52 protein-coding genes and 3 tRNA genes are annotated in these 55,948 nt (G+C 72.4%); 31 read left to right on the top strand and 24 right to left on the bottom strand.

Annotated features, from left to right (window positions below; all coding sequences use genetic code 11):
* Positions 1-411: 411 nt before the first annotated feature.
* Positions 412-1,419 (bottom strand): tetratricopeptide repeat protein, encoded by a 1,008-nt coding sequence (locus ACY34K_RS14810; RefSeq protein WP_462746987.1) that lies wholly within the window; start codon positions 1,417-1,419, stop codon positions 412-414.
* Positions 1,420-1,554: 135 nt separating this feature from the next.
* Between ACY34K_RS14810 and ACY34K_RS14805 the strand changes: the two genes are divergently transcribed.
* From ACY34K_RS14805 to ACY34K_RS14780, 6 genes are all read left to right on the top strand, one after another.
* Complete coding sequence (locus ACY34K_RS14805; RefSeq protein ID WP_462746985.1) at positions 1,555-2,397, top strand: class E sortase; 843 nt, start codon at positions 1,555-1,557, stop codon at positions 2,395-2,397.
* Between the two features lie 9 nt (positions 2,398-2,406).
* Positions 2,407-2,688, top strand: a complete 282-nt coding sequence (locus tag ACY34K_RS14800; RefSeq protein ID WP_462746983.1) for a DUF3311 domain-containing protein — start codon at positions 2,407-2,409, stop codon at positions 2,686-2,688.
* Entirely contained in the window at positions 2,685-4,154 is a 1,470-nt protein-coding gene (locus tag ACY34K_RS14795) for a sodium:solute symporter family protein (RefSeq protein ID WP_462746982.1), read from the top strand. The genes ACY34K_RS14800 and ACY34K_RS14795 overlap by 4 nt, the downstream gene beginning before the upstream one ends.
* Positions 4,155-4,232: 78 nt before the next feature.
* A complete protein-coding gene (locus ACY34K_RS14790; RefSeq protein WP_462746979.1) occupies positions 4,233-4,532 on the top strand; it encodes a DUF6412 domain-containing protein in 300 nt (99 codons plus the stop codon).
* Positions 4,533-4,924: 392 nt separating this feature from the next.
* The gene (locus ACY34K_RS14785; protein ID WP_462746977.1) at positions 4,925-5,653 is read left to right on the top strand and encodes a YidC/Oxa1 family membrane protein insertase; all 729 of its coding nucleotides are present in this window, start codon (positions 4,925-4,927) and stop codon (positions 5,651-5,653) included.
* A 141-nt stretch (positions 5,654-5,794) separates the two neighbouring features.
* Positions 5,795-6,652 carry a fumarylacetoacetate hydrolase family protein gene (locus ACY34K_RS14780; protein ID WP_462746975.1) on the top strand — a complete coding sequence of 286 codons (858 nt, stop codon included), beginning with the start codon at positions 5,795-5,797 and terminating at the stop codon, positions 6,650-6,652.
* Between the two features lie 223 nt (positions 6,653-6,875).
* On the opposite strand, the gene ACY34K_RS14775 is transcribed toward ACY34K_RS14780, so the two are convergent.
* Entirely contained in the window at positions 6,876-7,367 is a 492-nt protein-coding gene (locus tag ACY34K_RS14775) for a heme-degrading domain-containing protein (RefSeq protein WP_462746973.1), read from the bottom strand.
* Complete coding sequence (locus ACY34K_RS14770; protein WP_462746970.1) at positions 7,364-8,440, bottom strand: Gfo/Idh/MocA family oxidoreductase; 1,077 nt, start codon at positions 8,438-8,440, stop codon at positions 7,364-7,366. Before ACY34K_RS14770 ends, ACY34K_RS14775 begins: the two co-directional genes overlap by 4 nt.
* 55 nt (positions 8,441-8,495) lie before the next feature.
* On the opposite strand from ACY34K_RS14770, the gene ACY34K_RS14765 reads away from it, so the two are divergent.
* From ACY34K_RS14765 to ACY34K_RS14740, 6 genes are all read left to right on the top strand, one after another.
* On the top strand, positions 8,496-9,563 hold the full coding sequence (locus ACY34K_RS14765; protein ID WP_462746968.1) for an ROK family transcriptional regulator: 1,068 nt from the start codon (positions 8,496-8,498) through the stop codon (positions 9,561-9,563).
* 280 nt (positions 9,564-9,843) lie between these two features.
* The gene (locus tag ACY34K_RS14760; RefSeq protein ID WP_462746965.1) at positions 9,844-10,695 is read left to right on the top strand and encodes a hypothetical protein; all 852 of its coding nucleotides are present in this window, start codon (positions 9,844-9,846) and stop codon (positions 10,693-10,695) included.
* Between the two features lie 461 nt (positions 10,696-11,156).
* Complete coding sequence (locus ACY34K_RS14755) at positions 11,157-11,936, top strand: HAD-IIA family hydrolase (RefSeq protein ID WP_462746964.1); 780 nt, start codon at positions 11,157-11,159, stop codon at positions 11,934-11,936.
* 92 nt (positions 11,937-12,028) lie between these two features.
* Positions 12,029-12,586, top strand: coding sequence for a hypothetical protein (locus ACY34K_RS14750; RefSeq protein WP_462746961.1), 558 nt, complete (start codon positions 12,029-12,031; stop codon positions 12,584-12,586).
* Positions 12,587-12,591: 5 nt separating this feature from the next.
* Complete coding sequence (locus ACY34K_RS14745; protein WP_462746959.1) at positions 12,592-13,251, top strand: class F sortase; 660 nt, start codon at positions 12,592-12,594, stop codon at positions 13,249-13,251.
* Positions 13,252-13,601: 350 nt separating this feature from the next.
* On the top strand, positions 13,602-14,612 hold the full coding sequence (locus ACY34K_RS14740; protein ID WP_462746957.1) for a glycoside hydrolase family 6 protein: 1,011 nt from the start codon (positions 13,602-13,604) through the stop codon (positions 14,610-14,612).
* 78 nt (positions 14,613-14,690) lie between these two features.
* Here ACY34K_RS14740 and glxA read toward each other — a convergent pair whose 3' ends face one another.
* The 3 genes from glxA to ACY34K_RS14725 all read right to left on the bottom strand — a co-directional run bounded on the left by glxA (position 14,691) and on the right by ACY34K_RS14725 (position 19,102).
* Positions 14,691-16,643: a radical copper oxidase GlxA gene (gene glxA / locus ACY34K_RS14735; RefSeq protein ID WP_462746955.1), complete on the bottom strand. Its 1,953-nt coding sequence runs from the start codon at positions 16,641-16,643 to the stop codon at positions 14,691-14,693.
* Positions 16,640-18,577: a glycosyltransferase family 2 protein gene (locus tag ACY34K_RS14730; protein ID WP_462746953.1), complete on the bottom strand. Its 1,938-nt coding sequence runs from the start codon at positions 18,575-18,577 to the stop codon at positions 16,640-16,642. Before ACY34K_RS14730 ends, glxA begins: the two co-directional genes overlap by 4 nt.
* Before the next feature lie 451 nt (positions 18,578-19,028).
* Positions 19,029-19,102 (bottom strand) — tRNA-Lys (locus ACY34K_RS14725).
* A 190-nt stretch (positions 19,103-19,292) separates the two neighbouring features.
* Here ACY34K_RS14725 and ACY34K_RS14720 point away from each other — a divergent pair.
* The 6 genes from ACY34K_RS14720 to ACY34K_RS14695 all read left to right on the top strand — a co-directional run bounded on the left by ACY34K_RS14720 (position 19,293) and on the right by ACY34K_RS14695 (position 25,280).
* The gene (locus ACY34K_RS14720; RefSeq protein ID WP_462746951.1) at positions 19,293-20,681 is read left to right on the top strand and encodes a peptidoglycan-binding protein; all 1,389 of its coding nucleotides are present in this window, start codon (positions 19,293-19,295) and stop codon (positions 20,679-20,681) included.
* Between the two features lie 20 nt (positions 20,682-20,701).
* Positions 20,702-21,961 carry an SPFH domain-containing protein gene (locus tag ACY34K_RS14715; protein WP_462746948.1) on the top strand — a complete coding sequence of 420 codons (1,260 nt, stop codon included), beginning with the start codon at positions 20,702-20,704 and terminating at the stop codon, positions 21,959-21,961.
* Between the two features lie 140 nt (positions 21,962-22,101).
* Positions 22,102-22,695 (top strand): lytic polysaccharide monooxygenase auxiliary activity family 9 protein, encoded by a 594-nt coding sequence (locus ACY34K_RS14710; protein WP_462746947.1) that lies wholly within the window; start codon positions 22,102-22,104, stop codon positions 22,693-22,695.
* Positions 22,696-22,793: 98 nt separating this feature from the next.
* Positions 22,794-24,047 carry a sensor histidine kinase gene (locus tag ACY34K_RS14705; RefSeq protein WP_462746946.1) on the top strand — a complete coding sequence of 418 codons (1,254 nt, stop codon included), beginning with the start codon at positions 22,794-22,796 and terminating at the stop codon, positions 24,045-24,047.
* Positions 24,026-24,679 (top strand): response regulator, encoded by a 654-nt coding sequence (locus tag ACY34K_RS14700; RefSeq protein ID WP_462746943.1) that lies wholly within the window; start codon positions 24,026-24,028, stop codon positions 24,677-24,679. Before ACY34K_RS14705 ends, ACY34K_RS14700 begins: the two co-directional genes overlap by 22 nt.
* A 115-nt stretch (positions 24,680-24,794) precedes the next feature.
* Positions 24,795-25,280 carry a phospholipase gene (locus ACY34K_RS14695; protein ID WP_462746941.1) on the top strand — a complete coding sequence of 162 codons (486 nt, stop codon included), beginning with the start codon at positions 24,795-24,797 and terminating at the stop codon, positions 25,278-25,280.
* A 72-nt stretch (positions 25,281-25,352) separates the two neighbouring features.
* Here the strand turns inward: ACY34K_RS14695 and ACY34K_RS14690 are convergent.
* The 6 genes from ACY34K_RS14690 to ehuB form a co-directional block, all read right to left on the bottom strand.
* Positions 25,353-25,426: transfer RNA gene (locus tag ACY34K_RS14690), tRNA-Lys, on the bottom strand.
* A gap of 75 nt (positions 25,427-25,501) precedes the next feature.
* Positions 25,502-26,260, bottom strand: coding sequence for an IclR family transcriptional regulator (locus ACY34K_RS14685; protein ID WP_462746939.1), 759 nt, complete (start codon positions 26,258-26,260; stop codon positions 25,502-25,504).
* Between the two features lie 167 nt (positions 26,261-26,427).
* Entirely contained in the window at positions 26,428-27,177 is a 750-nt protein-coding gene (gene ehuA / locus ACY34K_RS14680; protein ID WP_462746936.1) for an ectoine/hydroxyectoine ABC transporter ATP-binding protein EhuA, read from the bottom strand.
* Positions 27,167-27,817 carry an ectoine/hydroxyectoine ABC transporter permease subunit EhuD gene (gene ehuD, locus ACY34K_RS14675; protein WP_462746935.1) on the bottom strand — a complete coding sequence of 217 codons (651 nt, stop codon included), beginning with the start codon at positions 27,815-27,817 and terminating at the stop codon, positions 27,167-27,169. Before ehuD ends, ehuA begins: the two co-directional genes overlap by 11 nt.
* The gene (gene ehuC / locus ACY34K_RS14670; RefSeq protein ID WP_462746932.1) at positions 27,814-28,473 is read right to left on the bottom strand and encodes an ectoine/hydroxyectoine ABC transporter permease subunit EhuC; all 660 of its coding nucleotides are present in this window, start codon (positions 28,471-28,473) and stop codon (positions 27,814-27,816) included. The genes ehuD and ehuC overlap by 4 nt, the downstream gene beginning before the upstream one ends.
* A complete protein-coding gene (ehuB, locus tag ACY34K_RS14665) occupies positions 28,470-29,357 on the bottom strand; it encodes an ectoine/hydroxyectoine ABC transporter substrate-binding protein EhuB (protein WP_462746929.1) in 888 nt (295 codons plus the stop codon). Before ehuB ends, ehuC begins: the two co-directional genes overlap by 4 nt.
* A 42-nt stretch (positions 29,358-29,399) precedes the next feature.
* Between ehuB and ACY34K_RS14660 the strand changes: the two genes are divergently transcribed.
* A complete protein-coding gene (locus ACY34K_RS14660) occupies positions 29,400-29,894 on the top strand; it encodes a DUF3830 family protein (protein ID WP_462746926.1) in 495 nt (164 codons plus the stop codon).
* On the opposite strand, the gene ACY34K_RS14655 is transcribed toward ACY34K_RS14660, so the two are convergent.
* Positions 29,872-31,311 (bottom strand): amidase, encoded by a 1,440-nt coding sequence (locus ACY34K_RS14655; protein ID WP_462746925.1) that lies wholly within the window; start codon positions 31,309-31,311, stop codon positions 29,872-29,874. The two genes, ACY34K_RS14660 and ACY34K_RS14655, sit on opposite strands and share 23 nt — an antisense overlap.
* Complete coding sequence (locus ACY34K_RS14650; RefSeq protein WP_462746924.1) at positions 31,304-32,254, bottom strand: D-2-hydroxyacid dehydrogenase; 951 nt, start codon at positions 32,252-32,254, stop codon at positions 31,304-31,306. The genes ACY34K_RS14655 and ACY34K_RS14650 overlap by 8 nt, the downstream gene beginning before the upstream one ends.
* A gap of 144 nt (positions 32,255-32,398) precedes the next feature.
* Here ACY34K_RS14650 and ACY34K_RS14645 point away from each other — a divergent pair, with 144 nt between their 5' ends.
* The 4 genes from ACY34K_RS14645 to ACY34K_RS14630 all read left to right on the top strand — a co-directional run bounded on the left by ACY34K_RS14645 (position 32,399) and on the right by ACY34K_RS14630 (position 37,083).
* Entirely contained in the window at positions 32,399-33,181 is a 783-nt protein-coding gene (locus ACY34K_RS14645) for a maleate cis-trans isomerase family protein (RefSeq protein WP_462746923.1), read from the top strand.
* Positions 33,178-33,897, top strand: a complete 720-nt coding sequence (locus ACY34K_RS14640) for a maleate cis-trans isomerase family protein (RefSeq protein ID WP_462746920.1) — start codon at positions 33,178-33,180, stop codon at positions 33,895-33,897. Before ACY34K_RS14645 ends, ACY34K_RS14640 begins: the two co-directional genes overlap by 4 nt.
* A gap of 134 nt (positions 33,898-34,031) precedes the next feature.
* Positions 34,032-35,105 carry an LLM class flavin-dependent oxidoreductase gene (locus tag ACY34K_RS14635; protein ID WP_462746919.1) on the top strand — a complete coding sequence of 358 codons (1,074 nt, stop codon included), beginning with the start codon at positions 34,032-34,034 and terminating at the stop codon, positions 35,103-35,105.
* Positions 35,106-35,367: 262 nt separating this feature from the next.
* Positions 35,368-37,083 carry a glycosyl hydrolase family 18 protein gene (locus tag ACY34K_RS14630; RefSeq protein WP_462746917.1) on the top strand — a complete coding sequence of 572 codons (1,716 nt, stop codon included), beginning with the start codon at positions 35,368-35,370 and terminating at the stop codon, positions 37,081-37,083.
* A gap of 171 nt (positions 37,084-37,254) precedes the next feature.
* Here the strand turns inward: ACY34K_RS14630 and ACY34K_RS14625 are convergent, their stop codons facing one another.
* On the bottom strand, positions 37,255-37,659 hold the full coding sequence (locus ACY34K_RS14625) for a nuclear transport factor 2 family protein (RefSeq protein ID WP_462746914.1): 405 nt from the start codon (positions 37,657-37,659) through the stop codon (positions 37,255-37,257).
* A 93-nt stretch (positions 37,660-37,752) separates the two neighbouring features.
* Here ACY34K_RS14625 and ACY34K_RS14620 point away from each other — a divergent pair, with 93 nt between their 5' ends.
* Positions 37,753-38,712, top strand: a complete 960-nt coding sequence (locus tag ACY34K_RS14620; protein ID WP_462746912.1) for a LysR family transcriptional regulator — start codon at positions 37,753-37,755, stop codon at positions 38,710-38,712.
* Here the strand turns inward: ACY34K_RS14620 and ACY34K_RS14615 are convergent.
* Positions 38,693-40,531, bottom strand: a complete 1,839-nt coding sequence (locus ACY34K_RS14615; RefSeq protein ID WP_462746909.1) for a putative bifunctional diguanylate cyclase/phosphodiesterase — start codon at positions 40,529-40,531, stop codon at positions 38,693-38,695. The two genes, ACY34K_RS14620 and ACY34K_RS14615, sit on opposite strands and share 20 nt — an antisense overlap.
* Positions 40,532-40,875: 344 nt before the next feature.
* On the opposite strand from ACY34K_RS14615, the gene ACY34K_RS14610 reads away from it, so the two are divergent.
* A complete protein-coding gene (locus ACY34K_RS14610; protein WP_462746906.1) occupies positions 40,876-42,126 on the top strand; it encodes a M6 family metalloprotease domain-containing protein in 1,251 nt (416 codons plus the stop codon).
* Positions 42,127-42,172: 46 nt separating this feature from the next.
* Here the strand turns inward: ACY34K_RS14610 and ACY34K_RS14605 are convergent.
* The 6 genes from ACY34K_RS14605 to ACY34K_RS14580 form a co-directional block, all read right to left on the bottom strand.
* Positions 42,173-42,246 (bottom strand) — tRNA-Lys (locus ACY34K_RS14605).
* Positions 42,237-42,896 carry a bifunctional DNA primase/polymerase gene (locus ACY34K_RS14600; RefSeq protein ID WP_462746904.1) on the bottom strand — a complete coding sequence of 220 codons (660 nt, stop codon included), beginning with the start codon at positions 42,894-42,896 and terminating at the stop codon, positions 42,237-42,239. The genes ACY34K_RS14605 and ACY34K_RS14600 overlap by 10 nt, the downstream gene beginning before the upstream one ends.
* A 105-nt stretch (positions 42,897-43,001) precedes the next feature.
* Entirely contained in the window at positions 43,002-43,355 is a 354-nt protein-coding gene (locus ACY34K_RS14595; RefSeq protein ID WP_462746903.1) for a hypothetical protein, read from the bottom strand.
* A gap of 280 nt (positions 43,356-43,635) precedes the next feature.
* Positions 43,636-44,964, bottom strand: a complete 1,329-nt coding sequence (locus ACY34K_RS14590; protein ID WP_462746902.1) for an AAA domain-containing protein — start codon at positions 44,962-44,964, stop codon at positions 43,636-43,638.
* Complete coding sequence (locus ACY34K_RS14585) at positions 44,961-46,550, bottom strand: hypothetical protein (protein ID WP_462746900.1); 1,590 nt, start codon at positions 46,548-46,550, stop codon at positions 44,961-44,963. The genes ACY34K_RS14590 and ACY34K_RS14585 overlap by 4 nt, the downstream gene beginning before the upstream one ends.
* Positions 46,541-47,743 (bottom strand): hypothetical protein, encoded by a 1,203-nt coding sequence (locus tag ACY34K_RS14580; RefSeq protein WP_462746899.1) that lies wholly within the window; start codon positions 47,741-47,743, stop codon positions 46,541-46,543. The genes ACY34K_RS14585 and ACY34K_RS14580 overlap by 10 nt, the downstream gene beginning before the upstream one ends.
* An 83-nt stretch (positions 47,744-47,826) precedes the next feature.
* Here ACY34K_RS14580 and ACY34K_RS14575 point away from each other — a divergent pair, with 83 nt between their 5' ends.
* Entirely contained in the window at positions 47,827-48,447 is a 621-nt protein-coding gene (locus ACY34K_RS14575; protein ID WP_462746897.1) for a histidine phosphatase family protein, read from the top strand.
* A gap of 21 nt (positions 48,448-48,468) precedes the next feature.
* Here ACY34K_RS14575 and ACY34K_RS14570 read toward each other — a convergent pair whose 3' ends face one another.
* A complete protein-coding gene (locus ACY34K_RS14570; RefSeq protein WP_462746895.1) occupies positions 48,469-49,815 on the bottom strand; it encodes a tetratricopeptide repeat protein in 1,347 nt (448 codons plus the stop codon).
* A gap of 247 nt (positions 49,816-50,062) precedes the next feature.
* Between ACY34K_RS14570 and ACY34K_RS14565 the strand changes: the two genes are divergently transcribed.
* A complete protein-coding gene (locus ACY34K_RS14565; protein WP_462746893.1) occupies positions 50,063-50,518 on the top strand; it encodes a hypothetical protein in 456 nt (151 codons plus the stop codon).
* 96 nt (positions 50,519-50,614) lie between these two features.
* Positions 50,615-51,481, top strand: a complete 867-nt coding sequence (locus ACY34K_RS14560; RefSeq protein ID WP_462746891.1) for a spermidine synthase — start codon at positions 50,615-50,617, stop codon at positions 51,479-51,481.
* A 72-nt stretch (positions 51,482-51,553) separates the two neighbouring features.
* Here the strand turns inward: ACY34K_RS14560 and ACY34K_RS14555 are convergent, their stop codons facing one another.
* The gene (locus tag ACY34K_RS14555; protein WP_462746889.1) at positions 51,554-52,099 is read right to left on the bottom strand and encodes a hypothetical protein; all 546 of its coding nucleotides are present in this window, start codon (positions 52,097-52,099) and stop codon (positions 51,554-51,556) included.
* A 69-nt stretch (positions 52,100-52,168) separates the two neighbouring features.
* Here ACY34K_RS14555 and ACY34K_RS14550 point away from each other — a divergent pair, with 69 nt between their 5' ends.
* The 3 genes from ACY34K_RS14550 (at position 52,169) to ACY34K_RS14540 (ending at position 55,891) form a co-directional block, all read left to right on the top strand.
* Positions 52,169-52,858: a response regulator transcription factor gene (locus ACY34K_RS14550; protein ID WP_462746888.1), complete on the top strand. Its 690-nt coding sequence runs from the start codon at positions 52,169-52,171 to the stop codon at positions 52,856-52,858.
* Positions 52,855-54,255, top strand: a complete 1,401-nt coding sequence (locus tag ACY34K_RS14545) for a sensor histidine kinase (protein ID WP_462746886.1) — start codon at positions 52,855-52,857, stop codon at positions 54,253-54,255. Before ACY34K_RS14550 ends, ACY34K_RS14545 begins: the two co-directional genes overlap by 4 nt.
* A 145-nt stretch (positions 54,256-54,400) precedes the next feature.
* Entirely contained in the window at positions 54,401-55,891 is a 1,491-nt protein-coding gene (locus ACY34K_RS14540; protein WP_462746884.1) for a glycoside hydrolase family 18 protein, read from the top strand.
* Positions 55,892-55,948 lie beyond the last annotated feature (57 nt).

Genomic DNA, 55,948 nt, shown 5'->3' with positions numbered 1-55,948 from the left:
CACGCACACAGGGACTGGATGTGTGGGGGGAGAGCGGCCAGTCGACGGCAGTGGTTCATTCTGGAAGGGCCGCACACCACTTGTGAAGGGCCTGTAAGCGGTCAAAGTGATCGTGTGGCCGGGGAAGCGCAGGCGCAGAGCAACGCAGGCCCCCTCAGCCCCACCACCCCCACGAACAGCGCGACACCCGCGCCATCGCCATGAGTGGCGAGCGTGGCGAGGCGCGAGGCGACGCGTCGGACCAATGCTGGGCGGTTCCGTTCCGGTCGTAGGGGAGAGGGGCCGGTGCCCAGCGGTGGGGCGGCGTGGTCGGCTGGGTTCATGGGCAGGTGCCGCGGATCCGAGCGGGACGTGGTCGCCTTGCGCGGACGCGGTGTACGCCCATCAGGCGCACGCCGGAGCCGGCGAGGCTCAGGGCTGGGCCGTGCCGTGGCAGTCGCCGTACGGCCGGTCCGAGCCGCACCAGCAGGGGGCCGTTCGGGACGGGGGCCAGGGGATCGCGCGGCCGCGGGCGGCCAGGGTGGTGGCGTACTGGGGGAGCAGCGCCGCGTTGGAGGGGGACGTGGCCTCGGACGCCGCGAACGCCTCGTAGGAGGGGACCGTGGCCTGGACGATGCCCAGGTTGGGGGTTCCCGCGGCGGAGAGTTCCCGCAGGGAGGCCTCGATGTCCGTCAGGTGGGCCGCGTGCGTCGGGTACTCGGACTCCAGCTCGGGGTACGCCTCCAGCAGCTCGGCCAGCTCGGCGGGGGGCCACAGCAGGACCGCGACCGGGAACGGGCGGGACAGCGCCGTGCGGTACGAGCCCAGCTCGCTGCGCAGACGGTCGATCTCGGCCTGCAGCTCGACCGGGTCGGAGGAGCCCAGGGCCCAGAGGCGCTTCGGGTCGTGCAGTTCGTCCAGCGGGACGGCGCCCGTGTGGAGGCGGTCCGCCAGGACGTCCCAGTCGTCGTGCCGCATGCCCAGCAGGCGGCGCACGCGGTGCCGGCCCATGAGGAGGGACTGGGACGTGTAGGGGACCTCGTCGTCGGGGGAGGGGAGGAGATGCGTCACGGCCCTGGTGAAGGTCGCTTCGGAGGCTTCGAGCTCGTCATGGGCCTCCAGCGTCTCCGCGACGGTCTCCCAGGCGACCGCGTCGGTCGGGGTCGCCGCGCGAATGCCGTCGAGGATGGCGCGCGCCTCGGCCTCGTGCCCGTACTCCCACAGGTTCGCGGCCTTGAGGGCCTTCACCAGGTGCGGGTGCTCCGGGTCGGTGGCCAGGAGGCTGTCGTACAGCGTGGTCGCGCGGACGCGGTCGCCTGCCAGCTCGAGGTGGGCGGCGGCCCGCAGGAGCAGCGGTTCGTGGTCCGCGGGGTACTGCGCCGCGGTGCGCAGCAGGCGCTCGGCTTCGGCGGTGTGGTCGGCAGGCGTGTCGGGGCGCATGGTCAATACCGTACTGCTGTACGGGGGTAGGGGCGGAGAGGCGTTCTGGTACGGAATCCGTTGAATTCCGGGAAGCCGTGGATTCGCCCGTCGGCCGGCCTGGTGACTTCGCGGGCGAGCCCCTATCGTGCCCGCGTGCGGAAGCCGGTGCCGGTCGTGGTGCGGCGGCGGGCGCCCCGGGGACGGGCGACGCTCGCCCGCGCGCTGTGGGTGGGGGCCGAGCTCACCGTCACCCTGGGGCTGGTCGTCCTGCTCCTCGTCGTCCACCAGCTGTGGTGGACCAACCACCAGGCCCGCGCCGGTGCCGAGCGGCAGGTCCGGGCGCTGGAGCGGGAGTGGGGGCAGGGGCAGGGGCAGGGCCGGGAAGAGCCCGGCCTCACGACGCCGCCCGGGTCCGACGGCGCCGGGGCCGACCCGGCCGCCGGCGGGACCGGTGAGCCCGGCGGGACCGGCGGGATCGGCGGGACCGGCGGGATCGGTGAGGACGCGGCCCGGTCGGCCGGGTCCCCGCCGTCAGGGCCCCGCTGGGACCGGGCCTACGCCATCCTCCGCATCCCCTCCCTCCGCCTCACCGCCCCCGTCGCGGAGGGCGTCGCCAAGCGCGGTGTCCTCGACAAGGGCTACGTCGGGCACTATCCCCGGACCGCCCGGCCCGGCCAGGCCGGGAACTTCGCCCTCGCCGGCCACCGCAACACCCACGGCGAGCCCTTCCGGTTCATCAACCGGCTCCGCAAGGGCGACGAGATCGTGGTCGAGACCCGGGACGCGGTCTTCACCTACGTCGTCGACGCCACGCTCCCGCGGACCTCGCCCCGGGACACCGGGGTGGTCGCCGCCGTACCGAGGAGCGGGGTCAGGGCCGGGTACGGCTACCGCGAGCCGGGGTACTACCTGACGCTGACGACCTGCACACCCGAGTACAGCTCGAAGTACCGGCTCGTCGTGTGGGGGAAACTGGCGAAGATGCGACCGCGTTAGGGTCCGAAGGTGATCAGACGTAGGCCCCAGCTGTTGTGGCTGCTCATTCCGTTCCTCCTCTTCGTCGGGGCGCTGCCGCTGGTGAACCGCGTCGAGCCGGTGGTCCTCGGGCTTCCGTTCCTGTGGGTGTGGCTGCTGGGTGCCACGCTGGTCACCCCCCTCTCGGTGTGGCTCACCAGGCGCGGCGACCGGCACGGCGACCTGCACGGCGGCCGACGGGACGGCAGACGGGGTGACCGGGGTGACCGGCTGGAGGGTCGGCCGCGTGACCGGCGCGAGGGACGCGGGTGAACGCCGCCGTCGCGACCTCCGTCTTCGGCGTCTTCATGGTCGCCACCGTCGTCCTCGGGCTCCTCGCCGTACGCGGCCGGGGCGGCGGGGCGGGCGGGCTCGCCGAGTGGTCCGTCGGCGGCCGGAGCCTCGGGCCCGTCTTCATCTGGGTCCTGATGGCCGGCGAGGGCTACACCAGCTTCAGCTACCTCGGCGCGGCGGGCTGGGGCTACAACTACGGCGCCCCCGTCCTCTACGTCGTCGCCTACATGTCGTGCGGCTACGCGCTCGGGTACGTCGTCGGGCCGATGCTCTGGGGGTACGCCCGCAGACACGGGCTCGTCGGGATCACCGACATGGTCGCCCACCGGTACGGCAAGCCCTGGCTCGGGGCCGCGGTCGCCGTCCTCGCCACCGTCTTCCTGCTGCCGTACATCCAGCTCCAGATCACCGGCATGGGTGTGGTGCTGTCGGTGATCTCGTACGGGGCGGTGGGGCTGAACACCGCGTACTTCGTCGCCTTCGCCGTCACCACCGGGTTCGTGGTCGTCAGCGGGCTGCGCGGCAGCGCCTGGGTCTCCGTCCTCAAGGACGCCCTGGTGATCGGGACGCTGGCCTTCCTCGCCGTGTACGTCCCCGGCCACTACTTCGACGGGTACGGGGACTTCCTCGGCCGGCTCGTCGAGGAGAAGGGCGAGTGGCTGACGCTTCCGGGCCACGGCGGCACCTGGGGCACCGCCTGGTTCGCCACGACCACGCTGCTCAACGCCCTGACCGTGGTCATCTTCCCCACCACAGTGGCCGGATACCTCGGCGCGCGGAACGCGGACACACTGCGCCGCAACGCCGTGTGGCTCCCCGCCTACAACGTCCTGCTCTTCGTGCCGATGCTCCTCGGGCTGGCCGCCGCGTTCGTCGTGCCCGGCCTGACCGGCCCCGACTCGAACCTGGCACTGTTCCGGCTGGTCGTCGACTCCCTGCCGGCCTGGGCCGTGGGGCTGGTCGGAGTGGCCGCGGCGCTCTCCTCGATCGTCCCCATGGCCGTCTTCATGCTGGTCATCGGCACCATGTGGGGCCGCAGTGTGCTGTCCCTGGTGCCGCGGTGGCGCGGACGCGAGAAGGGCGCCTCGCAGATCGTGGTCGTCGTGGCCGGGACGCTGGCGCTGGTCATGACGTATGCCGCCCCCAACACGCTCGTACGCCTCTCCCTCATCTCCTACGAGGGGATGGCGCAACTCCTGCCGATGCTGCTGCTCGGACTGATCTGGCGGCGGCTCACCCTCGCCGGGGCGGTGAGCGGCCTGGTGGCCGGGGTCGCCGTCGTCTGCGGGCTCGTCTTCTCCGGGCACGACCCGGTGTGGGGGGTGAACGCCGGAGTGGTCGCCCTCGCCGTCAACCTCACGGTCGCGCTCGCGGTCACCCACGCCGGGCCGCGCGACCGCGACGAGCGGGCCGACATGGAAGTGCTGGCCCGGGAACCCGCGTGACCTTCCGGTCGTCCTCTCTCTCGGTACGATGCATTCGTTCATCCGTTCATCGGACGCAGAGGAAGGAAGGGAGAGGTTGTGACGCGACTGCTGCGCTCCACCGGTCTCCTGCTCTTCCTCCTCACCGAGGTCTTCCTCGTCGAGGGCGGCAGCTTCTCGGCGGCCGTCGCGCTCGCCGCGACCGGCGCGGTCGGCTCCGCGCTCGCCGCGTGCGCGGTCATCAGCGCGCGCAGCGCGCCCGCCGTGCCGCCGACGCGCGTACGGACGGCGATCCGCGACCGTGAGCAACGCACGGCCTTCCTGCCCCAGCGTGATCCGGACGCCTCGGGGCGCCGGCGTCCGCGAGCACCCGGCGGTCTCGTCCCGACGACCGCGTAGGACGCGGCGGGGCTCCTGCTCGGGCCCAGGTGTGCCCGGACCCGGCTCGGCCGGCTCCCGGCCGATCTCTCCCGGAGTCCGGCTCCCGGCAGTGCCCGGTGCGGGCACCTGCTCGCCCAGGCACCCAGGCCGGGCAGACACCCAGGCACCCAGGCACTCAGGCCGGGCAAACGCCCGCCCCTAGCAGGGCCGTCCCCTAGCAGGGTCCTCCCCTAGCAGGGTCCTCCCCTAGCAGGGTCCTCCCTGCGCAGGGCCTCCCCGCGCAGGGCCGTTCCCTCTCCGGGCCGTTCCTGCCCCGGGTACGCCCCCGCCCATGCCCCTGTCCCGCGCGGTTCCGTCACGCCGACCCCTGTCACCTCCCGGCACGACGAGACTCCTCGGAGGGCTTCCCCATGTCCGTTTTCGCCTCGCTCGTCGAGCAGCTCGCCGAGCTGCTCGACCCGCTGTTCCACACCACCGCGACCGCCGCCGCGATCGTGCTGTTCACCATGCTCGTGCGGCTCGCCGTGCACCCGCTGTCGCGGGCCGCCGCGCGGGGGCAGAAGGCCCGGACGCGGCTCGCCCCGAAGGTGGCCGAGCTGCGCAAGAAGTACGCCAGGGACCCGGAGCGCCTCCAGCAGGCCGTGCTGCAGCTGCACGCCGACGAGAAGGTCTCGCCGCTCGCCGGCTGCCTGCCCAGCCTGTTGCAGCTGCCCGCGTTCTTCCTGATGTACCACCTCTTCTCCAGCGGCCGGATGGCCGGACACACCCTCTTCGCCGCGCCGCTCGACGGCCGCTGGACGGAGGCGCTCGCGGACGGCGGGTTCTTCGGGCCGGCGGGGCTGGTGTACGTGGCGCTGTTCCTGATCGTCGCGGGTGTGGCGACGTACACGTACCGGCGGACGAAGCGGCAGCTGGCCTCCTCGCCGATGCCGCAGTCGGAGATGCCGGGCATGGAGGCCATGACCGGGGCGATGACGCGGATCATGCCACTGATGTCGTTCGCGACGCTGCTGACGGTCGCGTTCGTGCCGCTGGCCGCCGGGCTCTACGTGGTCACGAGCACCACGTGGACCGCGGTGGAGAGGGCGTTCCTGTACCGGGACACGCCGGCGCTGGGCGGGCTCGCTACCGCTGGGTAAGGGTCCAGGTTGTGAACGGGGTCTTGCGGAGTGGTCCGGCGTCTTGGAGGATCGACCAACTCCGGGGATGGCCGCACTCCTCCCCCTGCCTTCGACGGGCGGGCCCCAGCGGGGTCCGCCCCGACCTCACAGGGAGAAGACATGAAGCTGCTGCGCGTCGGAACGGCGGGTGCCGAGCGCCCCGCGCTGCTGGACCAGGACGGGACCCTGCGCGATCTGTCCTCGGTGATCACGGACATCGACGGGAACCTGCTGTCCGACGCCTCGGCACTGGACCGGATCAGGGCGGCGGCCGGAGCCGGGGTGCTGCCCGCCCTGGACGCCACGGGGCTGCGGATCGGCCCGCCCGTCGCCCGCATCGGCAAAGTCGTCTGCATCGGGCTGAACTACCACGACCACGCCGCCGAGACCGGTGCGGCGACACCCGCCGAGCCGGTCGTCTTCTTCAAGGCGGCCGACACGGTCGTCGGCCCGAACGACACCGTTCTCGTACCGCGCGGCAGCCGCAAGACCGACTGGGAGGTCGAGCTGGCCGTGGTCATCGGACGCACGGCCCGCTACCTGGAGTCCGCGGAGAGCGCCCTGGCGCATGTCGCGGGATACGCGGTCGCGCACGACGTGTCCGAGCGCGAGTTCCAGATCGAGCGCGGCGGCACCTGGGACAAGGGCAAGAACTGCGAGACGTTCAACCCGCTGGGCCCGTGGCTCGTCACCGCGGACGAGGTTCCGGATCCGCAGGCGCTGGGACTGAGGCTCTGGGTGAACGGTGAGCTGAAGCAGAACGGCAGCACCGCCGACCAGATCTTCCCGGTCGCCGAGGTGGTCCGCTACGTCAGCCGGTTCATGACCCTGTACCCGGGCGACATCATCAACACCGGCACGCCGGCGGGTGTCGCCATGGGGCAGCCGGAGCCGAAGCCGTTCCTGCGGGCCGGGGACGTGGTCGAACTGGAGGTCGAGGGGCTCGGCCGCCAGCGCCAGGAACTCAAGGACGCCTGACGCGCGAGCGGAGCGGCCCCCGCCACGGACGCCGCCGGTCCATCGGTACGGGCGGGGGCCACGACCGCCTCGGGCCCGTGCGGGCTCACGTTCCGTCTGGCGGAGGTGCGCCGTGAGAGCGGTTCCGGGGCTCGTGGTCGAGTCGTCGAAGACCTGGCCGGTCACCCCATAGGAGCGCGGCGAACGCCGGTGGCTCGCCGAAGCGGTCGTGCGTCATGTCGTCCTACCCGTCGACGTCCGCCCGCTCCCCGCGGACGAACCGCTCCAGTGCCTCCACCACCAGGGCGTGGTCCTCGACCTGGGGGAGGCCCGAGACCGTGAGCGTGCCGATCACGCCCGCGCCGTCGACCGTGAGGGGGAAGGAGCCGCCGTGGGCCGCGTAGCGGGCGGGGTCGAGGCGGGAGTCCGTGTCGAACGACCTGCCCTTCGCGCGGAAGCGGGTGCCGACGAGGAGGGAGCTCTCGCCGTAGTGCTCCACGACCCGGCGCTTGCGGTCGATCCAGGTGTCGTTGTCCGCGCTCGAACCGGGCAGCGCGCAGTGGAACAGCTGCTGCCTGCCCCGCCGGACGTCGATCGCGACCGGGGCCCCGCGCCGGCGGGCCAGTTCGACGAGCAGGGTGCCGAGCGTCCAGGCGTCGTCGTGGGTGAAGCGGCGGAGGGTCAGGCGGGTCTGCTGGGCCTCCAGTTCGGCGATGGAGGGCGACGGAGCGGTCACAGCGCCACCGCCACGCCGTCGCGGGCCGAGCGGCGTGCCGCCTCCAGGACGTCGAGCGCGGCGGCGGCCTCCTCGGCCGGGACCGGGTTGTCGCCGGTGCCGCGCAGGGCGGCGGCGATCGCCGTGTAGTACGCCGGGTAGTCCCCCGGCACCGTCGGGACGGGGGTGCCGCCGCCGGTCAGAGGGGACTCTCCCGAGCCGACACGCCCCCACATCGCCGCCGGCTCGGCGCCCCAGCCGGGGCCCGGGAGCAGGCCCTCGCGCAGGGCCGTCTCCTGCGGGTCGAGGCCGTACTTGACGTAACCGGCCAGCGAGCCCAGGACGCGGAAGCGCGGGCCCAGTTGTGCGGCCGTGGCGCTGACGTACAGGTGTGAGCGGACCCCGTTCGCGTGCGTGAGCGCGATGAACGTGTCGTCGTCGGCCTCGGCGCCCGGACGGCGGACGTCGGATTCGGCGTAGACCCGCACCGCCGGGCCGAACAGCACGAGTGCCTGGTCGACCACATGGCTGCCCAGGTCGTACAGCAGACCGCCGATCTCCTCCGGCTTGCCCGACTCGCGCCAGCCGCCCTTGAGCTGCGGCCGCCACCGCTCGAAGCGGGACTCGAAGCGCTGCACGCCGCCGAGCTCGCCGTTCGCCAGCAGCGCGCGCAGGGTGAGGAAGTCGTTGTCCCAGCGGCGGTTCTGGAAGACGGACAGCAGCAGTCCGCGTTCCTCCGCGAGGGCGGCGAGGCCGCGCGCCTCCCCGGCCGTGCCGGCGACCGGTTTGTCGACGACGACCGGCAGCCCGGCCTCCAGCGTGGCGGTCGCCAGCGGCACGTGGGTCTTGTTGGGCGAGGCGATGACGATCAGGTCGAGCTCGCCGGCCCTGTTCCACAGCTCGTCCGGCGTCGCGGCGCAGCGCACGCCGGGGAACGCGGCGCGGGCCCGCTCCTGCCGTTCCGGGTTCGAGGTGACGACCGTGTCGAGGACCAGGTCCTCCGCGGCGGCGATCAGCGGGGCGTGGAAGACGGAGCCCGCCAGGCCGTAGCCGACGAGTCCGACGCGCAGGGGGGTGGTGCCGGTGCCAGTCATGCCCTCACTTAAGCAACGGTGTTGCCAAAGTGCAAGCGCACGCGACAATGGGTCCGTGAACATCGACACGGGCGCGAATCTGCCGGCCCTCCGCAGCCACAACACCGCCCTGGTGCTGAACCTGCTGCGCACGGCCGGCGAGTGCGGCATCAGCCGGCTGGAGCTCGCCGAGCGCACCGGGCTCACCCCGCAGGCAGTCAGCAAGATCACGGCACGGCTGCGGACCGAGGGCCTCGCGGCCGACGCGGGCCGGAGCGCGTCCACCGGCGGCAAGCCGCGCACCCTGCTGCGCCTGGTCCCCGGCGCCGCCCACGCGGTCGGCCTCCACCTCGACCGGGACGAGCTCACCGCGGTACGCGTCGATCTGTCCGGCGTCCTCGTCGCGTCCCGCACCGTCCCGCTGGACCTGGGCGCGGGCGCCGACGCGGTGATCGACACCGTGGTCCGGGAGGTGCGGGAGCTGACGGACGACACCGTCCTCGGCGCCGGAGTGGCCATGCCCGGCCCGCTGGACCATGCGACGGGCGTCCCGCACCGGGTTACCGGTTTCCCCGAGTGGGACGGTTTTCCACTGCGCGACGCCCTGTCCGGACGCCTCGGGCTGCCCGTCGTGCTCGACAAGGACACGAACGCGGCGGCGCTGGGCCTCGCCCTGCGCGGTGCGGGCGGGGACTCGTTCGCGTACCTGCACCTCGGTACGGGCCTCGGGGCCGGCCTCGTGCTCGGCGGCGCGCTCTACCGCGGCCCGCGCACCGGCGCCGGGGAGTTCGGCCACCAGACCGTCCAGCTCGACGGGCCGGTGTGCGGCTGCGGGGGCCGCGGCTGCCTGGAGGCGCTGTGCCTGGCTGCCGTGGCCCGGGGCGACCTCGCCGAGGCGGCCCGGGTGCTCGGCACCGGCGCCGCGAACCTCGTCGGTCTGCTCGACATCGACCGCGTCCTGCTCGGCGGCCGTGTCGTGGAACGGACCGCCGATCCGTTCATACGCGGTGTCCGCGCCGTCCTCGACGCCCGCGCCCGACGCGACGGCGCCCCCGCCGTACCGGTCCGCCTCGCGGAGGGCACCCCGCACCCGGTCGCCGAGGGCGCGGCCCAACTCGTCCTCGCCCCGGTCTTCGGCCGCTGACCCGGCCCGACGCGGGGGCGGGTCGGCCCGGCGTCCCGCCGTGCACGGCCGCCGGGCCGGACACGTCCCGCGCGGAGGAGGCCGACGGCCGGTTCGGCAGCCCGCGCCGCCCTGCCCGCGGGTGGCCGTCGGGCCGACACGGTCGGGCCGGTCGGACCGGTTGGGCCGATCGGGCGGACCCGTGCCGCCGTACGGCGGGTTGCGGCCGTCGCCGCGGGGCGAGGGCGTACGGGTGGGGGAGTACTGCGGGGCACGGCCGTCCCCACTCCGAAGGTCCCTGATGCGTCTGCCGCGACTGCGAACCGCCCTTGCCGCCGGAGCCCTCGCCGCCCTCGTCGGCGGAGTGGCGGGTGTGGGCACGGGCGTCGCCGACACCGGCCGGCCGGGTGCGGCGGACGAACAGGTCGCGGACAGGGGTGTCACCGACACGGGCGCGGTCAGCGACACGAGTTCCTTCGACGCGGCCGCCCCCGGCAGGCAGCCCACCTGCGGTGACACCTCCGCCGCCGTGTTCCCGATCGGCACGCGCATCCGGGGCGGCCCCACTTCCTACCACCCCGGTGGCGGGTTCCGGACCTGGAGTGTCGAGCTGACCAACACCACGTCCCGCCCCTGCCACAACATCCATCCGGTGATCGTCTTCACCGACCGGGCACGAGGGCTGACTCCCTCTCAGATCCAGTTGGAGTTCCGGGACCCGAGCGGCACCGGCGCGGTCGCCGCCGACAGCCGGCAAAGGCCCGTGACGGTGGAGAAGACCGACGAGAACGAGCTCGTCGGCGTCCTCGACGACGGCTTCCCCGGTCTCACCGTGCCGCCCGGCAAGACGGTCACCGTCCCGGTGCGACTCGCGTTCACCTCCGACGCCCGCCCCGACCGGATCACCGCCAACGCCGCGATCGTGCAGCGCCGCGGTGACGACGGCGACTGGGTCGGCGAGTCCGGCGACTACCGGTTCACCCTCGTCCACGAGGAGCCTCCCAGCGAGCTGGCCGAAGAGCTCCCCAAGACCGGGCGCGACATCCTGCTCACCGCCGGGGCCTCGGCGGCGGTCATCGTCATCGGCACGCTGACCCTGACCCTTGCCGGACGTCTGCGCCGCGGCCGGGACCAGGGCGTGTTTCGGAAGTAGCGTCGTCCGCCCTGAGCCGGACGGGACTTTCGAAACACGCCCCAGTGCCCACCCCGGCCGTTCGCCAACGTCCAGGCCCGTCCGGTCCGCGGCTTGCCCCAGGGACCGGGCATCCTGCCGCACCGGAGGCGGCTCCCGGCGGGGTGCCAATCGCCGGAGCCGGAGCCGGAGCCGGAGCCGGAGCCCACGCCGGAGCGGGCAGGCAACGCACCGCACCTGCGACTCCGCACCGGGCCGGCCCCGCCCGCGCGGGAGGACGGCCAGCGCCCGGCCTCGTCCGAACCCTCCCCCCGCGGGGCCCGCCGCCCGACGGCTTCCGTCTGCGCCGCACCGGCCTGCAACAGGGTCCTGGTGATCGACGGGGTCAAGGTCACCGCATCCTGTCTAGTCTTGGGGGCGTCGCCACAGTGCTGTCGCGGCGTCCCAGCAACCGCACGTTTGTACGGCAGGAGTCACGCCCCATGGCAGAACGCAAGCCGATCGAATCCTGGCTCACCGACATGGACGGCGTCCTCATCCACGAGGGCGTCCCGATCCCCGGCGCCGACGCGTTCATCAAGAGGCTGCGGGAGACGGAACGGCCCTTCCTCGTCCTGACGAACAACTCCATCTACACCGCCCGCGACCTGCACGCACGGCTCGATCGCATGGGCCTGGACGTCCCCGTCGAGAACATCTGGACCTCCGCCCTCGCCACCGCCCAGTTCCTCGACGACCAGCGCCCCGGCGGCACGGCCTACGTCATCGGCGAGGCCGGCCTGACCACCGCCCTCCACGACATCGGGTACGTCCTCACCGACCACGACCCGGACTACGTGGTGCTCGGTGAGACCCGCACCTACAGCTTCGAGGCCCTCACCAAGGCGATCCGGCTCATCAACGGCGGCGCCCGGTTCATCTGCACCAACCCGGACGAGACCGGCCCGTCCACCGAGGGTCCGCTGCCCGCCACCGGCTCCGTCGCCGCGCTGATCACCAAGGCCACCGGCAAGGACCCGTACTTCGCGGGCAAGCCCAACCCGCTGATGATGCGGACCGGGCTCAACGCCATCGGCGCCCACTCCGAGACCAGCGCCATGATCGGCGACCGGATGGACACCGACGTCCTGGCCGGCCTGGAGGCCGGCATGGAGACCTTCCTGGTCCTCACCGGCCTGACGACCCCCGCCGACGTGGACCGCTACCCGTTCCGCCCGTCCCGGGTCGTCGACTCGATCGCCGATCTGGTGGACCGTATCTGACGAGGTCAGGGCCCCCTGACGGGTGGTAGTCGGCTCCTGCGGATGCGAAAAGCCGCGAGAGGAGTGAATCTTCCAGTACCAGGAGGTTCACGATGCGTTCTCGTCTGCTTGCTCTCCGTGCCGCAGGAGCGGCCACCGTCCTCGTGCTGGCACCGGCCGCCGGCGCCGCCCACGCCGAGGATCACGGAAAAGTGACCGCCACTGTCGTCCCCGCCACCGTCTCGCCCGGTGCCGACGTGGACGTGCGGGTCTCCGGCTGCAAGGGGAAGACCGGCTCGGTCAGATCCGAGGCGTTCGTCGCCGAGGCCGAGCTGTCCGGCCACGAGGGCAAGGGCGGGCCACTCCTCGGCGACACCACCGTCAAGTCGCACATCGCCTCCGGTACGTACACGGTCACCGTCCACTGCGGCGGCCGGGACCACCCCGACGCGGGCACCGTCCACGTCGTGCACCACAGCACGCCCACGCCCGTCGCCCCGGTCCGGGCCGGCGGCGGAGGCGCCGCGCTGGCCGCCGAAGCCCCGCCGCGCCAGGAGGAACAGGGACCCGGCACCCTGCACACCGTGATCGGCCTGGTGCTCGCCGGCGTCGCCGCCGTGGCGGTCGCCTACCGCGGCGCGCGCAGCCGCCGCCGCACGGGCGCGGACTGACCGCCGTGGCCTCCCCGGAACCCCCGGCCGGGACCGGGCGGCTGCTCACCGGCGTCGCCTGGGCGCTCCTGCTGCTCGGCCTGTGGATGTGGGGCAAGGAGATCACCGCCCCCGGCGGCCTGTCCGCCCCCACCACCGGTGATGTCGCCGCCGTCGGCCGCCCCCTCGGCGTACCGCTGCCGCCGCCCCACGAGCCGATCGGGGCGGCGGCCCCGAAGCGGCTGGAGGTCCCGTCCCTGGGGATCAGCGCCCCCGTCGTCCCGCGCGGCCTGGACACCACCGGCGCCATAGACCCGCCGCCGTACGCGACCCCCCACACCGTCGGCTGGTTCGGTGCGGGCGCCGAACCCGGTACGGACGGCTCCGCGCTGTTCGTCGGCCACGTGGACACCGAGACCAGACCGGCCGTCTTCTACGGCCTCAGCTCGGCCCGCCCGGGCGAACGGATCGAGGTGACCAGGACGGACGGTTCGGTCGCCGAGTTCACCATCGACGACGTGCAGGTCTTCGAACGTGACGAGTTCGACCCGCACAAGGTCTACGGGCAGCGGCAGCCGGGCCGCGCCGAACTCCGCCTGATCACCTGCGGCGGGACGTTCGACCGGGAGGCCGGTGCCTACACGGCGAACGTCGTCGTCTCCGCGTATCTCACCGGGGCCCGCTGACCTCCACCACCTGGCCCGGCCGACAGCCCTCCACCGGCTGTGCCGGGGGACCCCCCATCCCCGGGCCGTCGACCGAGCCGGCCCTCGACCGCGTGAGCCCGGGCTGCGGGAGAAGCCCGGAGTGACGCGGGAGGTCGGGGATGGTCCGGCAGCTTCGCTCACTGTAGAACGCCGCCCCGGCCTGTTCCAGAGGGTTCCTGACACCATGTCGCGAACTGGTTGCCCTCGGTGGCCGCAGGCCGGACGGCCTCGTGGCTTTCCGGACACCTGTGTAAGGATGGATTGGACCGGTCTTGTCCGGCAGGGCGCCTGGGGGGCGGACCTGTTCATGGGGTACCAAGGGGGATTCGATGTACGGCAGTTGCGTCGGGCGTGCCCGCTGGGGAGCGGCCGCTCTGGGAGCCGTGCTGCTGCTGGCGGGATGTTCGTCCACGGACGGCGGCGAGAAGAACGCGCAGCCGCAGGTCAGTCAGCAGCCCAAGGCAAAGGACCCGTTCTGGGTCAACCCGGGCAGCCGGGCGGCCCAGCAGGTCGAGGCGTACCTGCGGGACGGTGAGAAGGCGAACGCCGAGCTGATCAAGAAGATCGCCTCCCAGCCGGTGGGGGAGTGGGTCGGCACCGAAAAGCCCGAGGAGGACGCCCGCGGGTACACCGAGGCGGCCGCCAAGGCCGACCGGGACGCGGTGCTCGTGCTGTACAACATCCCGCACCGCGACTGCGGCCAGCACTCCGCGGGCGGCGCCGCCGACGGCAACGCCTACCGGGAGTGGCTGGAAAAGGTCGCCAAGGGCATCGGCAACCGGCGGGCCACGGTCATCGTGGAGCCGGACGCCGTGATGCACATGGTGGACGGCTGCACCGAGGGCCAGTACCACGAGGAGCGGTACGACCTGCTCAAGGGCGCCGTGAAGCGGCTCAAGCAGCTGCCCAACACCAAGGTGTACCTGGACGCGGGCAATGCCGGCTGGGGCAAGCCGGACCAGATATTCGAGCCGCTGAAGTGGGCCGGCATCGACCAGGCCGACGGCTTCGCGGTGAACGTCTCCAACTTCCAGACGACGGCCGCCAGCAAGGAGTACGGCAAGAAGGTCTCCGCCAAGGTCGGCAACAAGCCGTTCGTCATCGACACCAGCCGCAACGGCAACGGCCCCTACACCGGCGGCGACCCGGCCGAGAACTGGTGCAACCCGCCCGGCCGGGCGCTCGGCGAGACGCCCACCACCGAGACCGGTGACCCGCAGGTCGACGCCTATCTGTGGATCAAGCGTCCGGGGGAGTCGGACGGCGACTGCAAGGGCGGCCCGAAGGCGGGCGACTGGTTCCCGCAGTACGCCCTCGAACTGGCCCGCAACACCAAGTAGGCCGGGACCGGAGCGACACGAGGAAGGGGCGCCCCCCGCCGGGGGCGCCCCTTCCGTCATCGTGCTGTGCCGCCGGGCCTACGGGACCTCGACCCAGACACCCTCCGACGGCGTGCCCTTGTCGTCGGTGACGAACAGCATGTACCAGCCGGACGGGACCAGCGAGCGGTTCTTCGGCACGGTGACCTGTATACCGTCCGCGGTCTTCTTGACCTCCAGGGCGATCGACCGCTGGTCGACGTCGGTGACGTGCGTGACGGCGCTCGGCCGCATCAGCTTCGCCGTCGCGATCTTCGCCGCCTGCGGCGTCTTGAAGGTGCCGGTCGCGCCCCGCTTGAGGGTCTTGGGGCCGGAGGTGATCTCCGGCCGCCCTTCGCGGAAGAGGTAGGGCGGGGTGTAGATCTCGATGCGCTGCTCGAAGACGCCCGGCTTGGTGTTGGCCTTGTCCGCGAAGAGGGAGTCCGAGCCGAAGATCATCACTCGGCCGTCGGGGAGCAGCACGGAGCCGGAGTGGTAGTTGCGGCCCACCTGGGGGTCGGCGACGCGCGTGTACTCACCCGACTTCGGGTCGTAGGCGCGCGCTTCGAGGACGTTGGAGTCGCCGCGTCCCCGGTAGTCCTCCGAGCCGCCGGTGACGAGCACGGTGTCGTCGGGCATCAGGGAGGCGCTCGGGTAGCGGGTGCCCTTGTCGAGCGTGGCGCCGTCCTTGAAGCGCGGGTTGGGCTCCTTGAGGTCGACCAGCCGGGACTTCTCGCTGGACTCCTGGGACTCGCCGACGCCGCCACCACCGATGACCATGAACTTCTGGTCCTGGGCGGGCGGCAGCATGACCGTCGCCGAGGTCTCCATCTTGTCCGGGTCGCTCAGGCCGGGGATCTTGGTGAACTTGTTCTTCTCCAGGTCCCAGATGCCAGGGTCACGGCCGACGTCGGCGGGGCCGTACCCGGCGTTGGAGCCGGAGTAGAACAGCTTGCCGTTGTCCATCAGGAAGATCGCGGGGTACGTCGGGAAGCGGCGCTCGACCCCGGTGTACGTCCACTTCTTGGTCTTCGGGTCGTAGATCTCGTCCTTGCCGGGGACGATCTGGCCGATCTCGTCGAGCCCGGACAGGGCGAGGACCTTGCCGTCCTTGAGCGTGGTCAGCGTCGGGTACCAGCGGGCCTCGTTCATCGGGTCGACGGTGATGTACTTCTCCGCGACCGGGTCGAACTCGAAGGCCTCCCGGATGCCCTGGAAGTCCTTCTTGTCGAGGGCGAGCTTCTCGGCCATGCCGTAGACGTTGCGGGCGTCGGTGCCCTTGAGGCCCTGGACCTTGTAGTTGTCCTGGGTGCCGGTCTCGTACTCCTTGCCGGACTCCTCGGCCTCGACGTAGATCCGGCCGAGCCCGGGCTCGGTGCGCAGGAAGCGGCCGGTCTTCTTGTCGAAGACCTTCTCCGCCTTCTCCACCAGGACCGGGTCCTTGGAGACGAAGGTCTTGCCGTTGGCCTTGCCGGTGAACTTGGTCCCGGCGGGCAGCGTGATCGGCTTGTCGGGGTCCTCGTTGTGCACGACCATCAGGCCGCCGGCCTTGGTGACGTCACCCTTGAGCTTCTCGTACCGCTTGGTGCCGCCGGCCACCAGCAGCTTGCCGTCGGGCAGCTGGGTGTGGCCGGCGCAGAACATGTCCTTGGGCGTGGGGATCATCTTGAAGGTGTTGGTCTTCGGATCCCACAGCACCGACTGGAACTTGTTCGCGTCGAAGTTCTTCTGGTTGTTGCCGGAGCCCGCGATCAGCAGCACCTTGCCGGTGTGCAGCAGGGCGGCGTGGATCGTGTTGATCCGGAACTCGGAGGGGACGTCCAGGAAGTCCCAGTGGCCGTTGGCGGCCTTGTACTCCGGCCTGTTGATCTTGTAGTCGTGGTACTTCTCCGAGCCGAACCGGTACAGGGCCGGCCCGTTGAACCCGGCCACCACAGCAACGACCGCGGCGCCGATCAGCACGCGGCGGGCGCGGTTCTTGCGGTGGTTCGGCCGGACGGGCAGGCTGCTCATTTCTCAAGGCTCCCAAGGGCGATCTGCATGGTGTCGTTCTGCTCCGCCAGGCTCGGCCTGGGCTGCGGGTGCGGGGCGGGTGCCGCCTCCTGCGGCGCCGAGGGCTGCGCCGAGCGCCCGCCGCCGTGCCGGCCGGAGCGCTTCTTCCTCTCCTCGCGGAGCATGTGGCGCCAGGCGAAGATCGGTGTGGCGGTGATCAGCGTGGCGAACGTCGCCCAGATGATCATCGCGGGGTGGGAGTTCCCCAGGACGAAGCCGGCGGTCATGGAGCCGGCGAAGATCCCGATGAAGTACCAGTGGTACCGGAAGGTCCCGAACCACCTGTCCGGGCTCGCCGAGTCGCCCTTCGGGGTGACCACGAACTTGCTCTTGCGGCGCAGGGCCGAGTCGATCAGCGCCTTGGCGTAGAGCGGCGCGGACAGGGCGGACATCACCATGCCGGCCACACCGCCGGAGCCCTCCGGCTCGTGCGGGGAGACGTTGTGCCGGCGGTTCCAGACGTACAGGCCGATCTGCAGCGCGGACGCGTTGCCGTAGAGCATCAGCCACACGGTCGGGTCTATGTTCACGCCCGAGGCGCCCAGGCCCAGGAACAGCGCGCAACTGAGGGCCGCGAGGATCCAGTTCAGGGCGGACATCGGGTAGAAGATGATCATCATCGTGTAGTTGAAGAGCTTGCTCGGCGGGAGCGAGTACCAGCCCTTCCAGTACTGCTTGAGGATCGTCTCGTAGGTGCCGCGGGACCAGCGCATCTGCTGCGTGAAGAAGTCAGTCCAGGCGCTGGGGCCCTCACCGACGGCGAGCACGTCCGGGGTGTAGACCGAGCGCCACTTGTTGCCCGTCGCCGGGTTCTTGTGGCGGTGGATCTCGAAGCCGGTCGCCATGTCCTCGGTGATCGAGTCGTAGAGACCGCCGATCTGCTTGAGCGCCTTGATGCGCACGGCGTTCGACGTGCCGACGAACATGGGCGCGCCGTAGCGGTTTCCGGCGCGCTGGATCAGTGCGTGGAAGAGGAACTGCTGGGACTCGGCGGCCTTGGTGACGAAGTTGTCGTAGTTGCCGTAGACCTGCGGGCCGATGACGAAGCCGACGTCCGGGTCGCGGAAGAAGCCGAGCATGCGCTCCAGGTAGTTCGGCAGCGGCACGTGGTCGGTGTCGACGGAGGCGAAGTAGTCGTAGTTGTCGCCGTGCGCGTCCAGCCAGGCGTTGTAGTTGCCGTGCTTGGTCTTGGCGCGGTGGGGGCCGGAGGGCTGGTTCCACTTCGCGATGCCCTTGCGGGAGAAGTGGTGCACGCCCAGGCGCTCGCAGACGGCCTTGACCTCGGGGTCGTTGCCCTCGTCGAGCAGCCAGACGTGCATGAGGCCGCGGTGACGGATTTTCACGGCCGCCTCCAGCGTCTTCGTCACCATCTCCAGGGGCTCCTTGCCCGGGACGAAGGAGGTGAGGAAGGCGACGCGGGTTCCGGTCTCCGGCACGACCGGGATCGGGTCCCGGGCCACGAGTGTCGCGTGTGCGTTCGACAGGACGTTCATGCAGCGGAAGAACTCGATGAGGCCGATCGAGACGAGCATGACGACGTCGAGGGCGGGCAGCCAGTCGAACGCGGGGTAGTCGCGCTCGGTCCAGTGCGACGGCTGCAGCAGCCAGACCAGCAGCACCAGCGAGAGCACCGGGGCGGCGGCCAGCATCAGGGCGATCCGGATGCGGTGCGGCTCCTGCGAGATGAGGGACCGGTAGCGCACCTTGTAGGGCTTGTTCGGATCGGGCTGGGTGAGCGGCCCGGCGAGCCGGCTGTAGTGCTCGTAGTCGTAGCGCGGCAGCGGCTTCACGGTGCGCTGCCGGGACCCACCGGTCCGCAGCTGCGGGGGAATCCGAAGCTGGGTGGTCCGGGATGGGTCGTTGTCCTGCCGGGCGCCGGTCGGCGTCGACGTCATGAGTCATCCCCCCGCACGCATGCTGGCTGCGTGATTGGTCGTGTCGTACCGCCCGGATCGCACGGTCCCCCTCGACCTGCATTACCCCGGCGCATCAGTGGTTGGCCACCGTTTCCACAGACATGAAACAGCGACCTTCCGGTTGCATGATGCCTTCCGCGACATCGAGACGTGAACGGGGCCCCCACCCCAGCGTTCCCGCTACCGGAGCATCCTCCGGTACTGCCCCCAACTGCATGGAGCTCGCGCCCCATTGGGGGCATTGGCTCCAGGATAGGGTCTACGACCCACGTCATGATCGCAAGGGTGAAACAGGCTGTTTACCGGGGTTACGTACGATTTGGGTGGCCTCTGTGGCGGACCTGTGGAGGAGCCCTCCGGTCCGGCCCCCCTGAGGTCCATGGGTACGACCGAGGCCCCCTCACTCGCGTGAGAGGGCCTCGGCCTTGCGTGCGCCGCCAGGGACTCGAACCCCGGACCCGCTGATTAAGAGTCAGCTGCTCTAACCAACTGAGCTAGCGGCGCCTGCTGACCTGCATAACTCTACCCGACGTCCGGGGGTGCCCATGACCATCGCGGCGACCTTTGTGGTGGCGTCCGGCCTGTCGGATGGTCAGTTTTTCCCGTTCGGCCGTCAAAATGCGACATGTCGGGACGGTTGAGACACTGGCGCCCGTACAGGACTGACGATCTTGATGAGTGTGGAGGGGAGCGCATGGCAGCCGCCCTGGTCTTCGAGGAGTACGAGCCCGCCCCCGACTGTCCCTGCGCCGGCTGCGCCCGGCAGCGCCGCGAACTCGCCCACGGGCTCGCCGTGCGCGAGGGCGGCCACCCCGCCGCCCACGGCGCCCGTCGCGCCCTGGTCCTGTTCGCCGCCGCGGGGGTGGCCCTCGGCGGCTCCGGCACACCCGTCGCGGCGACCGCGCCCGCCGGCTCGCCGGGCGCCGCGGGGGCCGCGGGCCGCGCCGGGCCCCGGGCCGCCGACACGGACGGGCCGGACACCGCCACGCCGCAGGGCAGCAAGGGGCCGCTGCACGGCCGGCCGCACGCGGGCCCCTCGGCCGGGCACGTGCCCGCGCCGCAGAAGCCGGTGAAGTCCACCCGGGTCGGCATCATCAACCGGGCCAGACTCTGGGTGTCCGCGAAGGTGCCCTACTCGATGGAGAAGTACTGGGCCGACGGCTACCGGCAGGACTGCTCCGGATTCGTCTCCATGGCCTGGAGCCTGGCCGGCAACGAGTGGACCGGCAGCCTCGCCCGGTTCGCCACCAGGATCAGCCGCAGCGAACTGCAGCCCGGCGACATGCTGCTCTTCCACAACCCGGACAACCCGACCAAGGGCTCGCACGTCACGCTCTTCGGCGGCTGGACCGACCACACGCGCACCCACTACATCGCCTACGAGCAGACCAAGCCGCACGCCCGCCGTCTGGCGACCCCCATGGGGTACTGGGACAACTCCGACCGCTACCTCGCCTACCGCTACAAGGGGCTCGGCGCCACCGTCCCGGCCGCCGGCGCGCCCGGATCGCCCGCCTACCCCGGCGCCGCGTCCTTCGGGCCCGGCGCGAACAACGCGCACGTCACCCGGCTCGGCCGGATGCTCGTGGACCGCGGCGGCAAGCGCTTCTACCGGATCGGACCCGGACCCCGCTGGACGGACGCCGACCGGCTCGCCACCCGTGCGTACCAGCGGGCGCAGGGCTGGAAGGGCGCCGAAGCGGACGGGCGGCCCGGCCCCCACACCTGGCGCCTGCTGGTGAACGGCGAGGGCCGCGACATCCCGCCCGCACCGGCCGCGCCCGCCACCGGATCGCCCGGCCGGCCCGCCACCGGGAAGCCCGTCACCGGGGCACCGGCAGCCGCCCCCGCCTACCCGGGACGCGGCCACTTCCGGCCCGGCCGGTCCAGCGAGCACGTCGAGAAGCTCGGCCGGCAACTGGTGAAGAAGGGTTTCGGCGCGCACTACCGAACCGGCCCCGGACCCCGCTGGACCGAGGCCGACCGGCGGGGCGTCCAGGCGTTCCAGCGCGCGCAGGGCTGGCGGGGCGGCGCCGCCGACGGCTACCCGGGCCCCGAGACCTGGCGGCGGCTGTTCCGATGAGCGACGACAAGGAGCGAGCGATGAGCGCGGCGACGCCGGAGGGCGGGTCGGCGGGACGGCGTGTCCCGGTGATCGGCACGGAGACCACCGGGCAGATCCCGGTCCACCTGCTGTTCCGGGACGAGGGGGAGGAGCCGGCGGCCGGGGCGAGCGGAAGCCCGGGAGCCGTCCCCGCCGGAAAGCTGCCCGCGGGGACGGTGGCCGCCGCACCCGGCACGGCGGTCCGCGACCGGGCGGCGGCCCGGCCGGCCGCGTCCACCGCCACCGTGCCCCGCTCCGGTACCCGGTCGGCCACCGGGTCCGGCACCGGGCCCACCGTCCGGAGCCGCCCCGCGCCCCCCGGCGACCCGGCGCTGGTCGAACGGCCCGGCGCGGCGCTGCCCGGCTGGGCCGGGGTGGCTGCCGGATGCGCGGCGCTGCTCGGGTGCGCCGCGTTGGTGTGGTGGGTGGGGGCCGTCCCCGAGCCGGTGACCCGCATGCTGCGGCTGCCCTCGCACCCGTACCACGGCATCGCGCTCGGGCTGTGGGCGCTGCTGGCGCTGGGCGTCCTCGCGGTGCTGTTCGCGTTCGGCGGTCTGGCACGCGGGCGGGTCGGCCACGCCTGGGTGCTCACGCTGTTCGGCGACTACCGGGGCAGTGTGCGCCGCACCGGGCTGATGTGGGTCAGCCCGCTGCTGCTGCGCCGGCGCGTCGACGTGCGGCTGCGGCACTGGCGCAGCGAGCCGCTGCCCGCGGTCGACGCGAACGGCACCGCGCTGCGGGTGGTGGTGCTGGTGGTGTGGCGGATCAGGGACACCGTCAGGGCCGCGCTCGGGGTCGCCGACCACGAGCAGTACCTGCGCGAGCAGGTGGAGGCGGCCATGGCGCGCGTGATGTCGCGGCTGCCGGCCGACTCTCCCGCCGACTACGGCGGAGGCGTCCCCGCCCACGACGACGCGCCGATGACCCTGCGGGACGCGGAGGCGGTGGGGGAGGCGCTGACCCGGACGCTGTCGGCGGAGTGCGCGCCCGTGGGGATCGACGTCTTCTCCGCGCAGCCGACGCGGATCGAGTACGCCCCGGAGATCGCGGCGGCGATGCAGCGGCGGCGGATCGCGTCGATCGACGCCCGGCACCGCGACATGGTGCTCGGCTCCGTGGTGGACGCGGTGGACGACATGGTCCACCGGCTGACCACGCGTGGTCTGGTCGAGCTGGACGACTACGACCGCAAGTCGCTGGTCAAGGACCTGACGGTGGCCTTCTACACGGGTCGTTCTGGTCCGGTCGAAGGTGCGTGATTGGTCTGGACATGCCCAAGAGCCCTCAATACATTGGAGCTTGGTCTAGACCGGAATCAGCAGGACCGCATCACCGCACCACCACGCGCGCGTGCAGCACGGCTCACGGAACTTCCCCCACGTATCCCTGGAGCACCAGCATGCGAAATCGCAGAACGGGCGCGGCCGTGGTGGCCCTCGGCGTCGCCGCGGCCTCCCTCCTGGCCACCAGCAGCGCCAGCAGCCACGGCTACACCGATTCCCCGATCAGCCGTCAGAAGCTGTGCGCCAACGGCACCGTGACCAATTGCGGCAGCATCCAGTGGGAGCCGCAGTCCGTCGAGGGACCCAAGGGCTTCCCGGCCGCCGGCCCCGCCGACGGACGGATATGCTCGGCCGGCCTCAGCCAGTTCGCCCAGCTCGACGACCCGCGGGGCGGCAACTGGCCGGCGACCAGGGTGTCGGGAGGCCAGAGCTACACCTTCCGCTGGCAGTTCACCGCCCGGCACCGCACCACCGACTTCCGGTACTACATCACCAAGAACGGCTGGGACCGCACCAAGCCACTCACCCGCGCGGCCCTGGACGCCCAGCCCTTCCTGACCGTCCCCTACAACAGCCAGCAGCCGCCGGCCACGCTCACGCACCAGGGCACCATCCCGAGCGGCAAGACCGGCAAGCACCTCATCCTGGCCGTCTGGACCGTCGCGGACACGGCGAACGCCTTCTACGCCTGCTCGGACGTGCAGTTCTGAGGACGGGCCGGCCGCCGCGGGGGTAGGGCCAGGCCTACCGGGCGTACGCCCGCAGGGACCATGGTCGCGCCGTGAGCCCGGCGCCTACCGTGGCCCGCATGGATCCCCGTACCCCCTGGCAGGCCCTGACCCGGAGCGACTACCTGCGCGGCGGCTGGCCCTGGCGGTCGGCCGGGTACCTGGCGAGCGGCGCGCTCATCGGCGCGCTCGTCCTCGTCGTGCTGCTCGTGCTGGCCGCCTTCTCCCTCCTCCTCGTCGGCCTGCCGCTGCTGCTGCTCACCGGCGTCGCGCTCGGCGGCGTCGAGCGGTGGCGGCTGCGGCTGGTGGACACGGAGCCGGCCGCCGACCCGCACCGGGTGCCCGACGAGCCGGGGCTCGTCGCCTGGCTGCGGGTACGGGCCCGGGAACAGGCCACCTGGCGGGAGCTCGCCTACGCGCTGCTGCTCGGCTGCGTCCTCTGGCCGCTCGAACTGCTCACCCTCGCCGTCCTGGTGGGCGGCCCGCTGGCGATGACGGCGGCGCCCGTGCAGCTGGCACTCGACGGACACGAGGCGAGGGTGGCCAAGGGCCCTCTCGTGCACACCTACCCGGAGGCGTTCGCGGCCGCTCTGCTCGGCCTCGTCCTGCTCGCCGTCCTGCTCCACCCCCTCGGCGCGCTCGCCGGCGCCCGCGCCGCCGTCACCCGGGCACTCCTCGCCCCCCGCGACGCCGAGCTGCGGGACCGTATCGGCGAGGTCACCCGCTCACGGGCCCGCCTCGTCGACGCCTTCGAGGCCGAGCGCCGCCGTATCGAGCGCGATCTCCACGACGGGGCCCAGCAGCGGCTGGTCGCCCTCACCATGACCCTCGGCCTGGCCCGGCTGGACGCCCCGCCCGGCCCCCTCGCCGACCAGCTGGCCAAGGCCCACGACCAGGCCGGCCAGGTCCTCGACGAGCTGCGCGAACTGATCCACGGCATCCACCCGCAGGTCCTGGCCGACCACGGGCTCGGAGCCGCCCTCGCCGACGCGGCCGACCGCTCCGCCGTCCCCGTGGACACCGACGTGGACCTGCCGCGCCTGGAGACCTCCGTCGAGAGCGCCGGATACTTCGCCGTCTGCGAGGCGCTCGCCAACGTCGGCAAGCACAGCGGTGCCACCCGGGCCCGGCTCACCGCCCGCCACGACGGCGACCGGCTCCTCATGGAGGTGCGGGACGACGGCCGCGGCGGAGCGGATCCCGGCGCGGGATCCGGTCTGACCGGACTGGCCGACCGGATCGCCGTCCTCGATGGCACACTGGCGATCATCAGCCCGACGGGCGGGCCGACCGTGCTGCGAGTGGAGATCCCGTGCCGAGCGCCCTCCGAATAGTCCTGGCCGAGGACAGCGTCCTGCTCCGCGAGGGGCTGATCGGGCTCCTCGGCCGCTTCGGGCACGAGGTCGCCGCCGCGGTCGGCGACGCGGACGGACTGCGCGACGCCGTCACCGAGCACGATCCGGACATCGTCGTGACCGACGTCCGGATGCCGCCCGGCTTCCAGGACGAGGGCCTGCGCGCCGCCGTCGCCCTGCGTGCCGAGCGCCCCGCCCTCCCGGTCCTCGTCCTCAGCCAGTACGTCCAGCGCGCCTACGCCGCCCAGCTCCTCGACTCGGGCGACGGCACCGGCGTCGGCTACCTGCTCAAGGACCGGGTCGGGCAGATCGAGGAATTCCTGGACGCGCTGACCCGGGTCGCCGCCGGCGGCACCGTCGTCGACCCCGAAGTCGTCCGCCAGCTGCTGCGCCGCCACCGCGACCCGCTGGAGGCGCTGACGCCCCGGGAACGCGAGGTGCTCGCCCTGGTGGCGGAGGGTCACTCGAACGGGGCGATCGCCCGCCGGCTCGTGGTCACCGAGGCGGCCGTCGGCAAGCACATCGGCAACATCCTGGGGAAGCTGAACCTCCCCCCGGCCGAGGACACCCACCGTCGGGTCCTGGCCGTCCTCACCTACCTCCGCGCCTGACTCCCGGGTTCCGCCCGGCGTAGAGGCGATTTATAGCGGTGCCCGCGAGGGTGGGCCCGCCCCGGCCGCCGGGCCGGGGTGTCGATCCCCACCCCCCCACCGGAGGTACCCGTCCATGCGCCGCTCCCGAGACCTCTTAGTGGCCGCCGCCCTCGCCCTCCCCACCGCTCTGATCACGGCCGGCCCCGCCGCGGCCGCCCCGGCCGACAAGCCGCGGGTCCTGAGCGGCTGGACCCAGACCAGCGCCGCCAGCTACAACGCCTGGGCCGCCGCCCGGGCCGACCAGGGCGCCTGGAGCGCGTACGGCTTCAACTGGTCCACGGACTACTGCACGTCCTCGCCGGACAACCCGTTCGGCTTCCCGTTCCAGACGGCCTGCGCCCGGCACGACTTCGGCTACCGCAACTACAAGGCGGCCGGGTCGTTCGACGCCAACAAGGCGCGGCTGGATTCGGCCTTCCACGCCGACCTGAAGCGGGTCTGCGCCGCGTACACAGGGGCCAAGAAGACCTCGTGCGACGCGACCGCCTGGACCTACTACCAGGCCGTGGACACGTTCGGCCGCTCGGCCGCGGTGGACGGCACGAGAAACGCCGCCTGACCCCGCGGCCGGTGAGCCCCGGCCGGGCACACGAATGAGCCCCCCGCTTCCGCGAGGGGCTCATTCCGTCTGTGCGCCGCCAGGGACTCGAACCCCGGACCCGCTGATTAAGAGTCAGCTGCTCTAACCAACTGAGCTAGCGGCGCCTGCTGACAGAAGTAATACTACCTGGTCCCGAGGGGTGCTCGTGACCACCCGCCCCGGACCCCGGCCGTGCCCGCTCAGATCGCCAGCGAGAGCACCACCGGAGCGGCCCTGCGGTTCAGCGCGTCCGCGGCCGAGCGCAGCCGGTGCGCGTGCTCGATCGGCAGGGACAGCGCCAGGCAGCCCACGGCGGACCCGGCCGTCAGCGGCACCGCCGCGCAGACCGTCCCCACGGCGTACTCCTGGAGATCCAGCACCGGCACGGTCGGCGGCTGGCTGTCCAGCTTGGAGAAGAGCACCTTCTCGCTGGTGATCGTCCGCGAGGTGAGCCGGGCGATCTTGTGGCGGGAGAGGTGGTCGCGCCGGCCGTTCTGGTCGAGCTGCGTCAGCAGGCACTTGCCGACGGCGCTGGCGTGGGCCGCGGATCTGAAGTCGACCCACTCGTTCACGCTGGGCGCGTGCGGCCCGTCGGCCACCTGGGTGATCTTGACCTCGCCGTCGATGTACCGGCTGATGTAGACCGCGGCGCCGACCGAGTCACGGAGATCGGTGAGGGTCTCCTGCAGCTTGGCCTCCAGGGCCTCCCGGCGGGTGGCGCCGGACCCCAGCAGGATGAGTGAGTCGCCGACCGCGTACGCCCCGTCGGCGACCTGCTCCACGTATCCCTCGCGGCGCAGCATGAGGAGCAAGGGGGCCAGATGGTGGGACGGAAGTCCGGTCTCCCGCCCGATCTGGACGTCGGTCACCCCGCCGCCGTGCCTGGAGATCGTCTCGAGAACGCGCAAGGCGTATTGCACCGAATGGAACGGCGCGGTCGGCTCGGGCTTCAGCGCCACGGTTTCCCCCTACCAGGTTGTTACCGCAAGCTTCCGTACCACGATAGCCGTCAAGAGCCGTTTCCGGTGAGCCTGTTGACAAGAAAGGTGCCGCACCCCAGCGGCATACGCTGGGGTGCAGCACTCTGGCATATGCCAGCGTCACTCTTACTCGATGGAGCGAGAGGTCAGAGCACTGCGCCGAGGAAGTCGCGCGTGCGTTCGTGCTCCGGTTCGGAGAAGATTTTCTCCGGCGGGCCGGACTCGATCACCCGCCCGGAGTCGAACATCAGGACCTCGTCGGAGATGTCCCTGGCGAAGTTCATCTCGTGCGTGACGCACAGCATCGTGATGTCCGTACTGCTCGCGATGGACCGCAGCAGATCCAGCACCCCGGCCACGAGCTCCGGGTCCAGCGCCGAGGTCACCTCGTCCAGCAGCAGCACCTGAGGCCGCATGGCCAGCGCCCGGGCGATCGCCACCCGCTGCTGCTGGCCGCCCGAGAGCTGCGAGGGCCGGGCGTCGCACTTGTCGGCGAGCCCCACCAGGTCGAGCAGCTCCCTCGCGCGCCGGTCGGCCTCGTCCTTGTCCAGCCCGAGGACCCGCACCGGCGCCTCGGTGATATTGCGCAGCACGGACATATTGGGGAAGAGGTTGAATTGCTGGAAAACCATGCCGATCTTCTTGCGCACTTCGCGCCGGTGCTTCTCGTCGGCCGGAAAGAGTCTTCCGCCATTGACGCTGATCGTGCCGGCGTCCGGCTTTTCCAGGGTCATCAGCAGCCGCAGGATCGTGGTTTTCCCGGAGCCGGACGGGCCGATCAGAGTGACGTGCTTGCCGGGCTTCACGGAGAAGCACAGATCGTCCAGGACCGTGTTCTCGCCGAAGCGCTTGGTGACGTTCTCGAAGGTGATCAGGTCGGTCGGGTCAGCGGACAAGACGGCGCTCCAGGGATCGGACGAGCAGGGATGCCGGATAGGCGATGAGGATGAACGCGACGCCGACCACCGTGAGCGGCTCGGTGTACTGGAAGGTCGCCGCGCTCTCCAGTCGGGACTGCTGGAGCAGTTCCAGCACGCTGATCCCGGCCAGCAGCGGCGTGTCCTTCAGCATCGCGATGACGTAGTTGCCGAGCGCCGGTGCGATCCGGCGCAGCGCCTGCGGCAGGATCACCGCGAACCAGGTGCGGTGGACGGGCAGGCTCAGCGCGGTGGCCGCCTCCCACTGTCCGGCCGGTACGGCGTCGATGCCGGCCTTGTAGACCTGGGCGGTGTACGTGGAGTAGTGCAGCCCGATCGCGATCGTGCCGGTGGTGAGAGCCGAGAACTGCACGCCCCACTCCGGCAGGACGAAGAAGAGGAAGAACAGCTGCACCAGCAGCGGGGTGTTGCGGATGAACTCCGTCACCGCGTTCACCGGCCAGCGGACGGCCCTGGCCCGGGCGCGCAGCCCCGCGGCCCACAGCAGTCCCAGGGTGAACGAGATCAGCGAGCCCAGCACCAGCACCTGCAGGGTGACGAGCACCCCGTCCCAGAAACGCGGCATGAAGTCCGCCACCGCAGACCAGTCCCAGTTCACTTGGTCACCATCCCGAGGTTGGCCTTGGTCTTCCGTTCGAGGGCCTTCATGGAACGGGTGATGACGAACGCGATCACGAAGTAGATCACCAGGACGACGGAGTAGATCTGCGCGCTCTCCTGGGTCGCCAGCCGCACCAGATACGCGGCGAAGGACACGTCGCCGACGCCGAGCAGCGACACCAGGGCGGTGCCCTTGAGCAGTTCGACGAGCAGGTTGCAGAAGGACGGCAGCATCTCCGGCACCGCCTGCGGGAGCAGGATCAGCCGCATCCGCTGCCAGGGCGTGAAGCTGAGCGCCACACCCGCCTCGCGCTGGGCGGGCGCCACGGCGTTCAGGGCGCCCCGCACGATCTCGGCGCCGTACGCCCCGTACGACAGGCCCAGCGCGAGGATCGCCGCCCACATCGGCACCAGCTGCCAGCCCAGCAGCGGCGGCAGGACGAAGAACAGCCAGAACATCAGGATCAGCGCCGACGTACCCCGGAAGATCTCCGTGTAGGCGGCGGCCACGAAGCGTACGAGGCGCGAGCGGTGCGTGCGGGCCATGCCGACGGTGAAGGCGACCAGCGCGCCGAGCGCGGCGCTGCCGGCGAGCAGCTGAATCGTGATCCAGATGCCGGGCAGCACCCAGTTCTGCCACAGTCCGGCGGTCATCGGCACAGCTCCTCGGCGGTCAGCGTGGTCATCTCCGACTCGGTGAAGCCGAACCTGCGCAGGATGCGGAAGAGCTCGCCGCTCTTCTTCATCCTGTGTATCTCGGTGTTGAAGGCGTCGCGCAGCTCGTGGTCGGTGGGGCGGAAGGCGAAACCCCCTCCGTCGATCTTCTTCCTGCCGTCGACGACCGCCGCGAACGGCGCGGTGGCCTCGGCCCTGGTGCTCTTCCTCACCACCTCACGGGTGGTCAGGGCGGTGCCCGCGAAGACGTCGACGCGGCCGGACTCGACGGCGTTCAGCCCCGCCACCTGGTCCTGGAGAATGACGATGTCCTTCTCGGGGTACCCGGCCGCCACCGCGTAGTCGATCTCCGCGTAGCCGGTGCCGGTGGCGAACCGGGCCTTGGTGCGCACGACGTCCTCGTACGAACGGAGGTTCTTGGGGTTGCCCTTGCGGACGATGAAGGAGTCGAGCATCTGGTACTCGGGGTCGGAGAAGATGACCTGCCGGCAGCGCTCCTCGTTGATGTACATCCCGGCCGAGACGACGTCGAACTGCTGGGAGTTGAGGCCGGGGATGAGGGAGGCGAAGTCGGTGGCGACGGGCTGGACGCGGTCGATGCCGAGCCGCTGGAACACCACCTTGGCCAGTTCGGGAGCCTCGCCGGTGAACTCGCCCCGTTCGTCGACGTACCCGTAGGGCACTTCGCCGGCGATGCCGAGGCGGACGGTGCGCTGGGATCTGAGCCGGTCGAGGGAGTCGCCCGAGGCGACCCGGCTGCAGCCGGCGGCGGCCGCCGACGCGCCGAGCGCGCCCGCGGTGCCGAGCAGCAGCGTGCGCCGCCGTATCGGTCCTGTGCTTCTCTGCCGAGCTGTACGAGCCATGGGCGCGCGGCTACCCGGGTCGACCCGGGGTATGCGTACGGGATGGCCGACCGATACCTGACCGTGTCCCTGGACAAGCGAGGGGTGCGGTGCACCGCGAAACTGCTGGACGACCGGGCGCCGTTGACCTGCGCCGCCGTGTGGGAAGCCCTGCCGCTCGGCGGCGATGTCTACCACGCGAAGTATGCCCGGAACGAGATCTACGCCCTCTTTCCGGCCTTCGCCGAGCGGGAACCCCCGCTGGAAAACCCGACCGTGACTCCCCTTCCGGGTGATCTGTGCTATTTCACCTTCACGGACACCCAGCTCGGCACGGCGTCGCACGGCTACGACAAGGACATCGCCCACCGCACCGTCGTCGACCTCGCCCTCTTCTACGAACGCAACAACCTGCTGCTCAACGGCGACACCGGCTGGGTTCCCGGCATCGTGTGGGGCACGGTCGTCGAAGGCCTGGACCGCATGGCCGAGGCCTGCCAGGACCTCTGGCGCGCCGGAGCGCTCGGCGAGACCCTCAGCTTCCGCCGGGCCTCCTGACGTCCGGCCCCGGAACACCGGCGACCCCCGACTCGTAGAGCGCGTGCGCCGCCCGCAGCACCAGATCGTCCCGGTGCCGGGCGGCCACCAGCTGCAGCCCGACCGGCAACCCGTCCCGGTCCAGGCCGCACGGCACGGTCGCCGCCGGCTGCTGCGTCAGATTGAACGGGTACGTGAACGGGGTCCACGCCGTCCAGCGCGACATCCCGCGCGGCGCCTCCACGCCCGCCTCGAAGGCCGTCAGCGGCAGTGTCGGGGTGACGAGCAGGTCGTAGGTGGTGTGGAAGCCGCCCATCCGGCGGCCCAGCGCCATCCGGGTGTCCACCGCCGCCAGGTACTCCAGCGCGCTGTACCGCCCGCCCCGCTCGCTGATCTCCCGCAGCCCAGGGTCGAGCACCTCCCGCTGCTCCCGTCCCAGGTGCTGCGTCAGCCGCGCCGCCCCGCTGAACCACAGTGTGTGGAACGCCTCCACCGGATCGGCGATGTCCGGATCGGCCTCCTCGACGTACGCGCCGAGCCCGGCCAGCCGCTCCACCGCCGCCCGGACCGCGGACGCCACCTCCGGGCGCACCGCCACCTGCCCGCCGAACGACGCCGAGTAGGCGACGCGCAGCCCCTTCACCCCGTCCCCGCCCGCCGTCAGCGCCTCGCGCACCGGCCGGCCCGGGCCCAGCTGCGACCAGTCCCGCCAGTCCTCGCCGCTGATCACGTCGAGCAGCAGCGCCGCGTCCGCCGCGTCGCGGGTCATCGGGCCCGTGTGGGACAGCGTGCCGAACGGGCTCGCCGGATAGATCGGCACCCGCCCGTACGTCGGCTTCAGTCCGAAGATCCCGCAGAAGGACGCCGGGATGCGGATCGAGCCACCGCCGTCCGTGCCGAGCGAGAGCGGGCCCGCGCCCAGGGCCACGGCCGCCGCGCTGCCTCCGCTGGAGCCGCCCGCCGTCCGCGCCGGATCGTACGGATTGCCGGTCACGCCCGACAGCGGCGAGTCCGTGACGCCCTTCCAGCCGAACTCCGGCGTCGTCGTCTTGGCCAGGAACACCGCGCCGTGCTCCCGCATCCGGGCCACCGACGGAGCGTCCTCGTCCCAGCGCCCCTCCGCGCGCACGGTCCTCGAACCGCGCAGGGTCGGCCCACCGGCCTGGAGCAGGACGTCCTTGACCGTCACCGGCACACCCTCGAGCAGCCCCCGCGGCTCCCCGCGCAGCCAGCGCCCGGCCGACTCCTCCGCCTGCGCGAGCGCCGCCTCGGCGTCGATCCGGGTGAAGGCGTTGACGAGCGGCTGCACGGCCGCGGCGCGGTCCAGCACGGCACGCGTCACGTCCACGGGCGAGAAGTCGCCCCGCGCGTAGCCGTCGAGCAGTTGACGTGCGGTCAGGTCGATGAGGTCCGTCGGCTCGCTCCTGGGCTCAGTCATGCATAGGGACGTACCCACGTTTCTTGTCGACCACGTTCGGCAGCGGTCGCCCCGCCGCCCACAGCTCGTACATCTCCACGAACTGCTCGCCCAGCCGGTCCCGCCAGCCGACCGTGTCGCCGCTCATGTGCGGCGAGACGATCAGCCCGGGCACGTCCCACAGCGGGCTGTCGTCCGGCAGCGGCTCCCGCTCGAAGACGTCCAGGGCCGCGCCTCCGATCCAGCGCTTCGCCACCGCCTCGGCCAGCTCCTCCTCCACGACGAGCCGGCCGCGCCCCACATTGACGAACCGGGCCGACGGCTGCATCAGGCCGAACCGCCGCGCGTCGAACATGCCGCGCGTCTGTGGGGTCAGCGGCGCCGCGCACACCACCCAGTCCGCCCGGGTCAGCAGCCGGTCCAGGTCCTCGTGGGCGTGGACGCCGGCCCGTGCGGTGCGCCCGACCACGGCGACCGCCACGCCCAGCGCGCGCAGGGTGCGGGCGATCGCCCGCCCGATCGGGCCCGAGCCCACGACCACGGCCCGGCTGCCCGAGACGCGCAGCCCCTCCCGGTGCCGCCACTCGTGCCGGCGCTGCAGCTCCAGGGTGCCCGGCAGGTCCTTCGCCATGGCCAGCACGAGCCCCGCCACGTACTCGGCGATCGGCTCCTCGAAGACGCCCCGGGCATTGGTCACCACCGTGTCGGAGGCGACCAGCTCGGGGCAGAGCAGCCGGTCGACCCCGGCGCTCGGGGTGTGGACCCAGCGTGGCCGGGGACCGTCGCCGGGCCAGGCCTCCCGTACCGCGTCGGAGGTGAAGTCCCACACCAGCAGCGCGTCGGCGGCGGGCAGTTCGCGGGCCAGCGCCTCTTCGTCGGTGAACCGCACGTCCGCCCGTCCGATGAGCCGGCCGAGGCGGGGCGGCGGGTCGGCCTGCAGGACCAGCAGGGTCGGCAGCGACATACGGGAAACCGTTTCCGGGTCGGGGCACCCCCCGATCCCGGACGGTCACGGGGAGGCCTGACATGTGCGGATTGACCACGCTCGCACCCGAACCTACCTTCGTCAACAAGAGGCTGGGGAGCCTGTGACGCTGGGGGCCGGCGTATGGACGTTTCCTTCCTGGGCGGGCCGAGCCCGCAGCGCGGCGTCGGTGTCGTCGCGCCGTTCGACTTCGCACTCGACCGCGAGTTGTGGCGGTGGGTTCCCGACGAGATCTCGCTGCGGCTGACCCGCACGCCCTATGTGCCGGTCGAGGTGTCCCTCGGCCTCGCCCGACTGGTCAGTGAGCACGAGACCCTGGAGAACGCCGTCCGGGCGCTGTCCGCGTCCGAGCCGGAGGTCGTGGCCTATGCCTGCGCCTCCGGGAGCTTCGTCGGGGGAGTGGCCGGCGAGCGGGCCATGTGCGCGGCCATGACCCGGGCGGGCGAACTGCCTTCCGTGACCACGTCCGGGGCGCTGCTGGAGGCGCTGGCGGAGCTGGGCATCACCCGGATAGCCCTGGTCACCCCCTATACGGAGTCGGTGACGCGGGCCTTGGAGGACTATCTGGAGCAAGCCGGGGCAGCCGTCACGGGGCGGGCCTTCCTGGGGCTGACCAGGCACATCTGGAAGGTTCCGTACCGGGACGTGGTGGACATGGCGCGGCGGGCGGTGGTGGGCGCGGCGGACGCGCTCTTCATCAGCTGCACCAATCTGCCGACCTACGACGTGATCCCGCAGCTGGAGGCGGAACTCAGGATGCCGGTCCTCTCGGCCAACCAGGTCACCATGTGGGCGGCGCTGCGCCGGATCGGGGCCCGCGCGATCGGCCCGTACCAGGCGCTGCTGCTGGACGGGGCCGGGGAGCCGGCGGCCGCCGAGCCGGAAGGACAGGAGGGCGTGACATGACGACAGTCGGACTGCTCTACCCGGGGCACTCCGCAGAGGACGACTACCCCCGCATCGAGACCCTGCTCAGCGGGCTCAACCTGCCGATCGTCCACACCGACATCGGTGAGGACGCGCACCGGGTCGACGCGCTGCGGGAGATGGGCGCGGGGAACCGGCTGGCGGCCGGGGTGGAGGAGCTGCGGCTGTCCGGCGCCGAATCGGTGGTGTGGGCCTGCACCAGCGGGGCCTTCGTGTACGGCTGGGAGGGCGCCCACGAGCAGGTGCGGACCCTCGCGGCGGCGGCCGGCCTTCCGGCGTCGAGCACCGCCTTCGCCTTCGCCCACGCGGCGCGCGCGGTGGGCGCGGCACGGGTCGCGGTCGCCGCCACCTATCCGCAGGACGTCACGGAGCTGTTCGTCCGCTTCCTGGAGGCGGCCGGCATCGAGGTGGTCGCGGCCCGGGCGAGCGGGATCGTCACGGCGGCCGAGGTCGGCACATGGGGCCGGGAGCAGGTGCTGGAGCTGGTGCGGGCGGCCGACGACCCGGCGGCGCAGGCGGTCCTGGTGCCGGACACGGCGCTGCACACGGTGGCGCACCTGCCGGCGCTGGAGGAGGCGGTCGGGAAGCCCGTCCTCACCGCGAACCAGGTGACGGTGTGGGAGGGGCTGCGGCTGGCCGAGCGGCGGGGCGCGTGGTCCACGGAACTGGGGACGCTGTTCGCCCGCAAGGAGTGAGGCGGAGGAACCGGGTCCCGGGCTCGCCGGGGGCGCGATCCGGTCGCCCCCGGCCGGAGCCCCGGGAATAAAGCGGAGAGCCCCTCCTGTTGCTGGATGTCGTACACGTTTTCGGCGCAGGAGGGTCAGAACCGGTGAGCGACGACGCGATTCGAGGAGTGGCGGGCGGGACCGCGCCCGTGCCCCTGTCCGTGCTGGACCTGGTCACCGTCGGTCGCGGACGCACCGCCGCCCAGGCCGTCGGGACGAGCGTCGAGCTCGCCCGGCTGGCCGAGCGCCGCGGCTACCACCGCCACTGGGTGGCCGAGCACCACTCCATGCCGGGCGTCGCGTCCTCCTCGCCGGCCGTGATCCTCGCCCACCTGGCCGCCCACACCCGGCGCATCCGGCTCGGCTCGGGCGGCGTCATGCTGCCCAACCACGCCCCACTCGTCATCGCCGAGCAGTTCGGCACGCTGGAGGCCATGGCGCCGGGCCGGGTGGACCTGGGGCTGGGTCGTGCGCCCGGCACCGACGGGGCCACCGCCGCGGCCCTGCGGCGCACGGACCGGCTGAACGAAGGGGCCGACGAGTTCCCGCAGCAGCTCGCCGAACTCGTCCGCTTCCTGGACGACGACTTCCCGGACGGGCACCCCTATGCCCGGATCCACGCCGTGCCGGGCCCGGTGCAGGGATCCTCCGCGCGGCCGCCCGTCTGGCTTCTCGGCTCGTCCGGCTTCAGCGCGCGGCTGGCCGGTTCGCTGGGGCTGCCGTTCGCGTTCGCCCACCACTTCTCGGCGCGCAACACGGTTCCGGCGCTCGACCTGTACCGGGCCTCCTTCCGCCCGTCGCCCGTGCTGTCCGAGCCGTACGCCCTGATCGGTGTCGGGGCACTCGCCGCCGACGACGAGAAGGAGGCCCGCCGGCAGGTGCTCACCGGGGCGCTGTCGATGCTCCGGCTGCGCACCGGGCGCCCTGGGCTCATCCCGAGCCCGGAGGAGGTGGAGGCGTACGACTTCAGCGAGCCGGAGCGGGACTTCGTGAACGGCTGGCTCGCCGACCTCGTGCACGGCACGCCGGACGAGGTCCGCGCCGGCCTGGACGATCTGTGGAAGCGCACCGGTGCGGACGAACTGATGATCACGGCGAACGTGCACGGCGCCGAGGCGCGGCTGCGCAGCTACGAACTGATCGCGGACGCCTACGGACTGCCCGGGGCGCCGGCCTAGAACCGGGATTCCGGGCGGCTCTGGTCCGCTCTCGGGAAAGCTCGCACAAGATCCCTAAGGCAGTCTTAAACCGCTCGTCACCCATGGTGGCGGGCGGTTCCGTCATGGGGCGGCACGCCTCCGACGAGCGCATTCGCGACCAAATTGGTCTAGTCCTCATTTGGTTCAGACCATTGACTCGGTCTTCCGCCGGCGGCTATCACTTCTTCAACTTTCCTCCCCCGTACCGCCATTGCGCGCACCACCCCCTCGGAGGCTCCCCGTGCACGCCCGCAAACCCCTGCTCGCCGCGCTCACCAGCGCGGCCCTCGCCGCCGGAGCGGTGGCCGCCCTCGCCGGCCCCGGCACCGCCCGGGCGGCCGAGGCCGCCCCCTCGTCCGGTGGCGTGAAGATCGCCTACTACGACCAGTGGAGCGTGTACGGCAACGCGTTCTACCCCAAGCACCTCGACACCCGGGGCATCGCCGGCAAGCTGGACGTCATCAACTACTCGTTCGGCAACATCCACCCCACCGAACTCACCTGTTTCGAGGCGAACAAGGCCGCCGGTGACGACGCCAACCCCAACGCCGGTGACGGCGCGGGCGACTCGTACGCCGACTACCAGAAGTCCTTCTCGGCGGCCGACAGCGTGGACGGCGTCGCCGACAAATGGGACCAGCCGATCGCGGGCGTCTTCAACCAGTTCAAGGAGCTGAAGGCGAAGTACCCCAAGCTGAGGATCAACATCTCGCTGGGCGGCTGGACCTACTCCAAGTACTTCCACGACGCCGCCAAGACGGACGCGAGCCGCAAGAAGTTCGTGGCGTCCTGCGTCAAGCAGTACATCCAGGGCGACCTGCCGTCCGAGGGCGGCTTCGGCGGCCCCGGCACCGCCGCCGGCATCTTCGACGGCATCGACATCGACTGGGAGTACCCCGGCTCGCCCGACGGCCACCTCGGCAACCACTACGGCCCCGAGGACAAGCGGAACTTCACGCTGCTGCTCGCCGAGTTCCGCAAGCAGCTCGACGCGTACGGCGACGCGCACGGGGGCAAGAAGTACCTGCTGACGGCGGCGCTCCCGGCGGGCCAGGACAAGATCGCGCACATCGAGACGGACAAGATCGGCGCGTACCTCGACTACGCGAACATCATGACGTACGACATGCACGGCGCCTGGGACGGCGACGGGCCCGCGTACCACCAGTCGCCGCTGTACTCACCGGCGTCCGACCCGACCGACCCGGTCAAGCCGGGCACGGAGAAGTACTCGATCGACAACGCCATCGACTCCTGGATCGACGGCAAGCCCGCCTACGGCATCGCGGGCGGCTTCCCCGCGAACAAGCTGACGCTCGGGTACGAGTTCTACTACCGCGGCTGGAAGGGCGTCCCGGCCGGGACGAAGAACGGCCTCGGGGGCAGCGCCACCGGTGCCTCCGCCGCCCGGCCGGTGAGCCAGCAGGCCGGTATCGCCCACTACAAGGAGCTCGGCGGCATCGTCGACAACCCGGCCACCACCCTCTGGGACGACGAGGCCAAGGCGGCCTACTTCTACAAGGACGGCGAGTTCTTCACCGGCCTCGACAAGCGGGCGATCCAGGCCCGCGCCGACTACGCCCACAGCCGCGGCCTCGCGGGCGCGATGATGTACTCGCTGCTCGGACTGGACGCGAACACCACGCTGCTCAACGAGATCGTGACCGCGGTCGGCGCCTCCCCGACGACCCCGGACCCGACGCCCACCCCGACGGACCCGACCCCGACCCCGACGGACCCGACGCCCACCGACCCGACTCCGACCCCGACCGGCCCGACGCCCACCGACCCGCCGGCGGGCTGCGCGGCGACGGCCTGGTCGGCGACCGCGGAGTACACCGGCGGCACCCAGGTCTCCCACAAGGGCCACACCTGGAAGGCCAAGTGGTGGACGAAGGGCGAGGAGCCCGGTACGACCGGTGAGTGGGGCGTCTGGCAGGACCTCGGCGCCTGCTGACCCCGGGCCCGGCCGCGGGCCCGCACACCCCCCCCCGTGCGCTCACCGCCCCCTCCGCCCGGCCACCGGCCCCCCGCACGACCACCGCCCCCGCCCGGCGACGACTCCCGGGCGGGGGCGGCACTCATGCGCCGTGCCCCGTCACGCCTCCGCCGTTCCGGCACCCCCGTCTCAGCCGGTTCCCACCAGCACGTTGAAGAAGTCGTCCACGACCGACTGCTCGGCCGGGAAATGCCGGATCTCGGTGATCCGGTCGTCCTCGATCAGGAACACCACCACCCAGTCCATGGCGATGTCCGTACCGTCCCCGCGGTGACTGACGCAGTGATGGACCTCCACCACATGGTTCTCGTCGGCCCCCGCGAACCCGACCTCCGCCGTGAAGTCGCCGACGGCGAGCCCCCGCAGATAGGCCGTGATCCCCTCGGCCCCCCGATGGCTGCCGGAGAGCGGATTCCTCCCGGGCACGTGCCACACCGCGTCCGGCGCGAGGACGGAGTCCCGGAGCCCGGCCAGGTCACCCGTGGCGTAACAGGCCCAGAACCGCCTGACCAACTCGATGTTGAGGTCGCTCATCGTCAACTCTCTTCGGCGATCCGGTCGTTGTGAAAGAGAGCTTCCTGCCGCACGGCCGCTCCGGTCCAATACTTGAATCCATAACCTTGCGGCATGGACATCGACACCCGGCTGTTGCGCTACTTCACCGCGGTCGCCGAAGAGGGCCATCTCACCCGCGCCGCGGAACGCCTGTTCATCTCGCAGCCCGCGCTCACCAAGCAGATCAAACAACTGGAGGCCCAGCTGGGCGTGGCGCTCTTCGTACGGTCCCGCAGCGGTATGGCCCTCACCGAGGCCGGTAGCGCGCTGGCCGCCACCGTCCCCGCCGTCCTCGACGCCTGGGACGCCGCCCTGCTGTCCGCCAAGAACGCCGCGTCCCGCGCGGACCGCGTCCTGCGCGTCGGCTTCGTCGCCTCCGCCGCCAACGAGCTGACCCAGCGGATCATCGCCGACTTCGCCCGCCGCCGCCCCGGATGGCGGGTCCGGATGGTGCAGACCGGCTGGGACGACCCCTCGGCCGGGCTGGCGAGCGGCGAGACCGATGTGGCGCTGCTGCGTCTGCCGTTCCCCGGCCAGGAGGCGTTCGGCGTCGAGGTCCTCCTCACCGAGGACCGCTGGATCGCGCTCCCCGTCACCCACCGGCTCGCCGGCTGTACGAAGATCGACTTCCGGGACCTGCTCGACGAGCCGTTCGTCACCACCCCTGAGGCGTCCGGCTGGTGGCGGGACTACTGGCTGGCCACTGAGGAGCGCGACGGCCACCCGGTGACCGTCGGCGCCGTGGCGAACAACCCGGACGAGTGGCTCAACGCCATCGCGAACGGCTTCGGCATCGGTCTCACGCCCGAGGCGACGGCCCGCTTCTACCAGCGTCCCGATGTGACCTACCGCCCGGTGCGGGGCGTGAGCCACAGCCAGGTCGGCGTCGTCTGGCCCCGGAACGAGGAAGTTCCGCAGGCCGCGCACGACTTCGTCCGCAGCGCCGTGGAGGTGAGCCGCGCCGCGCGCGAACCGGGCGGAAGCGCGCGGGCCGCCGACGGCACGCCGCCCCTCACACCGCCCGCGGGCTGACGCCGATCAACTCGGCGATACGGTCCGGCGCGACCGCCCGCGAGTACAGCCAGCCCTGGCCCGTGTCGCAACCGATCCGCCGCAGCCGCGCCGCCTGTCCGGACGTCTCCACGCACTCGGCGGTGACGGTCAGCCCGAGCCGGTGCGCCAGCTGCACCAGCGCCTCGACGATCACCTCGTCCGCCGGGTTGGGATGCTCCTCGTCCTGGAACCCGCGGACGAACGAGCCGTCCAGCTTCAGCACCGACACCGGCAGCCGGCTCAGATAGGCGAGGTTCGAATAGCCGGTGCCGAAGTCGTCGATGGCGATGTGCACACCCATGTCGCTGAGTGCCTGGAGGGCCTGCAGGGGCCGCCCGGCCGAGCCCATCACCGCCGACTCGGTCAGCTCCAGCTGGAGCAGATGCGGCGCGAGCCCGGTCTCGGCCAGGATCTCCGCCACGTCCGCGACCAGGTCGGAGTCCCAGACCTGGCGCACCGCCACATTGACGCTGACGAACAGCGGGCGTTCGTGCGGATGGTCCTTCTGCCACTGCCGGGCCTGCCGGCACGCGGTGCGCAGCACCCACCGCCCGAGCTGGACGATCGAACCGTCTTCTTCCGCAATTCCGATGAACCGATTCGGCGCCAATGTGCCGAACTGCGGGTGGTTCCAGCGGACCAGGGCCTCCACGCCCCGCACGGCTCCGTCCGCCATCTCGACCAGTGGCTGGTACTCCAGCGCGAACTCGCCGCGCTCGACCGCCGGCCGGAGCGTCGAGGAGAGCGCCTGGCGGGTCATCCGGTGGGCGTTGCGCTCGGGGTCGAAGAGCGTCCAGCGGGCCTTGCCGTCGGCCTTCGCCCAGTACAGCGTGGTGTCGGCGGCCTGCATCAGCCCGTTCACGGTGGTGCCGGCGGCGGTCCGCTCGACCACACCGATCGAGGCCGAGACCGACAGCCGCTGCCCGGCCAGGTCGAACGGCCGCTGTACGGCGGCGAGGACGGACCGGGCGAGATCGGCGAGCTGCTCCGTGCCGGTGGAGTCCTCGACCAGGATCGCGAACTCGTCGCCGCCCAGCCGCGCCACCAGGTGCCCGCCGCTTCGGGTGTAGCCGTCGCTGTCGGCGCACTCGGTGAGCCGGGCGGCGACGGCGGCCAGCAGCCGGTCGCCGACCCGGTGCCCCAGGGTGTCGTTGACCGCCTTGAAGCCGTCCAGATCGAGGTAGCAGAGCCCGATGCGGCCCGTGCCGCCGTCGTCGTACGAGGAGTTCTCCAGCGCCGACGTCAGACGCTCGAAGAAGAGCATCCGGTTGGGCAGCCGGGTCACCGGGTCGTGCATCTGCAGATGGCGCAGACGTGCCTGCAGCTCGCGGCGGTCGCTGATGTCCGCGATGGACAGCAGCACGCTGCGGCTGTGCGGTACGGGGGCGACGGTGACCTCCGCCCACAGCGACCGCCCGTCGGGGTGCTTGAGGCGGCGTGTGCAGCGGAACCGGGCGCGGCGGCCGCGCAGCACCTCGCGGTAGGCGTGCCAGGTGCGTCCGTCGGAGGCGAGGTCCACCAGATCGGCGGCGGCCTGCTCCCGGAGGGACGCGGGGTCGGTGCCGAGGAGCGCGGCGAGGGCGTCGTTGGCGGTGACGACGATGCCCTCCGGGTCGACGACGGCCATGGCGAGGTGGGCGGCGTTGAAGGCGGCTCGGTAGTCCCGCAGCTCGGATCGCGCGTCGGACGCCGGGCCGTGGACCGTGGCACCGGAATGGTGACGCTCGGTAATCACATCCGGGCCGGTGGCCGGCGGTGAGACTGCCGCAGTTCCCGGTCCTTCGGAGGTTCCGCTCACCGCTCGCTCCCGCAGGGCAGTTGTGACGCACAGATGTGGTCGGGATGGTCGGCCATGGAAAGTGTGCCGATCATAGAGCCCCTCGCGGCGGCCGTTCCAGCTTCATCACCTTGTGAGACGGGTGGGGTTGCTGTGAGGAGCCCCACCCTCCGCCGGTGGACGATCGTTTCTGCGCGGGTGTGGCCTGGGCCGTTCCTGGTGTGAACGATTGTGACTGTCCGTGAACTGGGAGCGCCGGTACGGCGCGTCGGAGGCTCACCCGAGTGGTGCAGCGGAACAGGGCGTATCACCCGAAAACGTCACAGGGTGGTGAGACGTCCCGCATCGTGCACCCGGAGGTTGACGTGGAGGGTCAGCAGACACCCGAGGGAGTGGAACGGCCGGGCCTGCGCTCCACGGCCGCGGGCCTGTTCTCGCTCCTCGCGCTCGCCGCGACGGGCCTGGTGGCCGGCCCGGCGGGGGCCGCGCCCACGGCCGGTCCGTGCGCCCTCCCGCGCACCGGAGCGCACCATTCACTCGGTCTGGACAGCTGGAACAGCGAGTACCCCCGTCCGGTGCGCGACCTGGACGCGGTCATGGTCTTCCTGTCCTTCCCGGACTCCGGGTCACCGGCCGGTACCGCCGAGATCGCCGCCGACTACTTCCCGGGGACCAGCCGGTTCTTCCAGCAGGCGTCGTACGGCAAGTTCACCCTGCGCCCGCACATCCGTCACGAGTGGCTGGAGATGCCCAAGGCGTCCACCGCGTACGCCATACGGCGCGACTGGGACCCCGGCCGGCGCTCGCGGTATCTGCGGGACGCGATCGCCACCGCCGACCCGCTGGTCGACTTCTCGCGCTACGACATCGTCTATCTGGTCGCCGACCCGGACGCGCCGGGGGTGGACTCCGACGCGACGAAGGTCGTCAACCTGGAGACCCCGCTGCGCGCCGACGGGGCGGCCATCCATCGGGTCGTCACCGTCTTCGAACGGCATCCGCCCGACCGCAACGTGCTGGCCCACGAGACCGGACACGTTTTCGACCTGCCGGATCTCTACCACCGGCCGATGGACGGCAAGGGCGACTGGGACACGCACGTCGGCGACTGGGACGTCATGGGCAGCCAGTTCGCGATGGCCCCGGAGCTCTTCGGCTGGCACAAGTGGAAGCTCGGCTGGCTCTCCGGTCAGGAGGTGCACTGCGTACGGCGCGGGGGCGGCGGCCGCTTCACCCTGGAGCCGCTGGGATCGGCGCCCGATCGGGGCACGTCCGTCGGCACCCGGCTGGCGGTCGTCAGGACCGGCGAGAACAGCGCTCTGGGCATCGAGGCCCGCGGCGCCTCCGGGAACGACGACGGCACCTGTACCGAGGGCGTGCTGATCTACCGCGTCCGCACGGAGGCGGCGTCGGGCGGCGGACCGGTCGAGGTGGTGGACACCCACCCGACGACCGAGGCGTGCTGGGACCGCTCCGTCTACCCGCCGCTGGCGGACGCCCCGCTGCGGGTGGGAGAGACCTTCACCGTGCCGGACGGGCCCGGTGAGGGGACGCGGGTGGAGGTGGCGGACCGGACACGTACCGGCGCGTGGACGGTGAAGGTCACGACTCCGTGAGGCAACGAAAAAGCCCCTCGCTCTCGCGAGGGGCTTTTCCCGTCTGTGCGCCGCCAGGGACTCGAACCCCGGACCCGCTGATTAAGAGTCAGCTGCTCTAACCAACTGAGCTAGCGGCGCCTGCTGACGTCGTAGACATTAGCACCCTGATCGGCCGGAGCAAAAATCGATACCCGCACACCCCCGGCGGAAACCTCTCTGGCCGCCCGCACACAGGCCCACAGCAGGACCTCGGGCCCGGGAAGCCAGGGATGCCGCGTGTCCGGGGCCACCACCCAGCGGGGCCCGCCCCCGGCCGCGCCCGGGGTCAGGGGCGGGACGGTCACGGCGTCCCCCACGCCGTGGCACAGCATCGGCGGGACGGCCTCGCCCCATTCCTCCCAGCCGAGCAGGGACGGTAGACGCTGGGCCGTGCCGGGGGCCGCGAAGAGCAGCATCCGGCCACGGTGCACGGCGACCGGCCCTGAGCCCGGCCCCTCCTCCCACAGCCGGTCGAGCATTCGCCGCCCGAAGATCGACTCGACGTTGACCACGTCGAAGACGGAGCCGCAGGGCAGCACCGCGGGCGCCGTCGGCCGCCCCTCCCACAGGGCGAGCGTGGAACGCGGGTAGGCCGCGGCGGACGCCAGCCAGTCGGCACCGTCGGACGTCACCTGTGCGGTGTGATGCCGCCCCTCGTCCCGCAGCAGCCGGAAGATGTCGGACCGGCGCTCATCGGTGTCGCCATGGCCCGCGCTCAGCGGGGTCTCGTCTCGCAGCCATGCGCTCATGACACCCAGATGTACCGACAGCGACGGGCCGGTTTCGGCGGGTTGCCGGAAATCGGGACAGGGTCGGGGCGCGAGGAGTATCTTGCCCCCCGGCATATGCCACGGTTACTTCCCCGGCTGATCGTCCCCGGTGCGCTGCAGGTCCTGCCCGAACTCGATCATCTTGCGGGCGTAGTCCTCACTCCACTCGGCGCGCTCCGCGATGTCGGCGGTCGAGAGCCGGTCGAACCGCCGGGGATCGGCCAGCTGCGCCGCCGCCACGGCCTGGAACTCCAGCGCCCGTTCCGCGGCCGCCCGGAACGCCAGCGTCAGCTCCGTGGCCCGGGCGAGCAGCTCCAGCGGATCCTCGATCGACTCCAGGTCGAAGAAGTGCTCCGGGTCGGCGGCGGCCTCCGCAGGCTCGAAGAGCAGAGGCGCGGGTTTGAGCCGCCGCTGCTCGTTCCGCTCGGTTTCCGCCATGTACGTCTCCTCCTCGGAATGCCACCGCCCACGATGGACCACCCTCCATTCTCCCGCCCCCCGCAAGTGCGCCCCCGGGCCCGGCACCGAAGGGCCCGGGGACCACGAGCGACGGCGTCCGGGGGACGCGCTGCCCCGCGAGGCGGGACAGCACCGCGTGGTTGGCCTCCCGGCGTCCGGGGCCGCGAAGATCGGCCACCTGCCACGGCGTGCGGGAATCCGTCCGGCGGACGGGGCGGCGCCGGGCCGGTCGCCTGCCGGAACGGTGCCGCGGAGGTGGTCAGGGATTCCAGATCACCCGGTGTTCGGACCAGTGATCCCATGTGGACATCATTGCCTCCCAGCCGTCCGGGAACTTCACCGTGACGCCCAGCTGGACCGGTTCCGTCGAGGGATGCTCGTCGAGGAGGTCGGCGACGCCCGCGCGGCAGACCACGATGCACGCGTGCCGATGCCGGGACGCCAGCACGCACAGGCGGCCCGTCTCCAGGTGGAAGGCCGTCGCGTCCGGCCGGCCGGACAGCGGGTGCAGCACGACCGTCACGTCGTACTCCCGGCCCTGCAGCCGGTTCGCCGTGTCCACCGTCACCCCGGCCACGCCGAGCTCGGCCAGCGCCGTCCGGACCGCCGCCGCCTGGTCGCGGTGGGCCGTGCCCACCGCGATCCGGTCCGGGGTCAGCGGCACCGGCTCGTCGGCGCGCTCGCTCACCGCGGCCCCGCCCCGGTCCAGCAGCCGGCGCACCACCAGCGCCACCGCCCGGACCGCCTCCGGGTCCGTGCGCGGGGTGTGCCGCGCCGGCAGCTCCAGCAGGCCCCAGCCCGACTCGGCCGCCTCGTCCAGGACCCGGTCCGGGCCGGACCCGTCCGACGGCACGCCGAAGGACAGCCGCCGGTCGCCCGGGCCCGTACCGCTGCGGAACCGGGTGTACGGGTAGAACGCGTCCGACACCAGCGCCGCCGCCGATGCCGGAAGCCGCCACGACACCGGCAGCCGGTGCTGCGGCAGCTCCGGATTGTGCGCCAGCAGCGTCGACACCGCGCTCGCCGACGGGTCGTACGACAGCCCCGCCCACTGGTCGGCGCCGACCACGCTGAACGGGTCCAGCTGCCCGGGATCGCCCACGAACAGCGCCCGCTCGAACAGCCCGGCCACCGCCAGCAACGCGTCCGACCGCATCTGGTACGCCTCGTCGACGATCGCGTGCCCCCACGGCTCGACGCCCTTCACATGGGCCCACTTCGCCGCCGTGGAGATCACCACGTCGAGCCCGGCCAGGTCCGCGGCCTTCGCCGACTTCCGCACGTTGCCGAGATCGTCCAGCGCCTTGTCGTACGGGTCCGAGTCGTTGCTGTGCAGCCGCCCCACCGGGAGCTCCGGTTCCTTCTCGGCCAGCCGCAGCACCAGGTCGTCGACCTGCGCGTTGGTCTGCGCGACCACCATCAGCGGCCGGCCCGCCGCGGCCAGTTCGAGCGCGGCCCGCACGACGAGCGTGGATTTCCCGGCGCCCGGCGGCGAGTCCACGACCACGCCGCGCGCGTCGCCGTGCAGGGTGTCGCCGAGGATCTCCCGGGTGGCCCGGGCGGCCTCGGCCGCGGGATCGAACGTCACAGCAGGTCCTCCGGGGTCACGGCGTCAGGCGCTTCGGCGGCGTCTCCCCGCGGCGGCCCGCCGTGCGTCCACGGCGTCTCCTCCGGGTCGGGCAGCTTCGGTCCCACCCGCTGATCGTGCTCGAACAGCGTCCAGGCGAGCCGGTCTCCCTTCTCCGGCACCGAGCCCTCCGCCGGCTCCTTGCCGCGCCCCATCCGGTCCAGCACCCGTAGCACGAGGGTGCCGTCCTCCTCGTACCGCACGAACTGCGCCGACTGCGGCTTGCCCGCCAGCGACCGGTACACCTTCACCCCCTCGCCCAGATGCGGCCGGTCGTCCGTCCGCACGGTCAGCAGCGGCCGCGGCGACGGACGCTTCGACTCCGACCACGCCATCGTCACATCCACCACGTCCGCCACGAACGCCTCGCCCGAAAGCCTGCGCCCGGCCAGCACCAGCGGATCGTCCAGCGCCTCCTGCGCCTCCAGCTGCGCCTGCGCCGTCTCCCGCGCGGCCAGCTTCTGCGCCGCCGTCACCGCGTCGTCCCGGCGCGGCTGCGGCGGCTCACCGGCCCGCACCCGGTCCCGGTGACCGGTGAACGACCACCTGTCCCTGGTCCACCGGTCGGCCACCCGCGCGCCCGCCGGAAGCTCCCGCATCAGCGCGACCGTCCGCCACACGGCGTCCCACGTCGGCCTCACCTGGGACGCGATCAGCCGCCGCACCTCCCGCTCGGCCCGGTGCAGCTGGGCGAGCCGCTCGTCGGCCGCCTCGCCGTCCTCCGCCGCGGCCAGCGCCTGCCGGGCCCGGTCGTACCGCTCGATCGCCGGCGCCAGCAGCCGGTTGTCGAACGCCGGGTCCGTCGCCGGACCGGCCGGCGGGCACAGCAGCTGCCCGTCCCGGTCGCGCGCCAGCTCGGCGCGGAGCGCCTCCTCCGCCCCCGACCGGCCCTCGGGCGTGTCGATCCACGCGAGCAGCGCCCCCAGGTGCTGGTCCTCGAGCGACGACTGGCCGGTGGCCCAGTGCCGGCTCAGCAGGTCCGTCGCCGCCAGCAGCAGTGAGGAGCCCGGCACCCGCGCCCGCTCGCCGTAGTGCGTCAGCCACCGGCCCAGCAGCGGCACGCGCGGCGGCGCGGGGTAGGGCGTCTCGGGATCCTGCTCGGCGGTGCGCCGGAACCGCATCGACCGGCCCAGCAGCCGGACGTACTCGACGCCCGCGCGGCTCGGCACGATCAGCTGCGGCGCGTCCGCGCACAGCTCCACCTCGACCTTGACCTTCTTGCCCGTCTCGGGGTCGGTCTCGCTCTTCTCGGCCGGCTCGACCTCGTCGGCGTACCCGTCCAGGAACGGGATGACCACCTCCGCCAGGTCCGCGAGGAACGCGAACCGCAGATCACGGTCGCGCGGCTGCGGCACCACCAGCAGCCGCGGCTCGTCCGGGTCCGTCCCGACCAGTGCGCCCAGCGGCGCGCCCGCCTCACCGGCGGTCGTCAGCGGCACGAGCACGAGCGGCCGCTCCGAGACATGCCGGTGCCGCACCGTGGCGAGCCGCTGTGCCCGCCCGGACTCGACGGCCTCCAGCCGCGCGAGCGTCGCGATCAACGACATTCCGCCACCGCCTCGGCCTCCGGCCGCGGATCCCTCGGCGGCCCCACCGGACCCAGGGCCTCCGCCCGCAGCGCGTACGCCCGGCGCAGCGCGGCAACCGCCGGGTCCTCCGGTGCGCCTTCCCCCGCGCTCTCGGTTCCGCCCGAGCAGGGGGAACCCCCCTCGCCGCGGGCCGCGGCCAGCACCGCGCCGACCGTCGTCAGCCCGCCCAGCTCGCCGCGGACCGAGCGGCCCAGCGCCTCCACCGCGCCCGCCTCCCGGGCCCGCTCCCGGCAGTGGAACGCCAGCTCACACGTGGCCAGGCACTCCGGCGCGTACGCGTGCGGCACCGCGTCGACCGAGGCCGTCAGCTGCTCCGCCGAGCAGCCGTCCACGTCGAAGGTGATGCCCTCGGGCAGCGCGGCCGCGATGTCCTCGATCCTCGTCAACCGCGCCAGCTGACGCTTCGTCACCGACAGTTGCTTACGCACGTCGACGAGCGACCCGGTCGGCTGGTTGGAGAAGTCCTTGGGGCACACCAGCAGCACCGAGTGCCGGACCTCCGCGCCCTCCGTGAGCGCCGCGACCCGCTCGAGCGCCAGCACGTAGACGGCCGCCTGCCGGGCGGCCGCACCGACCTTCGCCGCGTCCGCCGATCCGTCGATCATCGGGAAGGACTTGATCTCGACGACCGTCCACCGCCCGTCGGGGTGCACCACCACCGCGTCCGGCTCCAGATACGCGGGCGACCCGGCCACCTCCAGCGCCAGCATCGGATGGTCGAGCAGCGACCACGTCCGGGCCGCCGTTGCCTCCCGCAGCGCCAGCGCCGTACGCGCCGCGCGGCCCTCGGGACCGGCGGCCGCCAGGTCCGGCACCCGTACGTCCCGCGGCTCGGCCACACCCAGCAGCCGCATCAGCTCCATGCCGCCGTCGGCCTTCACCTTCGCCTCGAAGGCGTTGCCCCGCATGAACGCGAACTGCGACTGCCCGAAGCCCGACGGTGATCCCAGCGCGGCCGCGAGCGCGGCCTTGTCGACGCCGGCGCCGTCCAGCAGCGCGCGCCGCCGGCAGCCCGGGTTGGCGGCCAGCGCCGCCAGCGCGCGGGCGTCCAGCGGATGCGGCGCGGCCCCGGGGCCGCGCAGCTCGGCCAGGTGCTGTCGCAGTGTCGTCTGCGGCGGCACGAGCCGTCCGCCGCCCAGTGATTCGCTCACCCGCGGAAGTCTCGCATCCGCCTCTGACAATCCGGTACGGGATGATGGAGGAGCACCCCGCACGTGAACCACAGGAGAGCCTCATGGCACCGCGCATCCTGCTCGCCCGGCACGGACAGACCGAATGGTCCCTGCTCGGGAAGCACACCGGCCGCACGGACATACCGTTGCTCGAAGAGGGCCGCCGGGGCGCGAAACTGCTGGGCGAGCGGCTGCACCGCGGCCCGTGGGACGGGCTCGACGGCTACGAGATCCGCACCAGCCCCCTGACGCGCGCGCGTGAGACCTGCGAACTGGCCGGCTTCGGTGGCCGCGCCGAGCAGTGGGACGCGCTCATGGAGTGGGACTACGGCGCCTACGAGGGCATGACCCCGGCCGAGATCAAGGCCCTCGACCCCGACTGGTTCATCTGGCGCGACGGGGTCCCGGTGGACGACCCGGGGGCGAAGACCAGGGGGGAGACCATGGAGGAGCTGTCCGCCCGCGCGGACGAGGTCGTGGAGTGGGCCCGGTCGGCCGACCGCGACGTGCTCGTCTTCGCCCACGGCCACATCCTGCGCTCCATCGCCGCACGCTGGCTCGGCGAGCACGTCTCGTTCGCCGCCCGGATCCGCCTCGACCCGACCAGCCTCTCCGCACTGGGCTGGGCCTACGGCGACCCCGCGATCGAGCGCTGGAACGACACAGGCCACCTCGGCGTCTGACCCGGGCGGCCGAAACACGCCCTAGAGAGCAACGAGCTCCGCGCGGCGCTCCAGGAACGCCGCCACCGCCGGCTCCCCGCGCTCGGGCGCCAGCACCCGGACCGTCTCCGTCAGTATCGACCGGATGCGGCCGGACCGGACCTCACCGAGCAGGTCCAGGACCTGTTCCCCGGCCGCGGCGGCCTCCTCCGGAGCGCCGCCGCGGGCCAGGTCCGTCGCCAGCTGCGCCCGGTACAGCGCGAGGTTCCGGGTGAAGTGCGGGTCCTGCAGCGCCGTCGCGCGGCGGGCGTGCCGGGCGGCGCGCGGCCAGTCGCCGAGCGCCGACCAGCACTGGGCCTCCAGCGCCTCCAGCTCCGGCTCGCCGAAGAACGACATCCACTCCGGGTCCGCGTCGGACGGCCCGCGCCCGAAGAGCGTGTGCGCCCGGCCCAGCGCCTCCTCGCACGCGGCGCGGTCACCGAGCCCCGCCCGCCCGCCGGCCTCCCGCAGGGTCAGCAGGGCCAGCAGCCGTGCCGAGCCCACGTGCTTGGCCGCCTGCTGCCCGGCCTGCGCGGCCCGTACCGCCTCCCGGTGCCGTCCCTCGTCCCGGGCCAGGAACGAGGCGTTGGAGAAGGCGTGCGCCTCCAGGGCCCGGTCGCCCGCCACGCGCGCGGTGGCCAGCGCCTCCGCGTAGTGCGAGCGGGCGTCCTCCGGCCGGCCCGAGTCGTGCGCCAGCCAGCCCACGGAGAGGGCCAGTTCACCGGCGCCCGCGTGCATGCGGGCGGTCGTCGACCGGCGGGCCGCGGTGGCCGTGTCGAGCAGGGCGTAGGCCGTGCGCAGCGGCTCGGCGGCCCGCCGGTAGAGCCCGTCCGCGCCGTACCGGTCGTCGAGCACCCGGATCCGGCGCACCGCCTCCTCCACGGCCTTGACCTCGGTCTCGCCGAACCTGCCGCCCGCCCTGGGCGCGGGAATCGTGCCCAGGACACCGGCGCCGCCGATGCCCAGGGAGGCGACCGCCACCGTGGCGGTACCGCTCGTCATGAATGCGCGACGCAGCACGTCGCTCTCCTCATCGTTCCGGATGCCGTTCTCGGGCGCCTGTGCGGTGGCCGAGCCACGCGACCCGCGCCCGCGTACCCGTTCCCGCGCGACGAATCCCAGGTCCTCCAGGGACAGTCCGGGGAACATGTGCAGGAACACGCGCTCGTACGCGTAGTTCGGGCAGCGGATCTCGCCCGATTCCACCCGCCCGATGTACCGGGCGTCGCAGGCCACCTGCTCGCCGATCTCCCGGGCGGCCCTGCGGACCGCGGCCGCGAACTCCCCCGGGGAGTGCGGCCCGCGCAGCCGGCGGAAGACGAGATTGGGAACTGCCCGTGACGTCGCCATGGCCGAGCCCTCTCACTGCGTACAGCCGTTGTTCCGGCGGAGCAAGAACGTACCTGCTGTGACGGTCCCCTCACGCTGGGTTTGGCTACAAACGGGATATCTCACCCGCGATCCGCCATGAACTGCCATCCTTTGCGGCGGCGTGCCGCCGTAGCCGTTGACGGCCACGGGCGTTGAACCATGCGGAGAGACGCAACGCGTCTCCACACGGGACTCGAGCGAGGAGGGACCCTTGTTGGAGGTCGGCATGGAGACGAGCCCGCGCCCCGGCGGCGCACCGAGAACGACCACGACGGCACGGCACTGGCCCGAGCCGGACGCCGGTGCCCCGCCCGGAGACGCCCTCGCCGAGGCGTGCGACCTGGTCACCGTCCCCGCCCGGCAGGGTCTCGAAGCCGTCGACATCCTCCGCAGGGGCGGCGCCCCCGCCGTCGGGCCCGTGCTGCACGACGGCGCGTGCGACACCCTCGGGTTCCTGGTGCCGCCCGGCACCGCCGAGGGCTGGGACATGCCCGGCAGTGCCTGCACCCAGACCGCCGGGCGCGGTCTGCGCATCCCCGGCCTCCACCCCGAGCCGCCCGTCTCCGGCACGGGCTGGCTGCTGCCCCCGGCCGACACCGGCCTCGTCACCGACCCCGTCGTCCTGCGCGAGGCGCTGGGCGAGGCGGCCCGTCTCATCGAGGCCGCCGACAACTGCCGCTAGGCCCTTAGGCCCCGGCGCGTGACCCACGCCACTCCAGGCCCTGGTGCGTGACCCTCGCCACGCGCCCGGCTCCTCACCGGCGCCGATAATGGGCGGGTGGCAAGGAACAAGCAGCGCGGGCGGGCCGCGGCACCCGAGGCCCTCGTCGAGACCGTCGACGGCGGGCTCGCCGAGCTCATACCCGACCGCGAGCGGTCCCGCGCCTGGACGCTGCTCATCGACGGCGCCCCGCAGTCGCACGTCGACCTCGACGACCCCGCCCGTCTGAGTTTCGAGTACCAGCGCCGGCTCGGGCACGTCGCCGACCTCGCCGCTCCTCCCGGCCGGCCGCTGCACGTGGTCCACCTCGGCGGCGGCGCCTTCACCCTCGCCCGGTACATAGCCGCGACCCGGCCCCGCTCCACCCAGCAGATCGTCGAACTCGACAGCCCCCTGGTCCAGCTGGTGCGCCGGGCGCTCCCGCTCGACCCCGGTGCCCGTATCCGCGTCCGTGGCGCCGATGCCCGCGCGGGTCTCGCCAAGCTGCCGGACGGCTGGGCGGACCTGGTCATCGCCGACGTCTTCAGCGGCGCCCGCACCCCAGCCCATCTCACCAGCACCGAATTCCTCACCGAGGTGCGGCGGGTGCTGGTGCCCGGCGGGCAGTACGCCGCGAACCTCGCCGACGGCCCGCCCCTGACCCATCTGCGCGGCCAGGTCGCCACCGCCGGCGCGGTCTTCCCGGAGCTCGCGCTCGCCGCCGACCCGACCGTGCTGCGCGGGCGCCGCTTCGGCAACGCCGTACTCGTCGCGTCGGACGCGCCGCTGCCCGTCGCCGAGCTGACCCGCCGGGTGGCGAGCGACCCGCACCCCGGACGTGTCGAACACGGCCGCGCGCTGGCCGACTTCACGGGTGGCGCGGCCGTGGTCACCGACGAGAGCGCCAAGCCCTCGCCCCTGCCGCCCGCCTCGGCCTTCCGCTGAACCGGCCCGGCGGGGACGCTTCGCGGAACCGGTTCGCCGGGCACTCTTCGCGGAACCGGTCCGCCGGGTGGCTCAGCGCCGGTCGATCTGGACCGTCGGCGCGTGGTCGTGCCAGGTGCAGAACACATCGATCTCCTGGCCGCCCTGGCTGAACGTGACCCGGATCCAGGTGGGCTGCTTCCACACCTGCATCTGCCAGCCGGACGCCGGGGTCGCGGAGACCAGTTCGGCGGACGCCGGGCCGATGTCGAAGACCACCCGGCCGCCGTCGACCGAGTAGCTCTTCACCTTCGCCGCCGACGACGGCGTGCTCTTCTCCGGAGCGGGTTCGGCCGTGGGCGCCGGCGGTGCCTTCGGACTGCCGCTCCCGCCGGGCGTCGCGGAGGGGGCCGGGGGAGAGGGCGAGGTCTTCTCCTCGCCTGGGTACCGCGTGGACGAGGAGCGCGGCTTCGCCCCGTCCGCCGACGGGGTACCCGCGGTGATCGGCAGGGCCCGCGGACGGTCGTACGCCGTTCCGGCCATCACCGTGTGCACACCCCACCATGAGAGGGTGACCGCCGCGCCCGTGGCGAGCGACCACGCCAGGGCATGGACGAGTCCTCTTCGCATCCCGGCCATACTGCACCACGCGCTCACGGCGTCAACACCGGTCCCCCTCATTCCGCCTTATGGCGTACGGTGCCGCCCATGGCAAGTGTGCTCGTGGTCGAGGACGACCAGTTCGTGCGCTCCGCCCTCATCCGGCACCTGACCGAGGCCTCCCACACCGTACGGAGCGTCGGCACGGCCCTGGAGGCGCTGCGCGAGGTGGCCCATTTCCGCTTCGACGTCGTCATCCTGGACCTGGGTCTGCCCGACCTGGACGGGGCGGAGGCGCTGAAGATGCTGCGCGGCATCACCGACGTACCGGTGATCATCGCGACCGCGCGGGACGACGAGACGGAGATCGTCCGGCTGTTGAACGACGGCGCCGACGACTACCTCACCAAGCCGTTCTCCGTGGAACACCTGTCCGCGCGCATGGCCGCCGTACTGCGGCGCTCCCGCGCGGGAGCCGGGGAGGCGCCGCCCAGCCGGGTCCTCCAGGTCGGCGGGCTGGTCGTGGACCCGCTGCGGCGCCAGGCCGAGCTGGACGGCGTACGACTCGACCTGACCCGGCGGGAGTTCGACCTGCTGGCGTTCCTCGCCGGACGGCCCGGTGTGGTCGTGCCGCGCAAGGAACTCCTGGCGGAGGTCTGGCAGCAGTCCTACGGCGACGACCAGACCATAGACGTCCATTTGTCGTGGCTGCGCCGCAAGTTGGGGGAGACGGCGGCCAAGCCCCGCTATCTGCACACCCTCCGGGGCGTGGGAGTGAAGCTGGAGCCCCCGCAGTGAGATGGGCGCTGGTCAAGGTCGCGCTGGCGGTCACGGCCATGGTGGTCGTGGCGTTCGCCGTGCCGCTGGGGCTGGTCATCAAGGAGATGGCGCGGGACCGGGCCTTCGGCAACGCCGAGCGGCGGGCCGCCGCCCTCGCCCCCGCCCTCGCCATCACGACCGACCGGGACCAGCTGAACCGGGCCGTCGCCACCACCGAGGACGGCTCCGCCGGGCGGATGGCCGTCCACATCCCCGCCGCCGACCGGGCCTCCGGCCAGGACTCGGGACAGCCCCTGGAGATCGGTACGAGCCGGGCGGGCGAGGACGACCTGCGGATGACCCGGGAACTCGGCCGCGCCACCATCGCCGAGGTGCCGGGCGGCTCCGTGCTGCTCCAGCCCACCGCCCTGGGCACCGGCCGGATCGCGATCGTCGAGGTCTTCGTGCCCGAGGGCGAGGTGTCCAACGGCCTGACCACCGCCTGGGTGATCCTCGCCGGTGTGGGCGTCGCCCTGATCGTCGGCTCCGTCGCCGTCGCCGACCGGCTCGGCGTACGCATGGTGCAGCCCGCCCAACGCCTCGCGCGGGCCGCCCACGACCTCGGCGAGGGCAGACTCGGGGCACGCGTACCGGAGGAGGGCCCCACCGAACTCAGATCGGCCGCCGTCGCCTTCAACTCGATGGCCGACCAGGTGGTCCAGCTGCTGGCCAACGAGCGCGAACTGGCCGCGGACCTCTCCCACCGGCTGCGCACCCCGCTGACCGTGCTGCGGCTCAACGCCGCGTCCCTGGGCGACGGGCCGGCCGCCGACCAGACGCGGTCGGCCGTCGAACAGCTGGAGCGGGAGGTCGACACCATCATTCGCACGGCCCGCGAGGCCAAGCCCCAGACGCAGGGCCCCGGCCCGGGAGCGGGGTGCGACGCCTCCGAGGTCGTACGGGAGCGGATGGACTTCTGGTCGGCGCTCGCCGAGGACGAGGGACGCAAGGTGCGCGTCGCCGGCATCGACCGTCCCGTACGCATCCCGGTCGCCCGGCCCGAACTCGTCGCCGCGCTCGACGCGCTGCTCGGCAACGTCTTCCGCCACACCCCCGAGGGCACCGCCTTCTCGGTGGACGTCCACAACGCCGACGACGCCGTCATCATCCTCGTCTCGGACGCCGGGCCCGGCATCGCCGACCCGGAGGCCGCACTCGTCCGCGGCAACAGCGGCGGCCGGGACGGGTCGACCGGACTGGGCCTGGACATCGTGCGCCGGGTCGCCGAGTCCACCGGCGGCGACGTCCGCATCGGCCACTCCGTACTCGGCGGTACGGAAGTCCGCATCTGGCTCGGGCTGGACGCGCGGCGCCCCGACCAGGGACGGCGCGGACACCGGCTGAAGCGCCGGCGCCGTACCCAAAGCCCCGCCTGATCCGCCGGCTTAACCGCCTCCGATGCCCTCCTTAAGTGGACCCTAAGGTTCTCAACCACCGCCCTCTACTGAACATTTGTCCGTTTCGGTCCGGCTAGCGTGCTGCCCGCACCCCACCCCCACGTCACACAGAGGCAGGCACGCGATGGGCAGCAAAGTCACGCACCGGCGCAGGGCGAGCGGCAGGACGAAGGCGATCGGCGCCGTCGTGTCGGCCGCGGTGATCGGCGGCGCGGCGTTCGCGTTCACCGGGACCGCACAGGCCGCGGCCGTCGGCGCCGCGTACACCCGGACCAGCTCCTGGGACGGCGGTTACACCGGGCAGTACGTCATCACCAACGAGACCGACAAGGCGCAGTCGGACTGGACCCTGGAATTCGACCTGCCGGCCGGCACGCGGATCAACTCCCTCTGGAACGGCGAACACACCGTCGACGGCCGGCACGTCACGGTCCGGCCGGCGAAGTGGAACACGCAGCTGGCGCCCGGAGCCTCCGTCACCGTCGGGTTCGTGACCGCCGCCACCGGCAAGCCGGGCGACCCGTCCGGCTGCCTCATCGACAAGGCCAGGTGCTCGATCGACCAGGGAGCGACGCCGCAGCCCAGCGGCCGCCCCACCGAGCAGCCGAAGCCGACCCCCACGCCCACCCCCACGGTGACGTCCAAGCCCCCCACGAAGCCGACGCCGGCCCCCACCACCCCGACGCCCGAGCCGACCGGGACACCCGGCGGCGGTACGGCGACGGGCGCCCGCTTCGCCCCGTACATCGACACCTCGCTGTACCCGGCGTACGACATGCTCGACACCGCCGCCAAGACCGGTGTGAAGGACTTCAACCTGGCCTTCATCACCTCCGGCGGCTCCTGCGCCCCGCTGTGGGGCGGCGTGACCGACCTGGCCAATGACAAGGTGGCCGCCCAGATAGGCGCCCTGCGCGCCAAGGGCGGAGACGTCCGGGTGTCCTTCGGCGGTGCCGCGGGACGCGAACTGGCGCTCAACTGCGCCACGGCCGGGGACCTGGCCGAGGCGTACGGCAAGGTCGTCGACCAGTACAAGCTCACCAAGGTCGACTTCGACATCGAGGGCGCGGCCCTTCCGGACACCGCCGCCAACTCGCGCCGGGCCCAGGCCATCACACAGCTCCAGAAGTCCCACCCGGGTCTGGACGTCTCCTTCACGCTGCCCGTCATGCCCGAGGGGCTGACCCAGCCCGGCGTGGACCTGCTCGCCGACGCGAAGAAGAACGGCGTGAAGATCCACGCCGTCAACATCATGGCCATGGACTACGGCCCGGCCTACAGCGGTGACATGGGCCAGTACGCCGTCCAGGCCGCCACCGCCACCCAGGCCCAGATCAAGGGCGTCCTCGGACTCTCCGACGCGGCCGCCTGGAAGGCCGTCGCCGTCACCCCGATGATCGGTGTCAACGACGTCACGACCGAGATCTTCAAGGTCGACGACGCGACCCAGCTGGTGGACTTCGCCAAGTCGAAGGGGCTGGGCTGGCTCTCCATGTGGTCCTCGACCCGTGACAAGCAGTGCGCTGCCGGGGCGGTCGACCACGCCGACGCCACCTGCAGCTCGATCCTCCAGCAGCCGCTGGCCTTCACCAAGGCCTTCGCCGCCTACAAGTAGCCGCCCACACGGCGACCTCCTCGCACCGCCACACCCCTCCCCCCACCCCCACACTCC

This window comes from Streptomyces sp. STAM6 (assembly GCF_054963715.1).
This window is presented reverse-complemented; position numbering and strand designations above follow the sequence as displayed.

Excerpts from the sequence above, each read along its gene's own strand:
- ACY34K_RS14810 (WP_462746987.1), bottom strand. The coding sequence starts at position 1,419 with ATGCGCCCCGACACGCCTGCCGACCACACCGCCGAAGCCGAGCGCCTG.
- ACY34K_RS14785 (WP_462746977.1), top strand. The coding sequence starts at position 4,925 with ATGTCCGTTTTCGCCTCGCTCGTCGAGCAGCTCGCCGAGCTGCTCGAC.
- ACY34K_RS14780 (WP_462746975.1), top strand. The coding sequence starts at position 5,795 with ATGAAGCTGCTGCGCGTCGGAACGGCGGGTGCCGAGCGCCCCGCGCTG.
- ACY34K_RS14770 (WP_462746970.1), bottom strand. The coding sequence starts at position 8,440 with ATGACTGGCACCGGCACCACCCCCCTGCGCGTCGGACTCGTCGGCTAC.
- ACY34K_RS14760 (WP_462746965.1), top strand. The coding sequence starts at position 9,844 with ATGCGTCTGCCGCGACTGCGAACCGCCCTTGCCGCCGGAGCCCTCGCC.
- ACY34K_RS14755 (WP_462746964.1), top strand. The coding sequence starts at position 11,157 with ATGGCAGAACGCAAGCCGATCGAATCCTGGCTCACCGACATGGACGGC.
- ACY34K_RS14750 (WP_462746961.1), top strand. The coding sequence starts at position 12,029 with ATGCGTTCTCGTCTGCTTGCTCTCCGTGCCGCAGGAGCGGCCACCGTC.
- ACY34K_RS14740 (WP_462746957.1), top strand. The coding sequence starts at position 13,602 with ATGTACGGCAGTTGCGTCGGGCGTGCCCGCTGGGGAGCGGCCGCTCTG.
- glxA (WP_462746955.1), bottom strand. The coding sequence starts at position 16,643 with ATGAGCAGCCTGCCCGTCCGGCCGAACCACCGCAAGAACCGCGCCCGC.
- ACY34K_RS14730 (WP_462746953.1), bottom strand. The coding sequence starts at position 18,577 with ATGACGTCGACGCCGACCGGCGCCCGGCAGGACAACGACCCATCCCGG.
- ACY34K_RS14720 (WP_462746951.1), top strand. The coding sequence starts at position 19,293 with ATGGCAGCCGCCCTGGTCTTCGAGGAGTACGAGCCCGCCCCCGACTGT.
- ACY34K_RS14715 (WP_462746948.1), top strand. The coding sequence starts at position 20,702 with ATGAGCGCGGCGACGCCGGAGGGCGGGTCGGCGGGACGGCGTGTCCCG.
- ACY34K_RS14710 (WP_462746947.1), top strand. The coding sequence starts at position 22,102 with ATGCGAAATCGCAGAACGGGCGCGGCCGTGGTGGCCCTCGGCGTCGCC.
- ACY34K_RS14705 (WP_462746946.1), top strand. The coding sequence starts at position 22,794 with ATGGATCCCCGTACCCCCTGGCAGGCCCTGACCCGGAGCGACTACCTG.
- ACY34K_RS14695 (WP_462746941.1), top strand. The coding sequence starts at position 24,795 with ATGCGCCGCTCCCGAGACCTCTTAGTGGCCGCCGCCCTCGCCCTCCCC.
- ehuC (WP_462746932.1), bottom strand. The coding sequence starts at position 28,473 with ATGACCGCCGGACTGTGGCAGAACTGGGTGCTGCCCGGCATCTGGATC.
- ehuB (WP_462746929.1), bottom strand. The coding sequence starts at position 29,357 with ATGGCTCGTACAGCTCGGCAGAGAAGCACAGGACCGATACGGCGGCGC.
- ACY34K_RS14660 (WP_462746926.1), top strand. The coding sequence starts at position 29,400 with ATGGCCGACCGATACCTGACCGTGTCCCTGGACAAGCGAGGGGTGCGG.
- ACY34K_RS14655 (WP_462746925.1), bottom strand. The coding sequence starts at position 31,311 with ATGACTGAGCCCAGGAGCGAGCCGACGGACCTCATCGACCTGACCGCA.
- ACY34K_RS14650 (WP_462746924.1), bottom strand. The coding sequence starts at position 32,254 with ATGTCGCTGCCGACCCTGCTGGTCCTGCAGGCCGACCCGCCGCCCCGC.
- ACY34K_RS14645 (WP_462746923.1), top strand. The coding sequence starts at position 32,399 with ATGGACGTTTCCTTCCTGGGCGGGCCGAGCCCGCAGCGCGGCGTCGGT.
- ACY34K_RS14640 (WP_462746920.1), top strand. The coding sequence starts at position 33,178 with ATGACGACAGTCGGACTGCTCTACCCGGGGCACTCCGCAGAGGACGAC.
- ACY34K_RS14625 (WP_462746914.1), bottom strand. The coding sequence starts at position 37,659 with ATGAGCGACCTCAACATCGAGTTGGTCAGGCGGTTCTGGGCCTGTTAC.
- ACY34K_RS14620 (WP_462746912.1), top strand. The coding sequence starts at position 37,753 with ATGGACATCGACACCCGGCTGTTGCGCTACTTCACCGCGGTCGCCGAA.
- ACY34K_RS14600 (WP_462746904.1), bottom strand. The coding sequence starts at position 42,896 with ATGAGCGCATGGCTGCGAGACGAGACCCCGCTGAGCGCGGGCCATGGC.
- ACY34K_RS14595 (WP_462746903.1), bottom strand. The coding sequence starts at position 43,355 with ATGGCGGAAACCGAGCGGAACGAGCAGCGGCGGCTCAAACCCGCGCCT.
- ACY34K_RS14585 (WP_462746900.1), bottom strand. The coding sequence starts at position 46,550 with ATGTCGTTGATCGCGACGCTCGCGCGGCTGGAGGCCGTCGAGTCCGGG.
- ACY34K_RS14575 (WP_462746897.1), top strand. The coding sequence starts at position 47,827 with ATGGCACCGCGCATCCTGCTCGCCCGGCACGGACAGACCGAATGGTCC.
- ACY34K_RS14570 (WP_462746895.1), bottom strand. The coding sequence starts at position 49,815 with ATGGCGACGTCACGGGCAGTTCCCAATCTCGTCTTCCGCCGGCTGCGC.
- ACY34K_RS14565 (WP_462746893.1), top strand. The coding sequence starts at position 50,063 with ATGGAGACGAGCCCGCGCCCCGGCGGCGCACCGAGAACGACCACGACG.
- ACY34K_RS14555 (WP_462746889.1), bottom strand. The coding sequence starts at position 52,099 with ATGGCCGGGATGCGAAGAGGACTCGTCCATGCCCTGGCGTGGTCGCTC.
- ACY34K_RS14550 (WP_462746888.1), top strand. The coding sequence starts at position 52,169 with ATGGCAAGTGTGCTCGTGGTCGAGGACGACCAGTTCGTGCGCTCCGCC.
- ACY34K_RS14540 (WP_462746884.1), top strand. The coding sequence starts at position 54,401 with ATGGGCAGCAAAGTCACGCACCGGCGCAGGGCGAGCGGCAGGACGAAG.